This window comes from Serratia sp. PF-27 (genome assembly GCF_030053255.1).
GTDB lineage: Bacteria > Pseudomonadota > Gammaproteobacteria > Enterobacterales > Enterobacteriaceae > Serratia > Serratia bockelmannii.
In genome coordinates this window covers 1-57671 of the sequence record NZ_JASGBT010000022.1, presented here as the reverse complement: position 1 = coordinate 57671, position 57671 = coordinate 1, and the positions used below count along the sequence as shown (strand labels likewise).

The window sequence follows — 57671 nt, the reverse complement described above, 5'->3', positions numbered from 1 at the left end:
CAGCAGGCGGCGCAGATCGCCACGCCAGGCCTGACGCAGCATCGCCAGGGTAATACCGCGCAGACGCATCACTCGCCACGCCAGCCACAGGCCGAGCAATAGCGTGGCATATTCGGCGATGGCGGTGGCCGCCGCCGCCCCTCGTACGTTCCAGCCCAGGCCCATCACCAGCCAGATATCCAGCACGATGTTCAGCAGGTTGCCGACGATCAGCAGGATCACCGGCGCACGCACGTACTGCACGCCGAGCAGCCAGCCCAGCAGCACCAGGTTGGCCAGCGCCGCCGGTGCGCTCAACCAGCGGATCTCAAGAAAACGCCGCGCCTGCTCCAGCACCTCGCCATCGCCGCCGACGATCCGCAGCGCCAGTTCAATCAGCGGGTAGCGCAACAGGACGATCGCCCCCCCGGCCAACAACGCCAGCAGCAGCGGTTGCATAAAGGCGCGCGCCAGCGCCTGCGGGTTCTTCGCTCCCAGCGCCTGCGCCGCGAGGCCGGTGGTGCTCATGCGCAGGAACAGCAGCAGCATGAACAGGAAGCTGGTCGCCACCGCGCCGATCGCCACGCCTCCCAAATAGATCGGGCTGTCGAGGTGGCCGATCACCGCGGTGTCCACCAGCCCGAGCAGCGGCACGGTGATATTGGAGAAAATCATCGGCAGGGCGAGGCGCCACAGGGCTTTATCGGTGTCGCTGGTGAAGGCGGAAATCAGGCGCATGATGGGATGTTCCTGTGACAGAGTGACGAAGGGCGAGGTCAGAAACAAAAACGCCCCAAAACAGGGGCGATTGATACAGGGAGCGGCGGTGATGGCGCGGCGATTAAATCCAGTCGCCGTTGCGGATCACGCCGACCGCCAGCCCTTCGATCGTGAAATTCTGCTGGCGCAGATCGACCACGATCGGTTGGAATTCATTGTTCTCCGGCAGCAGCTCAACCATGTTACCGTGCTTTTTCAAGCGCTTGACCGTCACTTCGTCTTCGATGCGCGCGACCACGACCTGGCCGTTGCGCACGTCTTGCGTTTTGTGCACCGCCAGCAGATCGCCGTCCAGAATGCCGATGTCGCGCATCGACATGCCGTTCACCCGCAACAGGAAATCGGCGCTCGGTTTAAACAGGGAAGGATCCACCTGGTAGTGCCCTTCGATGTGCTGCTGCGCCAGCAGCGGTTCGCCGGCGGCGACGCGACCGATCAGCGGCAGCCCTTCTTCTTCTTCCATCAACAGGCGGATACCGCGCGACGCACCGGAGACGATTTCGATCACGCCTTTGCGTGCCAGCGCCTTCAGGTGCTCTTCGGCGGCGTTAGGCGAACGGAACCCCAGACGCATCGCGATCTCGGCACGCGTTGGCGGCATGCCCGTTTGCGAAATATGATCGCGAATCAGATCGTAGACCTCTTGCTGTCTGGTAGTTAGTGCTTTCATTCCGCCCCCTGTTTGTTTATACAGTCTTGCTGTGAGTATATACAGGTAAGCGCGGATTGGGAACCGAAGAATAAATAAAAATCAGTCAGTAGGCGACTTTCGTCAGCCAAAATGCTGCCACAAGACCGTGCCCCATACGAACAGCGCCAGCACGATCGCCAGCGACACCGCCGCCGATCCCATGTCCTTGGCCCGCCCGGACAGCTCATGGTGTTCGCTGCCGATGCGATCCACCACCGCTTCGATCGCGCTGTTCAGGATCTCGACGATCATCACCAGCGCCACCGATCCGATCAATAAAATGCGCGCTATCGCACCCACGTCCAGCCAGACAGCCAGTATGATAGCCAGGAGGGTCACCACCAGTTCCTGGCGGAACGCCGCCTCGTGTTGCCAGGCGGCGGAAAGCCCTTTATAAGAATAGCCGGCGGCCTTGATGATGCGGGTCAATCCGGTTGCTTGGTTTGCCATGTTTTCGTGCCTTTCTCAGAGGTCGGTCATAATAAAAAGAGTCTAGAACAGTCCGCGCTGACGGCTCTCGGTTTTCGAACACCACAGATCTGCTACCCGGTTTCTGGTATGCTTGCGGCGCATTGCTAACAAGAGGCTTCACGTTGTTATGTCAGGTTGGCGTAAAATTTATTATAAAATATTGAATTTACCACTTAAATTGTTGGTAAGAAGTAAGGTCATCCCTTCAGATCCGGTTACCGAGCTAGGGTTGGATCCCTCACGGCCGATTTTGTATGTTTTACCTTACAATTCCAAGGCGGATTTGCTGACGCTGCGCACCCAGTGCCTGGCGCAGGATCTGCCCGATCCGCTCAACGCGCTGGAGATCGACGGCACCGTGCTGCCGAGCTACGTGTTCATTCACGACGGCCCGCGCGTGTTCCGCTACTACACCCCGAAAGAAGAGTCGGTAAAGCTGTTCCACGACTATCTGGATCTGCATCGCAGCAATCCGGATCTCGACATTCAGATGCTGCCGGTTTCGGTCATGTTCGGCCGTTCGCCGGGCCGCGAAGGTCACGGCACGCCACACCTGCGTCTGTTGAACGGCGTGCAGAAATTCTTCGCCGTACTGTGGCTCGGCCGCGACAGCTTCGTGCGTTTCTCCAACACCGTTTCGCTGCGCCGCATGGCCACCGAGCACGGCACGGATAAAACCATCGCGCAGAAACTGGCGCGCGTGGCGCGCATGCACTTCTCGCGTCAGCGCCTGGCCGCGGTAGGCCCGAGCCTGCCGGCCCGTCAGGACCTGTTCAACAAGCTGTTGGCGTCCAAAGCGATCGAAAAAGCGGTCGAGGACGAAGCGCGCAGCAAGAAGATCTCGCACGAGAAGGCCCAGCAGAACGCCATCGCGCTGATGGAAGAGATCGCCGCCGATTTCTCCTACGAAACCGTGCGTCTGTCCGACCGCGTGCTGAGCTGGACCTGGAACCGGCTGTATCAGGGCATCAACGTCACCAACGCCGAGCGCGTGCGCCAGCTGGCGCAGGACGGCCACGAGATCGTCTACGTGCCCTGCCACCGCAGCCACATGGACTATCTGCTGCTGTCCTACGTGCTGTATCACCAGGGCCTGGTGCCGCCGCACATCGCCGCGGGCATCAACCTCAACTTCTGGCCGGCCGGCCCGATCTTCCGTCGCCTGGGCGCGTTCTTCATCCGCCGCACCTTCAAGGGCAACAAGCTTTACTCGACGGTGTTCCGCGAATACCTCGGCGAGCTGTTCACCCGCGGTTACTCGGTGGAATACTTCGTGGAAGGCGGCCGCTCCCGCACCGGGCGCTTGCTGGAGCCGAAGACCGGCACCCTGTCGATGACCATCCAGGCGATGCTGCGCGGCGGCACCCGTCCGATCACGCTGGTGCCGATCTACATCGGCTACGAGCACGTGATGGAAGTGGGTACCTACGCCAAAGAGCTGCGCGGCGCCACCAAGGAAAAAGAGAGCCTGCTGCAGATGCTGCGCGGTCTGCGCAAGCTGCGTAACCTGGGCCAGGGTTACGTCAACTTCGGCGAACCGCTGCCGTTGACAGCTTACCTCAACCAGCACGTGCCGCAGTGGCGCGAGTCGATCGATCCGATCGAAGCTCAGCGCCCAAGCTGGCTGACGCCGACGGTCAACGATCTCGCCGGCCAGATCATGGTGCGCATCAACAACGCCGCCGCGGCCAACGCCATGAACCTGTGTTCCACCGCGCTGCTGGCCTCGCGCCAGCGTTCGCTGACCCGCGAACAATTGCTCGAGCAGCTCGAGTGCTACCTGCAGCTGATGCGCAACGCGCCTTACGCCCATGACGTCACCGTACCATCGCAGACGCCGGACGAGCTGCTGGATCACGCGCTGAACATGAACAAGTTCGAGGTGGAAAAGGACAACATCGGCGACATCATCATCCTGCCGCGCGAGCAGGCGGTGCTGATGACCTATTACCGCAACAACATCCACCACCTGCTGGTGTTGCCGTCGCTGATCGCCAGCATCGTCATGCATCATCGCCGGGTATCGCGCGCCGAACTGCTGCGCCAGATTGGCATGATTTACCCGATGCTGAAAGCCGAGCTGTTCCTGCATAACGACAAGGAGCAGCTGCCGGACGTGCTGCGGCCGATGATCGACGAGCTGATCCGTCAACAGCTTATCTGCGACAAAGGCGACGAGCTGGTGCTGAACCCGGCGCGCATTCGCCCGCTGCAGCTGCTGGCCGCCGGGGTGCGCGAAACCCTGCAACGCTACGCCATCACCATGTCGATCCTCAGCGCCAACCCGAGCATCAACCGCGGCGCGCTGGAGAAAGAGAGCCGCATCATGGCGCAGCGTCTGTCGGTGCTGCACGGCATCAACGCGCCGGAGTTCTTCGACAAGGCGGTATTCTCCACCCTGGTGGCGACGCTGCGCGAAGAAGGCTATATCAACGACAGCGGCGATGCGATCCGCGAGCACACCCTCGAGGTGTACAACATGCTGAGCGATCTGATCACGCCGGAAATCAAGCTGACCATCGAAAGCGTCAACATGCCGGAAGAGACCACCATCCTGCCGCAAACCGATGCGGGAGAAGAGCAAGACGAGTGATTTCGCCCGGCGCAGAAACACAAAAGGCACCCCGAGAGGTGCCTTTTTTCTTGCTGCAGGAAACCGTTACGCCGGCAGATAGCTCAGCGCGATGCCGATAAATACCACCAGCCCGACATAATTGTTCTGCAGGAAGGCCTTGAAGCAGGCTTCGCGCTCGCGCCCGGCAATCTGCTTCTGCTGGTGAATGAACAGCGCGCCCGCCAGCAACAGCGACCAGTAAAACGCGCCGCCGAGCTGCGCCAGATAACCGACCCACACCAGCAGCAACAGCGTCGCGAACTGCAACAGCCCGACGATCAGCTTGTCATAACGCCCGAACAGGATAGCGGTGGACTTGATGCCTATTTTCAGATCATCGTCGCGATCGACCATCGCATACAGCGTGTCGTAGGCCACCGTCCAGCAGATGTTCGCCAGCAGCAGCAGCCAGCAGCTGAGCGGCAGCGATTCGCTGACCGCCGCATAGCCCATCGGAATGCCCCAGCCGAACGCGGCACCCAGCACGAACTGCGGCAGGTTGGTCACCCGCTTCATAAACGGATACACCCAGGCTAGCGCCAGCGCCGCCAGCGACAGCCAGATGGTCATCGCATTCAGCGTCAATACCAGGCAGAAGGAGATCAGCACCAGCACCACGAACAGCACCTTGGCCTCTTTCGCGCTCACCCGACCGCTCGGCATCGGCCGCCCGGCGGTGCGCTTTACGTAGCCGTCCACCGCGCGATCGGCGTAGTCATTCACCACGCAACCGGCGGCGCGCATCAGGAACACGCCGAGCACGAACACCACCAGAATCGACAGCGGCGGCACGCCTTTCCCGGCCAGCCACAGCGCCCACAGCGTCGGCCACAACAGCAACAGCGTGCCGATCGGTTTATCAATGCGCATCAAATGGCTGTAAGCCCGCCATTTACTTTGAGTCACGCTTCCCTCCAACGTCTTGCTCTCCTCTCTTTATGCGGGGACCGCTGAATACAGCGGCGAAGCCGGTAAAAACAGTTCGGTCAGCAACAGCGGCTTGCCCGCCAGCCGCAGCCGTGAACGACGCGCCCACAGCGCGTCCTGCCGGCCGATATGGATATAGTCGCGCGTCAGCTCGCCGCTGCTGAACAGATAGCGCCCGAGCGGCAGCGTCCCCAGATCCACCAGCGCCTGGTCGGGGCCGGTCAGCGTATGTTCCGGGATCACCGTGCGCCCAAGCAGCCAGGGCTGGTCGTCGCCCAGCAGCACCACTTCGCGCAGCCAGTAGCGCGTGCTGTCGGGCAGGTGGTTCGCCTCGTCGCCCAGCGCCTCGCGCGTGACGAAGCATTCGCGCTGCGGTTCAACGCGCACCTGGGCGCAATGGCGTTCAAATCGGCGGGTCATGGAGCCTAACTCCATCAGCCAGTCGCTGACGGCGGCGGGCGCCGGAGGATCCTGTTCGGACAACCACTCCAGCGGCGGCAGGATGGAATCCCTGATGCCAGACATTGTTTTACTCCTCGCCTGAACCGCGGCCGGTGTGGCGCGCCAGGCGATACAAACTGTTAACAGGCCCCCATTGTAGCGCAGAAATGCGAAAGCGGCAGGCTGATTCGTGGCGAAAACGGCAGGTCTGTCGGCCGGAAAAACCGGGGTTCTGTCATCTTTTTGCCATCCGCATTCTCTATCTTCATTTCCCGGCGCGCTGACGATTCTGTGATCGCCCGCAAAGTTTCAGCCTCCTCGCGTTGTGTTATCTACGCGCGTAGATACCCTGATACGGCAGCGTTGAATCGCCATGCGTCCGACATGATTTGTCGGCACACCTTTGTTGCCGGCACCAGGGAAACCATCTTTAACCGCGCCCCTCCAGGCGCAGAACAAAAGAGGATAGCACTGCCATGAGCGAAACAACGCTTGCCCCTTCACAGACCGCCGACGCCGCGCTGGCGGCCGATGAACGCCTGGCAACCAAAGAGGGGCGCAGCCAATTTTGGCGCGCCACCTTCTCCTGCTGGCTCGGCACCGCCATGGAATACGTCGACTTCGCGCTGTACGGCCTGGCGGCCGGCATGGTGTTCGGCGACGTGTTCTTCCCGGAAGCCACGCCGCTGGTGGCGCTGCTGGCCAGTTTCGCCACCTACTCCGTCGGCTTCGTCGCGCGGCCGATCGGTGCGCTGGTGTTCGGCTGGATCGGCGACCGCAAAGGCCGCCGCGTGGTGCTGATCACCACCGTGGCGCTGATGGGCCTCTCCACCACATTGATCGGTCTGATCCCGTCCTATGCGCAAATCGGCGTCTGGGCGCCCACCTGCCTGGTGATCCTGCGCTTCGCGCAGGGGTTCGGCGCCGGTGCGGAACTGTCCGGCGGCGCGGTGATGCTGGCGGAATACGCGCCGGCCAAACGGCGCGGGCTGGTGGCGTCGATCATCGCCATCGGCTCGAACAGCGGCACCCTGCTGGCGTCGCTGGTATGGCTGCTGGTGCTGCAGCTGGACAAGGAAGATCTGATGAGCTGGGGCTGGCGCATTCCGTTCCTCGCCAGCATTCTGATCGCCGGTGCGGCGCTGTACCTGCGTCGCCACGTGCGGGAAACGCCGGTCTTCGAACGCGAGCTACAGCAAAACCACCAGCGCATGCTGGACGCCGCCCAGGCCGCGCCGGATACGCGCAGCTACCTGCAGCGCACCAAGGCGTTCTGGGTGATGCTCGGCCTGCGCATCGGCGAAAACGGCCCTTCCTACCTGTGCCAGGGCTTTATCGTCGGCTATGTCGCCAAGGTGCTGATGGTCGATAAATCGGTGCCGGCGCTGGCGGTGTTGATCGCCTCGCTGTGCGGTTTTCTGGTGATCCCGCTGGCCGGCTGGCTGTCCGATCGCTTCGGCCGCCGCATCACCTACCGCTGGTTCTGCCTGCTGCTGGTGCTGTACGCCTTCCCGGCGTTCTGGTTGCTCGACAGCCGTGAACCGGCGATCGTCATCTCGGTGATCGTGGTCGGCATGTGCATCGCATCGCTGGGGATCTTCGGCGTGCAGGCGGCCTACGGCGTCGAACTGTTCGGCGTGAAGAATCGCTACTCCAAGATGGCGTTCGCCAAGGAGCTCGGTTCGATCCTCTCCGGCGGCACCGCGCCGCTGATCGCCACCGCGCTGCTGTCCGGTTTCGGTCACTGGTGGCCTGTCGCCTGCTATTTTGTTGTAATGGCGGCCATCGGCTTAATCACCACCTTCTTTGCTCCCGAAACCCGCGGCCGCGATCTCAACCTGCCGCAGGATGCCGCGTAGCGAGAAGGCGAACAGGAACCCAATTTGGATAATCACTCCGCGCGACGCGTTACCCGCGCCGACGTGGCCCGCGTAGCGGGCACCTCCGTCGCCGTGGTCAGCTATGTGATCAACAACGGCCCGCGCCCGGTGGCGGAAGCCACCCGGCTGCGCGTGCTGGCGGCGATCGAGCAGACCGGCTACCGGCCTAACGACATCGCGCGGGCATTGGCCTCCGGCAGCACGCAAACCTACGGGCTGGTGGTGCCGGATATTTCCAACCCTTTCTTCGCCACGCTGGCGCGGGCGCTGCAGCAAGAGGCCTTCAGCCGCGGCCGCGTGCTGCTGCTGGGTGACGCCGGCGATGACCGGCAGCGTGAGTATGAGCTGATCAACAACCTGCTGCGCCGCCAGGTCGACGGCCTGCTGTACACCAGCGTCGATCGCCATCCGTGGTTCGAGCTGATCCGCGCCTCCGGCACGCCCTGCGTGATGATAGACACCATCGACAGCCAGGCCGGCGTCTGCGCCATCCGCGTCGACGAGCGCGACGCCGCCTGCCAGGCGACCCGCCATCTGCTGCAGCACGGCTATCGCGACATCGGCATTTTTATCGGCCCGCTGACCATGCTCAACGCGCAGGATCGCCTGAACGGCTGGCGCGATGCGCTGCTGGAGGCGGGCATTGCGCCGCGCGACGAGTGGATTTTCGAGATGCCCTACACCCGCGAGGGCGGCTACCAGGCCACCCAGTGCCTGGTGCAAGGCCCACGCCCACGCGCCGTTTTCACCTCCAACGAGCAGCAGGCGCTCGGCTGCCTGTCGGCGCTGGCAGAGCATGGGTTGCGCGCACCGGACGATCTGGCGCTGATTTGTTTTAACGGCACGCAGCAATCCGAATTCAGCGTGCCGCCGCTCAGCGCGGTCGAGCAGCCGATCGACGCCATGGCCAAGCGGGCCATCGCCATGCTGGCCGCCGGTGCCGCGCCCGCCGAGCTGCATGAATTCGCTTTTCAACTGCGCATCCGCCATTCATGCGGCTGTTAGCGGGTTTTCAGGACACCTTATATGCGTTTAATCATTGATTGCGATCCCGGCAATGGCGTCCCCGGCGCCAACGTCGACGACGGGCTGGCGCTGGCCCTGGCGCTGGCGGCCAAACCGCAGCTGCAGCTGGAGCTGATCAGCATCGTGGCCGGCAACACCCCGCGCGAAGTGGGCTTCGCCGTCGCCACCGATCTGCTGGCGCAGAGCGGCTATCAGGTTCCTGTCGCCCTCGGCGCGGCGCGCGCCCTGAGTGAGCCGCCGGAGCCGTGGCGCGCGCATCTGGACTGCCCGATCGCCGATCCCAAGCTGGCAGCGCTGTGGCGCGACTTGCCCGCGCCCTCACTCGCCAACGCGCCCGTACCGGACGCCGCCATCGCCATCGGCGAGCTGATCTGCCGCCATCCCGGCGAGATCACGCTGGCGGCGATCGGCCCGCTGACCAACGTTGCGCACGCCATGCAGCTTTACCCGCAGATGGCGCAGGCGGTGAAAGAGATCGTAATCATGGGTGGCGTATTCAACGTCGACGGGTACATCAAGGACACCAATTTCGGCCTGGATCCGGAAGCGGCACGGCTGGTGCTGAACAGCGGCGCCGCTATCACGCTGGCGCCGCTGGATGTCACCACCCAGACCATGCTGACCCAGGCGGATCTGGCCGCACTGACGCAGCCGGATACGCCGCTGTGCCGCTATTTGCGCGCCACCACGCAGCCGTGGATCGACTATTCGCGCCATACGCGGCGCCTGCCGGGCTGCTGGATCCATGATGCGCTGGTGATCGCCTGGCTGTTGGAACCGCAGTTGGTCACGACCGAAATGTTCCATGTGGATGTGGCGCTGGAAGGGGCGTTGACGCGCGGCAGCTCACGCCGTTGGCGGCCGGGCGGCCTGCGCCTGACGGTCGGCATGCCGCCGCCGCAGGGCAAGCCGGTGTGCATCATGCAGCAGGTGGACAATACCCGTCTACTGGCGTTGATCGGCGCAACGCTGGCGCGCGGATGAAAAAAGGTGCGCCAAGGCGCACCAATCATCGAGCCAGCATCGGCAGCGCCGGGTGTTACCCCTTGCCTTTAACGCTGCTGATAAACGTTTTACGCGCAGTGGTCGAGCCCAACTTCTCGGCCTCATTCATCAGTTTCAGCGCCTTGTCGATATCGCCCGCCTTCACCGCCTGCTTGATGCCATTATTGAAGTAGCTTTCGGTATCGTTGAGCATCGGCTCCGCCGGTTTCTCCGGGGTCGGTGCCGGCGCCGCCACAGCGGCCGGTGCGGTTGATCCTACCACCACCGGCGCCACGGTCGGCGCAGGCTGTAGCATACCGATCATCACGTTGCCGGTGCCCTGTTCCGCGGTCACCTTGAGCTTCAGGGTGCCGCTCGTCGCGTGGCCGGCGATTGGATCCGGGATATCCGGCACCGCGTTGCCCACGCCCTGCGCATAGGCCTTGGCCGGATTGGTCAACTGCGTGGTTTTCGCCAAGTCCTGCCGAGTGGTGTACACCAGCAGGTAAATCTGTTTTTGACCAAGCGCCGGCGTCAGTTTCAACGTGCCTTCGAGGCGATCGGAGGACATTGCTCCCGGCGGCTGGTAAGGGAAATAGCTGCTCGGGTAATACGCCGCCGGGCGCAGATGCTCGTCCAGCACCAGCACGCTCGGCGCGTACAGCGAATTGTTTTTAGCGAGGCTGCTCAGCGTCACTTCCAGCGAGCCGCGATCGGCCGGCAGCGTATAGGCGGCGATCGCCCCCTGGATCTCGCCCTGATTGAGCTGCGGGCTGACGGCGTCGAGCTTCACTTCTTGCGACACCGGCGGCTGCAGCGGCTGCCACGGCAGGCTTTGCAGCGTGGCGGCGCTGATGGCCGGCGCGACGGAAACGTTAGCCGGCGTCTCGGCGTTGGCCGCCAGAGGCGCGCCGACGGTCAGCGCCAGCGACAGGCAGAGTGACAGCAGATTCTTTTTCATCGTTATATCCTCTTTCAGCGCCGCGGCGGATCAGGCAAGAGATCCGGCCGCGGCGAATGCGGTTGGGAGAGAGCCGGCGGCCCTCCCCGTCCTGTCGTCGTTACCACCAAATTTCCATCTGGGCGCCGAAGGTGACTTCGTCATCCTTGCCGCGGCTGAAGGTATGCATGCTGGTGTCGTTGTAAGCGGTGCCGGCGTTATACCCGGTGTCATCGCCGGTGGCGTAGCCCCACTTCTCATCCCACTTGGCGTAGGTGGCGAACAGGCGGATGGCCGGACGCGACCAGATGCTGTTGCCCGCCTGCCATTGCTGCGCCAGGGTCACTTTATACTGGCCGTTGCGATCGCCGGTGCGCTGGGATTTGACGTTGTCATAGCCCGCCTCCAGCAAGGTGCTCATGATCGGCGTCCATTTGTACATCGGGCGCACGCCCACGGTGTACCAGGTGGTGCCGTTGTTGTTGTCGCGGTCGATGTCCTGGAACATGGCGACGTACATCAGTGCCCACTGATCGTTGAAGTCGATGGCGCCGTGATCCAACACGCGGATCATCTTGCCGTTGTTATCAATGGTGGCGCCTTCGTTGCGGCCGTTGTTCTGCGAGGTCATCGAGTCGGTGGCGTACTGCAGCACGAACTTGTTGTAACCGTTCAGGATACTCTGCGTGTGTTCGGCGGTGAACATCCAGCCGTCTTTGCTGGCGCCGTCGGCCAGGCGGTAGTTATCCTGCGCATTGGCGCGGCCGTAGTCCACGCCCAGCTCCAGGGTGCCGCCCGGGTTCAGCTCCAGCCCGGCCAAGCGCACGTCGAAGGTGTCGTTGACGGTTGGACGCTGTTTCCATTCGTTATCCAGGTAGCCGTAAGAGCCGCCGGACTCCGAGTTGCGGGTCACGGCAGCGGACAGCTTGCCGAAGCCCAGATCGATGTTTTCCAGACCGGCGCCCGGGCCGGAGATATCCCAGTAGTAGAAGTCGATCATGTGAACGTCATGACGCTGATAGAAGCGCTTACCGGCCCACAGCGTGGAGCCCGGCAGCCACTCGATCAGGTTTTTACCCTGCACGTTGACTTCGCGGAAGCCCGGGGTCACATCTTCCCAGTCGGAACGCTGCGAGACCGAATAGGCCAGGTTAGTGTCGAAATAGAAGCTCTTGTCGCCTTCTTTCCACACTTCCTGCCCCAGTTTCAGTTCGGCGTAGGTTTCGCATTCGTTGCCGAGACGGTATTTACTCGCGGCGCCGGTGGCCTTGAAGCACTGTTGCTCACCGCCGCTGCCGGTCCAGCCGATGCCGGAACGGGCATAACCGTGGAAATCCACGGCCAGCGCCTGAGTAGAGAGAACACCGGCGGCGACAGCCAGTGCCAGAGGAAGTTTGCGCAGAGTAGTCATCATTATTCTCCTGTTATACCGACTTTGATGCTTTAAACGCCCGGCTCCTGGTGCAGCCGTTTACATGCCGTACCGTCTTCACGGAACAGGTGGCAGCGGTGAGGCGGCAGGCCGATGGCGAATGTGGCACCTTCTTCTACCAGCACCACGTCATTCTGGCGGTACACCAGGTTTTGACGGATGGCCGGGATTTGGATGTGGATTTGCGTCTCGTTGCCGAGCTGCTCCACCACCTGTACGTCGCCGGTAAGCCGCACTTCTGAGGCTTCGCCGGGCAGCAGATGTTCAGGGCGAATGCCCAGTGACAGGTTGGCGCCGGGTTGAACGCCCGCGCCTTCCACCGGCAGCCAGACCAGCTGGCGGTTGGGCAGTTCGACCTGCACCTGTTGCGGCTCCGCCGCGGTCACCTTGACCGGCAGGAAGTTCATCTTCGGCGAGCCGATAAACCCGGCGACGAAGCGGTTGGCCGGGTAGTGATACAGTTCCAGCGGCTTGCCGACCTGCGCCACGCGACCGGCATCGAGCACCACGATCTTGTCGGCCAGCGTCATCGCTTCGACCTGATCGTGGGTGACGTAAATCATGGTGCGCTGCAGGCGCTTGTGCAGACGGGAGATCTCGATGCGCATCTGCACCCGCAGCGCGGCGTCGAGGTTGGACAGCGGTTCGTCAAGCAGGAATACGTCCGGCTCGGCCACCAGCGTGCGGCCGATCGCCACGCGCTGACGCTGCCCGCCGGACAGCGCCTTCGGCCGCCGGTCGAGCAGGTGCGCCAGTTGCAGCACCTCGGAGACCTGGTTCACCCGTTGATTGATTTCCGCTTTCTTGGCGCCGGCCAGCTTCAGGCCGAACGACATGTTGTCCGCCACCGACAGGTGCGGATACAGCGCGTAGGACTGGAACACCATGCCGATGCCGCGCTCGGAAGGCGGCACCTCATTCATACGTTTCTCGCCGATCAGCAGTTCGCCGGAGGTGATGTCCTCCAGCCCGGCGATCATGCGCAGCAGCGTCGATTTACCGCAGCCCGAAGGCCCGACAAACACCACAAACTCGCCGTCTTCGATGGTCAGATTGACGTCTTTGGAAATCACGGCCTCACCGAAGGCCTTATAAACGCTGCGCAGTGTCACGCTAGCCATGCGTTACTCCCCTGCTTTCGCAGTTAACATGTCGTGTGAAAATGGCGGAGGCAAAGCCCGCCAAAACCCATTGATGACCCTCTTGCTGCGCGCCGTGCTGCCATGCCAACGGCAAGGTCGCCTCAGACGGCGCGGCCGCCTGAGTATAAGGCTGCAGGTTTATCAGCGCTTCAAGGCATTGATCCTGATGGGTAATAAGTAAGCGCACCACGCCATCGCGCTGGCTGACTTCGTTCAGTTCGCCATGCTGGATGAGCGGCGAACGACGCAGGGCCAACAGCGCCTGGCAGTAACGTAAGGTGGAGTGGCTGTCGTGCTGTTGGCGGCTGATGGCCAATGCGCGGTGTTCGATCGCCACCTGTTGATACCAGCTGATTTCGCCGGCGGTGACCTGTTCGGGGGCTTCGTGCCACGGCATCGGCGTTTGCGCGCCGCGCGGATCTTGCAGGCCGGCGGCATGCGGCAGCCCCAGCTCCTCGCCCTGATACAGGCAGATTGGCGCCGGTAGCATCGCCAGCAGCGTCAGAAAGGCGGCGGCGGAACGCAGGTCGCCCTGCCCCCAGCGGCTGACCACCCGGGGCTGATCGGCGTCCCCGGTGCTCCACAGGCTGTCCGCCAATGTGGTACGACGGGCGTGCAGCACCGCCACCAGCTTCTCCGCGCTGAACGGCATCACGTCCAGCGCCAGCGCACCGTGGGCGAACCGCCGCGGCGCGACGGCATTGCGAACGCGGTTGGCTTCATCGCCGTACCACAGCGTCAGCCCTTCGCCCGTCACCGTCGCCTCGGCCCCCGGCGCCAGCGTCTGCGGCAGCAACAGGCCGTCGATCGACAGCGCTTTCAGATACGGCAGCGCCGCCAGCATGCCGTGCGCGTCGCCCACGCCGTCCCCGTTTCCGTCACGGAAACTGGCCGGATGGATCCGGTACAGGGTGGGCTGAGTAGCGATAGGCATTGACGACATAAATCCGGTATCCCTGCTGCGCGTGGCGTTGAAAATCAATGGGCCGATAGTGCGGGAGTCGCCGGAAAGGGTAATCATCCGTAACAAGATTTTTCATGGGGGAGGAGGCGGGAGGATGAGAGAACGACCGCGGCGATGAGAAGTTCCGCGCTTAAGGCAAATCTGTGATCCGGCTGGCAAAAATTGCCCCCCTATTTTGTGCCTGACGCCACAGAATAGAGCGCAACGTTAACTGGATCACACTCCTCATCTCAGGGGCGTAGAGGGGGGGAGGATGAGAATATGTCGCGTTGTGACCCACTATTACCGCGAAACGTCTCTCCTTGATTTATGTGCCCACAAAAAGAAGGACTGGATTATGACTCGCAGCATTACCCTCGCCCGCACGCTGGCGCTCTCGGCACTGGCCACCCTGGTGCTCTCTTCTTCCGCCTTCGCCAAGATCGAGGAAGGCAAACTGGTTATCTGGATCAACGGTGACAAGGGCTATAACGGCCTGGCCGAAGTCGGCAAGAAATTCGAAAAAGACACCGGCATCAAGGTCACCGTCGAGCACCCGGACAAGCTGGAAGAGAAATACCCGCAGGTGGCCGCCACCGGCGACGGCCCTGACATCATCTTCTGGGCCCACGACCGCTTCGGCGGCTATGCGCAGTCCGGCCTGCTGGCCGAAATCCACCCGTCCAAAGCCTTCCAGGACAAGCTGTTCCCGTTCACCTGGGACGCCGTGCGCTATGACGGCAAGCTGATCGGCTACCCGATCGCCGTCGAAGCGCTGTCGCTGATTTATAACAAAGACCTGGTCAAACAGCCGCCGAAGACCTGGGAAGAAATCCCGGCGCTGGACAAACAGCTGCGCGCCAACGGCAAGAGCGCCATCATGTGGAACCTGCAGGAACCCTACTTCACCTGGCCTATCATCGCCGCCGACGGCGGTTATGCCTTCAAGTATGAAAACGGCAAATACAACATCAAGGATGTCGGCGTCGCCAATGCCGGTTCGCAGGCCGGTCTGCAGTTCATCGTCGATCTGGTGAAAAACAAACACATCAACGCCGATACCGACTACTCGATCGCCGAAGCCGCGTTCAACAAAGGCCAGACCGCGATGACCATCAACGGGCCGTGGGCCTGGAACAACATCGAGCAGAGCAAAATCAACTACGGCGTGACGCTGTTGCCGACCTTCAAAGGCAAGCCGTCCAAGCCGTTCGTCGGCGTGCTGACTGCCGGCATCAACGCCGCCAGCCCGAATAAAGAGCTGGCGACCGAGTTCCTCGAGAACTACCTGTTGACCAACGAAGGGCTGGCGGACGTCAACAAAGACAAGCCGCTGGGCGCGGTGGCGCTGAAGTCCTACCAGGAAGCGCTGGCCAAAGATCCGAAGATCGCCGCCACCATGCAGAACTCGCAAAACGGGGAAATCATGCCGAACATCCCGCAGATGAGCGCCTTCTGGTACGCCGAACGCAGCGCGGTGATCAACGCCGTCAGCGGCCGTCAGACGGTGAAAGCCGCGCTGGACGACGTGCAGACCCGTATCACCAAGTAACGACGTCGTGCGGGGTGCCACGGTGCCCCGCCGTTGCTTCACAGAAAGGAACGCCCTATGCAATTCGCTCACGCCGGGACGCCCGCGCGTAAAAAATCGAAGTGGTGGCAAAGCGACGCGCTGAAATGGCTGGTGGTCGGCCTGTTCAGCCTGGTGACCTGCTACCTGATTGTGTTGATGTATGCACAGGGTGAATACCTGTTCGCCATCCTGACGCTGATCCTGGTCAGCGCCGGGCTTTACGTCTTCGCCAACCGCCGCGCCTACGCCTGGCGCTATGTGTATCCCGGCGTCGCCGGCATGGGGCTGTTCGTCCTGTTCCCGCTGATTTGCACCATCGCCATCGCTTTCACCAACTACAGCAGCACCAACCAGCTGACTTTTGAACGCGCGCAATCGGTGCTGATGCAGCGCCAGTTCCAGAGCGGCCAAACCTTTACCTTTGGCCTCTACCCGGCGGAAAACCAGCAGTGGCGCCTGCAGCTGATGCCACCGGACAGTGAACAGCCGCTGATCTCCGAGCCTTTCCGCCTCGACGCCGCCGCGCCGCAAACCCTGAAACTGACGGCGCAGAACGCCGCGCCGCAGGGCGAACGCGCCACGCTGCGGGTGATTACCCAGAACCGGCAGGCGCTGAGCCAGCTGGTGGCGCAACTGCCCGACGGCGGGGAATTGCGCATGAGCTCCCTGCGCCAGTTCTCCGGCACCCGCCCGCTGTATGCGCTGGACAAAGACGGCAGCACGCTGACCAACAATCAGACCCAGGTACGCTACCGGCCAAACGGCGACATCGGCTTCTATCAGGCGATCAACGCCGACGGCGGCTGGGCGCAGGAAACCCTGAGCCCGGGTTATACCGTCACCACCGGCTGGAAAAACTTCCTGCGGGTGCTGCAGGACGAGGGCATTAAGAAACCGTTCGTGTCGATCTTCATCTGGACCATCGTGTTCTCGGTGATGACGGTGATCCTCACCGTGGCGGTCGGCATGGTGCTGGCCTGCGTGGTGCAGTGGGAGGCGCTGAAAGGCAAGGCGATCTACCGCGTGCTGCTGATCCTGCCCTATGCGGTGCCATCGTTCATCTCGATCCTGATCTTCAAAGGCTTGTTCAACCAAAGCTTCGGCGAGATCAACATGATGCTCAGCCATCTATTCGGCATCAAACCGGCCTGGTTCAGCGATCCGCTCACCGCCAAGAGCATGATCCTGATCGTCAACACCTGGCTCGGCTACCCCTACATGATGATCCTGTGCATGGGGCTGCTGAAGGCGATCCCGGACGATCTGTACGAAGCCTCGGCGATGGACGGCGCCAACCCGTGGCAAAACTTCTTCCGCATCACCTTACCGCTGCTGATCAAGCCGCTGACGCCGCTGATGATCGCCAGCTTCGCCTTCAACTTTAACAACTTCGTGCTGATCCAGCTGCTGACCAACGGCGGCCCGGACATGATCGGCACCACCACGCCGGCCGGCTATACCGATCTGCTGGTCAGCTACACCTACCGCATCGCCTTCGAAGGCGGCGGCGGGCAAGACTTCGGGCTGGCGGCCGCCATCGCCACGCTGATCTTCCTGTTGGTGGGCGCGCTGGCGATCCTGAATTTGAAAGCCAGCAAGATGAACTTCGATTAGGGAGAATAACGATGGCCATGGTTCAACCCAAGTCCCAGCGCCTGCGCCTGTGGATCACCCATATTTTGATGCTGTGCTTTATCGCCCTGATCATGTTCCCGCTGCTGATGGTGGTCGCCATCTCGCTGCGCGCCGGCAACTTCGCCACCGGCAGCCTGATACCGGAAACCCTCTCCTGGGATCACTGGCGGCTGGCGCTCGGCTTCAGCGTCACCCACGCCGACGGCAGCGTGACGCCGCCGCCGTTCCCGGTGCTGCTGTGGCTGTGGAACTCCATCAAGATCGCGGCGATCACCGCCATCGGCATCGTGACGCTGTCCACCACCTGCGCCTACGCCTTCGCCCGTATGCGCTTTCGCGGCAAGAGCACGTTGCTGAAAAGCATGCTGATCTTCCAGATGTTCCCGGCAGTGTTGTCGCTGGTGGCGCTGTACGCCCTGTTCGATCGCCTGGGCCAGTACATTCCGTTTATCGGCCTGAACACCCACGGCGGCGTGATCTTCGCCTACATGGGCGGCATCGCGCTGCACGTCTGGACCATCAAGGGCTATTTCGAAACCATCGACAACTCGCTGGAAGAAGCGGCAGCGCTGGACGGCGCCACGCCGTGGCAGGCATTCCGTCTGGTGCTGCTGCCGCTGTCGGTACCGATTCTGGCGGTGGTGTTCATTCTGTCGTTTATCGCCGCCATCACCGAAGTGCCGGTCGCGTCGCTGCTGCTGCGCGATGTGAACAGCTACACGCTGGCGGTGGGGATGCAGCAATATCTCAACCCGCAGAACTATCTGTGGGGCGACTTCGCCGCCGCCGCGGTGCTGTCAGCGATACCGATTACCGCCGTGTTCCTGCTGGCGCAGCGTTGGCTGGTGGGCGGCCTGACGGCCGGCGGCGTGAAGGGGTAATTTGTGCCACTGCAGTGCGTTTGATGTTTTTCCTTATCTTTTACCCTATGGATTTCAAGTTACAGCTAGGCGACCAGCTCGCTAAGCCCAGGCGCTTACTTCAGTAAGTAACTGGGGTTAGCGAGTGCAGTCAACAACGCTGTCGCTTGAAAGACGACGGGTAATTATATCCTGTGTCTTTGGCGGCCTTTGGCCGCCATTTTTATCGCTACTCCCGTTTCAGCCGGTCGGTATTGGCCAGATAGAGCGTCACCACCAGCACCAATATCGCCGCGGCGTAGATCAGGGTATCGATGGGGTTTTTGTGGTCCACGATAATCAAACGAATAATCGCGGTAATGCCAATGTAAATAAAATAGCGCAACGGGAAATGATAACCCGACTCAAAATACTTGACGATCAAGGCGATAAATTCAAAGTACAGGAAATAAATCACGATACCTTCAATCAACAGGTAAGAAGACGACTCTTCGCTGTTGATAAATAACACCTTCGCCAGATGGATGGTTTCCTTGACCAGAAACACCACCAGAATTGCCGCCAGCAGCAACAAGCCCACGTTCAGCACTCGCTGCAGTCCTTTCGCTATCATTATCGAACGCGACGTTTTTGCCATAAAACCTCTCTCTGAATACCGCTTATATGATTCAACCGTGCCAATATAGGCATTGTCTTAAAAATTATGCCCCGCGCGAAAGCACTTTAAACCCCATTTAATTCATAAAGTTATAATAAGATGTTTCTGGCTTATAGATTTGTAGCAAATCGAAATGTCAACTATCATGGGTCACAGAGATCTTTACATAAAACCAATAACCTCGAATTAACAAGGGAATTCTTTATGCGCGCTAAACTTAACGGACTGGTCGCTGCGGGCCTGTTTACCTGTGCATTGTCCGGCCACGCCGCCGGCCTGGTAGCCCCTGACAACGATCTGCGTAACGATCTCGCCTGGTTGTCTGACCGCGGCGTTATCAACGTCAGCCTGTCCACCTGGCCGCTGAGTCAAGAAGAGATCAGTTCCGTTATCGCGCAGGCCAAGCCGGTGACCAACACCGAGAAAAACGTCATTGACCGCGTACAACGTCGTGTCGATGCCCTGAAAGCCAACATCCGCGTCAGCGGTTACGCGTCGACCGATAAACCCGGCACCCCGCAGGGCTTCGGCCAAAACGAGTACGCCGACGATCGCCTGACCATCGGCGCCGGCGCCAACGGCGAGTTCTGGGACGTGCGTCTGCAGGGCTCGGTGGAAGGCGATCAGCGCGTCAGCGACGGTTCCAAATTCAATATGAACGGCTCCTACGGCGCGGTGAAAATCTGGAATCAGTGGCTCTCCTTCGGCGAGGTTTCCCAGTGGTGGGGACCGGGCTACGACGGCAGCCTGATCCGCTCCGACGCCGCGCGCCCGGTGGCCGGCTTTATGCTGCAGCGCGCCGACCAATCACCGTTTGAAACCCCGTGGCTGTCGTGGATCGGCCGCTGGCAATATCAATTGTCCGCCGGCCAGCTGTCGCAGTACAGTTCTGTACCGCACACCAAACTGATCGGCGGCCGTTTCACCATGATGCCGACCGACTTTCTGGAGTTGGGTGCTTCACGCATCATGATGTGGGGTGGTGAAGGTCGTCCGCAGTCATGGAGCTCGTTCTGGGATGGATTTACCGGCAAAGATAACGATGATTCAGGTAAAGGCAACGATCCGGGCAACCAGCTCGCCGGTTTCGACTTCAAGCTGAAAATGCAGCCGCTGATCGGCCTGCCGGTTAGCCTGTACGGTCAGTTGGTGGGTGAAGATGAGGCGGGCTATCTGCCGTCGCAAAATACCTATCTGCTCGGTCTGGAAGGCCACCCGGAATGGGGCCCGACCACCATCAACTGGTATATCGAAGGGTCAGACACCCGTTCGGATATGAGCCGTAAAAACTATGTGTACACTCACTACACTTACAAAGGCGGCTACTACCAACAGGGTTACCCGCTGGGGCATGCGATGGGCGGCGACGGCCAGATGTTGTCCGGCCGCGTCGAGCTAGTGCTGGACGACAGCCAGCGTTGGAGCACCCGCGTAGTTTACGCCAAGGTGAACCCGCTGAGCCAAAGCATTAACCAGGCCTTCCCGAAATCCGATACGCTGAAGGGCATTCAGGTCGGCTGGGGTTACACCTTCCCGTCTCAGGTTAAGTTTGATACCAGCCTGTGGTACACCGACAACGATCACAGCACCGCCGATGACGTGGGCGCGGGCGTCAGCTTCGAAGTGCCAATCAATCTGTAACTTTCGCAGACGTAAAAAAACCCGCCGCGGCGGGTTTTTTATTGGCTTCAGCTCAGGCGCTTAGCGCCATTCCTTGAAGCGGTTGATCAGCGCATTGGTCGAGCTGTCGTGACTGCTGATTTTCTCGCTGCCCGCCAGCTCCGGCAGGATGCGGTTAGCCAGCTGTTTGCCCAGCTCCACGCCCCACTGATCGAAGGTGAAGATGTTCAGGATCGCGCCCTGAGTAAAGATCTTGTGCTCGTACAGCGCGATCAGGCTGCCCAGGCTGAACGGGGTGATTTCACGCAGCAGGATCGAGTTGGTCGGACGGTTGCCTTCAAACACTTTGAACGGCGCCACGTGTTTAACCTGCTCAGGGGTTTTACCCTGCGCCGCGAACTCCGCCTCCACCACTTCCAGCGACTTGCCGAACGCCAGGGCCTCGGTCTGCGCGAAGAAGTTGGACAGCAGTTTGGCGTGGTGATCGCCCAGCGGGTTATGGCTGATGGCCGGCGCGATGAAATCGCACGGCACCAGCTTGGTGCCCTGGTGGATCAACTGGTAGAACGCATGCTGGCCGTTGGTGCCCGGCTCGCCCCAGATGATAGGGCCGGTCTGGTAATCCACCGGATTGCCGTTGCGGTCGACGTACTTGCCGTTGGATTCCATGTTGCCCTGCTGGAAGTAAGCGGCAAAACGGTGCATGTACTGATCGTACGGCAGAATGGCTTCGGTTTCGGCGCCGAAGAAGTTGTTGTACCAAATACCGATCAGCGCCAGCAGCACCGGCAGGTTTTTCTCCGCCGGCGTTTCGGCGAAGTGCTTATCCATGGCGTGCGCGCCGCTCAGCAGCTGCTCGAAGTTGTCGTAACCGATGGACAGCGCAATCGACAGACCGATCGCCGACCACAGGGAGTAACGGCCCCCTACCCAGTCCCAGAACTCGAACATGTTGTCGGTATCGATGCCGAACTCGGCCACCGCTTTGCCGTTGGTGGACAACGCAGCGAAGTGCTTGGCCACGTGCTGTTGATCGGCGGCGCTGCTCAGGAACCAGTCGCGCGCGCTGTGGGCGTTGGTCATGGTTTCCTGAGTAGTGAAGGTTTTGGACGCCACCAGGAACAGCGTAGTTTCCGGATTCAGCGGCTGCAGCGTTTCGGCGATGTGGGTACCGTCAACGTTGGAGACGAAGTGCATGTTCAGGTGGTTTTTATACGGGCGCAGCGCTTCGGTCACCATGTAAGGGCCGAGATCCGAACCGCCGATGCCGATGTTCACCACGTCGGTAATCGGCTTGCCGGTGTAGCCTTTCCACTCGCCGCCGATGACGCGCGCGCAGAACTGTTTGATCTTGGCCAGCACCGCGTTCACTTCCGGCATCACGTCTTTGCCGTCGACCAGGATCGGGCTGTTGCTGCGGTTGCGCAGGGCAATATGCAGCACCGCGCGATCTTCGGTGCGGTTGATCTTTTCACCGGCGAACATCGATTTGATGGCGCCTTGCAGATCGGTTTCTTTCGCCAGCGCCTGCAGCTTCTCCAGGGTTTCCTGCGTGATGCGATTCTTGGAATAGTCCACCAACATTTGATCGTTGAAGGTCGCGGAGAACCGGGAGAAACGATCGCTGTCCTCGGCGAACAGGTCGGCGATCCGTACGTCTTTCATCTGTGCATAATGTTGCTGCAGGGCTTGCCAAGCAGCGGTTTGACTAGGATTGATATTTTTCATAGCAACACTCTTAGGCTTGAGAATAAAAATGACGCGTTTGTCCGATTGTAGCCTGTTCGACTGTGATTATGATCGCTTTTCTTGCGATAGGCGCTAACTGTCAACGCATTGCCGCCTCGTTTCAGCTTTCACTCTATACTTTTGGCTAACGGCCTGTTATCGGGGTTGCCGAATTGTCATCAGGCTGTGTCATCGTTACTTATTTCGTCATTTGAAAGGGATCTCGCTTATGGAATTATCCGCCCCGCTTATGTTGGTGCTTATCGGCCTGGCGTCGCTGCTGGCGCAGTGGCTGGCCTGGCTGCTGCGTCTGCCGGCCATTTTGCCGCTGCTGCTGTTCGGCATCGTGCTCGGCCCGACGGTGCATCTGGTGCAGCCGGATCTGCTGTTCGGCGATCTGCTGTTTCCACTGGTGTCGCTGTCGGTGGCGATCATCCTGTTCGAGGGGGCGCTGACGCTGCGCTTCGAGGAGATACGCGGCCTCGGCGGCGTGGTGCGTAATCTGGTCACCGTCGGCATGCTGGTCACCTTTCTGGTCATCAGCCTCGCCAGCTGGTGGTTGCTGGATTTCCCGCCGGAGCTTGCGGCGCTGATCGGCGCGGTGACGGTGGTGACCGGGCCGACGGTGATCGCTCCGCTGATGCGCGTGGTGCGACCGAACGCCAACATTAACCAGGTGTTGCGCTGGGAAGGGATCGTCATCGATCCGGTTGGCGCCATCTTCACCCTGCTGGTGTTCGAGTTCATCGTACTGAAGCAGAATGCGGAGTCCTATACCCACCTGTTTTGGACGCTAGGCGTGACTGCCGCCGTCGGCCTTATCGCCGGCGCGCTGTTCGGCTACCTGCTCGGCCTGGCGCTACGCCGCGTCTGGCTGCCACGCTACCTGCAGAACCTGGCGGTGCTGGCGATCATGCTGACCGCCTTCGGCGTTTCCAACGCCATCGCCGACGAATCCGGCCTGTTGACCGTCACGGTGATGGGCATCTGGCTGGCCAACATGCGCGACGTCGATACCAGCGATATTCTGGCGTTCAAAGAAGAACTGTCGGCGATCCTGATCTCGGCGCTGTTCATCATTCTGGCGGCGCGGCTCGATATCCAGGCGCTGTGGCACATGGGCTGGCCGCTGCTCCTGCTGCTGCTGGCGGTGCAGTTCATCGCCCGGCCGCTGTGCATCGCGGTGTCGACCTGGCGCTCTTCCCTGCACTGGCGCGATCGGCTGCTGCTGTGCTGGATCGCCCCGCGCGGCATCGTCGCCGCGGCGGTCAGCTCGCTGTTCGCGCTGACGCTGCAGCGCAGCGGCTATCAGGGCGCCGACCGGCTGGTGACCGTGGTGTTCGCCATCATCATCGGCACCGTGGTGTTGCAAAGCCTGACCAGCGGCATGATGGCGCGCTGGCTGCGGGTGCAGCAGCAGAAACCGCGCGGCGTGCTGATCGTCGGCGCCAACAGCGTGGCGCGCATGCTGGCGCAGGCGCTGATCAAGCTGAACGTGCCGGTGATCGTCACCGACAGCAGTTGGGAATACTACCGTCAGGCGCGCATGGACGGCATTCCGGCCTACTATGGCCACGCCTACTCCGAACACGCCGAGAACTACCTCGATCTGAGCAATATCGCCCAGGTACTGGCGCTGTCGCCCAATCGCCACCAAAACGCGCTGGCGGTCTACCACTTCGGCCATCTCTTCGGCGAAGATCACGTGTTCGCCATCCGTTCGGGGGCGCCGCTGAAAGGGCGCGGCGCCAGCGCGGAAAGTTCGCGTTTCCGCCGGCATGAAATTTTATTTAATCAGGAAGCCACCTACGGCAGCCTGAGCAGCCTGCTCGCCAGAGGGGCCACCATCAAAGCGACCAAATTGAACGAAAATTTCGGTTGGCTGGAGTATTTGGAGAAACATCAGGGCGTTATTCCGCTATTCAGCCAAAAGGAAGACGGTTCTCTGCAACCGATTGGCGCCGGTTCCACGCCCGCGATGCCCTGTACGCTTATCGCGCTGGTGCAAGATGAAAATCCCTCACCGTCTGTACGTTGACAGAATGGCGATAACCGGCTATTCCTAACAGCCTACTTGCGCACCCGGTGCGCAAGCCAGAAGAGGCGCGTCGCCCAGGTAGAGTGTCAGAGGAGCCGTTTCTCCGTTGACGGCACCCGAGGGGGAGCGACGCCGAGGTACGATAATGGCCGGCCATTATCGTATCGACTACAGGGGCTGAATCCCCTGGGTTGTCACCAGGGGATCGCCACAGGGCGATCGACAAGGTGGGGCGCTTCTGGGTGTATCGTAGCCTGACCTCTACGCCTGCCCCCTGTTTACCGCTCTCCCCTTGTGCCAAGGCTATGGAATTACAGTGCCCCAAACGGGCATCCCTGACACGAGGTTTCTAGATGAACCAAGCAGCACCCCAGAATTCCACCGTGGTAGCCAAGTTCGGCGGCACCAGCGTCGCCGACTTTGAAGCCATGAACCGCAGCGCCGACGTCGTGCTGGCCAATCCGCAGGTCCGCCTGGTGGTATTGTCCGCCTCGGCGGGCGTCACCAACCTGTTGGTCGCCCTGGCCGAAGGTTGCGAGGCCGACAAACGCAACTACCAGCTTGATGAAATTCGTCGCATCCAGTACGCCATCCTCGATCGCCTCGCGGCGCCTGCGGTGATCCGCGACGAGATAGACCGCCTGCTGGAAAACATCGCCATGCTGTCGGAGGCCGCGTCGCTGGCCACCTCGACGGCGTTGACCGACGAACTGGTCAGCCATGGGGAGCTGATGTCCACCCTGCTGTTCGTGGAAATCCTGCGCGCCCGCAACGTGCAGGCCGAATGGTTCGACGTGCGTAAAGTGATGCGCACCGACGATCACTTTGGCCGCGCCGTGCCGGACAGCGCCGCGCTCAGCGAACTGGCCCGGACGCAGTTGCAGCCGCGCCTGCAGAAAGCGCTGGTGGTCACCCAGGGCTTTATCGGCAGCGAGCCGAAAGGCCGCACTACCACGCTCGGCCGCGGCGGCAGCGACTATACCGCCGCGCTGCTCGGCGAGGCGCTCGGCGCTGGCCGGGTAGATATCTGGACCGACGTGCCGGGCATCTACACCACCGATCCGCGGGTGGTACCGGCGGCCAAGCGCATCGACAAAATCGGTTTCGAAGAGGCGGCGGAAATGGCCACCTTCGGCGCCAAAGTGCTGCATCCGGCCACCCTGCTGCCGGCGGTGCGCAGCGACATTCCGGTGTTCGTCGGCTCCAGCAAGGATCCGGCGGCCGGCGGCACGCTGGTGTGCAACACCACCGAGAATCCGCCGCTGTTCCGCGCACTGGCGCTGCGCCGCAAGCAAACGCTGCTGACGCTGCACAGCCTGAACATGTTGCACGCGCGCGGCTTCCTGGCCGAGGTGTTCAACATTCTGGCGCGCCACAACATCTCCGTCGATCTGATCACCACTTCGGAAGTCAGCATCGCGCTGACCATGGACACCACCGGCGCCACCTCCGTCGGCGGCAGCCTGCTGACCACCTCACTGCTGACCGAACTGTCGTCGCTGTGCCGGGTGGAAGTGGAAGAAAACCTGGCGCTGGTGGCGATCATCGGTAACCAGCTGTCGCGCGCCTGCGGCGTGGGCAAAGAGGTGTTCGGCGTGCTCGATCCGTTCAATATCCGCCTGATCTGCTACGGTGCCAGCAGCTATAACCTGTGCTTCCTGGTGCCGGGCGAAGAAGCCGAACAGGTGGTGCGTACCCTGCATCACAACCTGTTCGAATAAGTCATTATCCCTGATTGCGGGCGCAGCATGCTGCGCCCCTGCGTCTAAAAAATCCGTTCAAAACCTGCAGGGGTTCAGCCTGTTGAACCCGCAAAAAACACAACCACACCCATCGTTCTCAATCTGGCTAAGGAAAACCTGCATGTTGGCTCTACTCACGCGTTTATTCCCCCTGTGGGCGATACTGCTGTCCGTCGCCGCCTATTACACGCCGACCACCTTTACCGGCATCGGCCCCTACGTCAGCCCGCTGCTGATGCTGATCATGTTCGCCATGGGCGTCACGCTGCGACTGGACGACTTCAAACGCGTGCTGGCGCGCCCCGGCCCGGTGGCGGCAGGCATCTTCCTGCACTATCTGATCATGCCGCTGGCGGCCTGGATCCTGGCGATGCTGTTCCGCATGCCGCCGGATCTGTCCGCCGGCATGGTGCTGGTGGGCAGCGTGGCCAGCGGCACCGCCTCCAACGTGATGATCTATCTGGCCAAGGGCGACGTGGCGCTGTCGGTAACCATCTCGGCGGTCTCAACGCTGGTGGGGGTGTTCGCCACGCCGCTGCTGACCCGTCTGTACGTCGACGCCGAAATCAGCGTCGATATCATGGGCATGCTGTTGAGCATTCTGCAGATCGTGGTGATCCCGATCGGCCTGGGTCTGATCGTCCACCATACCCTGACCAAAACGGTGAAGCGCATCGAGCCGCTGCTGCCGGCGCTGTCGATGGTGTGCATTCTGGCGATCATCAGCGCGGTGGTGGCGGGCAGCCAAAGCCATATCGCCTCGGTCGGTCTGGTGGTGATCGTCGCGGTGATCCTGCACAACGGCATCGGTCTGCTGAGCGGCTACTGGGGCGGCAAACTGTTCGGCTTCGACGAGTCCACCTGCCGCACGCTGGCGATCGAAGTCGGGATGCAGAACTCCGGGCTGGCAGCCACGTTGAGCAAAATCTACTTCTCGCCGCTGGCCGCGCTGCCGGGCGCGCTGTTCTCGGTCTGGCACAACCTCTCCGGTTCACTGCTGGCAGGGTATTGGTCCGGCCGCCCTATCAAGAAAAAATAAACCGCCTGTCGGGACGCAAACAATTGCGTCCCGTTTCTTCCCTGCGAAATTTCGTATTTCCCACTGGTCGGATTGTCATAATTCCCCCCATCCCCTATCATCCGTGAAAAATAAAAATTCAGATTCTTCCTATCCATGCCGATAATGTTGGCAAGAGGAAGAGACGTTCTACTTTTTTTAATTAATTAAGTCGCCAGGGTTGCCCGCCAAAAAAGAAGCAGCCTAATTATTATTTAGATATATACCCACCGTCTTATTTGCTGCGGCAAATCAAGATACCTCGCAATGTGCATGTCGCTCATTATTTCGGGCCGGCCCTCGGCCGCCCGTGGTTAACCTCATGGATTGGGCTGGCTGCCCCGGCGGCCTCTCATAATGGATTACAATGATAAAAAAAATCACCGCCTTGACGCTGTTGGTCAGCACGGCCCTTTCCGCCGAACCCCTGCCGGATGCCCACATGATGCGGGATATGTCGATGGGCGAGTCGCGCCGCGCGCTGCAAGACAGCACGCGTGAAGTCAACCAGTTGATTGAGCAACGCCGTTACCAGCAGCTGAAGCAGCAACGCCTGCTGGCGGAGCCGGAGCCGACCGCGCCCGCCCTGCCGCAGTCCGCGCAGTGCCTGCCGATCGCCGGCGTTTATCTGCAGGGCATCACCCTGCTCTCGCCGAGCGATTTATCCGCCCTGAGCGCGTTGCCGGAACAGTGCATCAGCAGCAACGATATCAATCGCCTGACCCGTGAATTAACGCGTCTTTATGTGAAAAAGGGCTATATCACCGCGCGCGTGCAAATTGTTCGCCCTAATTCACAAGGAGAATTGGGGTTAAGCGTCACCGAAGGATTTATCGAGAAAATAGAAGGCGGCGATCGCTGGGTCAACAGCCGTTTATTATTTCCGGGGCTGGAAGGCAAGCCGTTGAAATTAACCGATCTCGACCAGGGATTGGATCAGGCTAACCGTTTGCAATCGAATACCACCAAGCTGGATATATTGCCCGGCCATCAGGTTGGCGGTTCGGTCATTCGTTTGCGCAATCAGCATGCCAAGCCCTGGCTGATTACCGCCGGCACGGATAATTACGGCCAAAAAAGCACCGGCCAGTGGCTGGCACGTGCCACCGCCACGCTGGACAGCCCGTTCGGCCTGTCGGACTTCGTCAGCCTGAACGCCAACAGCACGCTGGAAAACCCGGCTCACCGCTATAATCGCGCCTATACCCTGCTCTATTCGCTGCCGTACGGCGCGTTCACCTTCAGCGGATTCGCCAGCTTCTCGTCCTATGAGAACCACCAGCAGCTGCCGCACAACGTGGTCAAACTGCACGGCCAGACCCAACAGTACGGTCTGCGCAGCGACTACGTGTTTTACCGCGATCACGATCAGATAGACAGCCTGAGCGGACAGCTGACCTACAAGCGCATCGATAACTACTTCGAAAGCGTGCGCCTCGAGGTCAGCAGCCCCACGCTGACCCTGGCCGAGCTGAGCGCCAGCCACCTGCAGATTCTGCCCAACGGGGTGTTCAGCGCCAACCTCAGCGTCGAACAGGGCCTGCCATGGCTGGGCGCCGATCGCCACCCGAGCTCGGTGCACCTCGACAGCCAGTTCACCAAAGGCAAGCTGTTCGCCAACCTCAGCCAGCGTCTCAAGCTGGGTGACGCCACCTATCAGCTCAACAACCTGTTCTATGGCCAGTACAGCCGCGACCCGCTGCCCGGCGTGGAGTGGCTGAGCCTCACCGATCGCAGCGCCGTACGCGGCTTCAGCCGCAGTACCCAGTCCGGCGACAACGGCTGGTATCTGCAGAATACGCTGTCGCGCAGCTTCAATTTAGGCGCCGCCACGCTGACGCCGCGCCTTGGCGCCGACGTCGGCCGCATTTTGCCGCGTCAGGATAACTCGGGCTGGCGCAGCAGCGCCGGGCTGAGCAGCGGCGCCACGTTACGCTATCGCCAGGCGCTGGTCGATCTGGAGGTCAGCCGCGGCTGGATCTTGTCGAACCACGCCACGCCCGAGGATCCCGTTCAGGTGCTGGCGCGCTTTTCTTACACCTTTTAATCAGCAGTTTTGCAGGACCCCACGGCAATATACGGAGATACATGGATGAAAAATAATAACTTCAGACTTTCGGCGGCAGGCAAACTGGCCGCCGCGCTGGCGATAATTCTCGCCGCTTCCGCCGGCGCCTACGCCGGAGAGATCGTCGCGGCCAACGGCGCCAACGGCCCCGGCGTTTCCACCGCCGCGACCGGCGCCCAGGTGGTCGACATCGTCGCACCGAATGGCAGCGGGCTGTCGCATAACCAATACCAGGACTTCAACGTCAACCAACCCGGCGCGGTGCTGAACAACTCCCGCGAGGCGGGGCTGTCGCAGCTGGCCGGGCAACTGGGTGCCAACCCGAATCTGGGCGGACGCGAAGCCAGTGTGATCCTCAATGAAGTGATCGGCCGCAACCCGTCGCTGCTGCACGGCCAGCAAGAGATCTTCGGCATGGCGGCCGACTACGTGCTGGCCAACCCGAACGGCATCAGCTGCCAGGGCTGCGGGTTCATCAACACCAGCCGCTCCTCGCTGGTGGTCGGCAACCCGCTGGTGGAAAACGGCCTGTTGCAGGGCTACAGCACCCTGGGCAACCGCAATACCCTGAGCCTCAGCGGCATCCTGAACGCCAGCGGCGTGCTGGATCTGATCGCACCGAAGATAGACAGCCGCGGCGACGTGATCGTACAAGACTTCACCCACCGCAACGGCAAAGTGACGCCGGCGGCGATCAACGCCATCAGCGGCCTTAACCGCGTGGCGCGCGACGGCAAGGTGCTGGCCAGCGAACAGCCGACGACCGCGCTGGACAGCTACTACCTCGGCAGCATGCAGGCCGGGCGCATCAACATCATCAACACCGCGCAAGGCAGCGGCGTGAAGCTGGCCGGCACGCTGGCTGCCGGCGACGAACTCAAGGTGAAAGCCTACGATATTCGCAGCGAAAGCCGCATTGAAGATGCCAGCAGCAACAAAAACGGCGGCGATAACTATCAAAATTACCGTGGCGGCATCTACGTCAACGATCGCAGCAGCAGCCAGAAGCTGACCCGCACCGAGCTGAAAGGCAAGAACATCAGCCTGGTGGCGGATAACCACGCGCACCTCACCGCCACCGATATTCGCGGCGAAGACATCACCCTGCAGGGCGGCAAGCTGACGCTCGACGGCCAGCAGTTGAAGCAAACTCAAGGTCACACCGACGACCGCTGGTTCTATTCCTGGCAATACGACGTCACCCGCGAACGCGAGCAACTGCAGCAGGCGGGCAGCACCGTCGCCGCCAGCGGCAACGCCAAACTCGTCAGTACTCGGGAAGACGTGAACCTGTTGGGCGCCAGCGTCAGCGCCGACCGGGCGTTGAGCGTCAAAGCGGCTCGCGATGTGCACCTCGCCGGGCTGGTGGAGAAAGATAAGTCCAGCGAACGCGGCTATCAGCGCAACCACACCTCCAGCCTGCGCACCGGCAGTTGGAGCAGCAGCGACGAAAGCGAAAGCCTGAAGGCCAGTGAACTGCGCAGCCAGGGCGAACTGACGGTGAAAGCTGGCCGCAATGTCTCGACTCAGGGTGCCAAGGTCCACGCCCAGCGCGATCTGACGATCGACGCAGATAACCAAATCCAGGTCGGGGTGCAGAAAACCGCCAACGCCAAAGCGGTGCGCGATGACAAAACCTCCTGGGGCGGCATCGGCGGCGGCGACAACAAGAACAACAGCAATCGCCGCGAAGTCAGCCACGCTTCCGAATTGACCAGCGGCGGCACCCTGCGCCTGAACGGTCAGCAAGGCGTCACCATTACCGGCAGTAAGGCGCGCGGCCAGAAAGGCGGCGAAGTCACCGCCACCCACGGCGGCCTGCGCATCGACAACGCGCTGAGCACCACCGTGGATAAAATCGACGCGCGTACCGGCACCGCCTTCAACATCACCAGCAGTTCGCACAAGGCCGATAACAGTTATCAGAGCAGCACCGCCAGCGAGCTGAAGTCCGACACCAACCTGAAGCTGGTCAGCCGTAAGGACACCGACGTGATCGGCAGCCAGGTCGCCAGCGGCGGCGAGCTGAGCGTCACGTCGCAGACCGGCAATATCAACGTCAAGGCTGCCGAGCAGCAGCAGAACATCGACGAGCAGAGAACCGCGCTCACCGTCAACGGCTACGCCAAAGAAGCCGGCGACAAGCAATACCGCGCCGGTTTACGCATCGAACACACCCGCGACAGCGAGAAAACCACCCGCACCGAGAACCGCGGCGCCACCCTCAGCGGCGGCAGCGTGAAACTCGACGCGGATAAGAACGTGACCTTCAGCGGATCCAAATTGGTCGCCGACAAAGGCGACGCCAGCGTCAGCGGTAATAAGGTTTCGTTCCTGGCGGCGGACGACAAAACCACCTCGAATACCGAGCAGACCAAGGTCGGCGGTGGTTTCTACTACACCGGCGGCATCGACAAGCTCGGCAGCGGTGTGGAGGCCGGCTACGAGAACAGCAAAACACAGGCGCAGAGCAGCAAGGCCGTCACCTCCGGCAGCGACGTCAAAGGCAACCTGACTGTCAACGCCCGTGACAAGCTGACCCAGCAAGGTGCGCAGCACAGCGTCGGCGGCACCTATCAAGAAAACGCCGCGGACGTCGATCACCTGGCCGCTGCCGACACCACCAGCAGCAACACCACCAAAACCGACGTCGGCGTGAACATCGGTGCCAACGTCGATTACAGCGCCGTAACCCGTCCGGTCGAGCGTGCGGTCGGCAAGGCGGCCAAGCTGGACGCCACGGGCGTCATCAACGACATCGGCGGCATCGGCGCGCCTAACGTCGGCCTGGATATCGGCGCACAGGGCGGCAGCAGCGAAAAACGCAGCAGCAGCTCGCAGGCGGTCGTCAGCTCGGTGAAAGCCGGCAGCATCGACATCAACGCCAAAGGCAAAGTGCGCGATCAGGGCACGCAATATCAAGCCAACAAAGGCGCGGTCACGCTGACGGCGGACAGCCACCGCAGCGAAGCTGCGACAAATCGTCAGGAAGAGCAGAGCCGCGATACCCGCGGCAGCGCCGGCGTGCGCGTCTACACCTCCACCGGCAGCGATCTGACCGTGGACGCCAAGGGCGAAGGCGGCACCCAGCGCAGCAACAGCAGCGCCAGCCAGGCGGTGACCGGCTCGATCGACGCGGCCAACGGCATCAACGTCAACGTGAAAAAAGACGCGGTCTATCAGGGCACCGCGCTGAACGGCGGCAGCGGTAAAACCGCCGTTAACGCCGGCGGCGATATCCGCCTTGATCAGGCCAGCGACAAGCAGAGCGAAAGCCACAGCGGCTTTAACGTCAAAGCCTCCGCCAAGGGCGGTTTCACCGCCGACAGTAAAAACTTCGGCGCCGGGTTCGGCGGCGGCACCCACAACGGCGAAAGCAGCAGCAGCACCGCGCAGGTCGGCAACGTCAGTGGCCAACAGGGCGTTGAGCTGAAGGCGGGCCGCGATCTGACGCTGCAGGGCACCAACGTCAAGAGCCAGGGCGACGTCAGCCTGAGCGCGGGTAACAAGGTCGCACTGCAGGCGGCGGAATCGACCCAAACGCGTAAGGAAAGCAAGCTGTCCGGCAATATCGATCTGGGCGCCGGCAGCAGCGACAGCAAGGAAAAAACCGGCGGCAACCTCTCCGTCGGCGGCGCCTTCGACATCGCCAAGGTGAATGAGTCCGCGACCGAGCGCCAGGGCGCCACTATCGCCTCAGACGGCAAAGTCACCCTGTCCGCCAACGGCAAAGGCGATGACGCGCTGCATCTGCAGGGCGCCAAGGTCAGCGGCGGCAGCGCCGCGCTCGAGGCGAAAAACGGCGGTATCCTGCTGGAGTCCGCCAAGAACGAGCAGCACAAGGACAACTGGAGCCTGGGCATCAAAGCCAACGCCAAAGGCGGCCAAACCTTCAACAAGGACGCCGGCGGCAAGGTCGACCCGAACACTGGCAAAGATACCCACACGCTGGGCGCCGGTCTGAAGGTCGGCGTGGAACAACAGGATAAAACCACCCACGCCAACACCGGCATCACCGCGGGCGACGTGGCGATCAACAGCGGCAAAGACACCCGTCTCGCCGGCGCGCGTGTCGATGCCGACAGCGTACAAGGCAAGGTGGGCGGCAATCTGCACGTTGAAAGCCGCAAAGACGTTGAGAACGGTGTGAAGGTCGATGTGGATGCCGGCCTGAGCCACAGCAACGATCCGGGCAGCAGCATCACCTCCAAGCTGTCGAAGGTCGGCACACCGCGTTACGCCGGTAAGGTGAAAGAGAAACTGGAGGCCGGAGTGAACAAAGTGGCCGACGCCACCACCGACAAGTACAACAGCGTGGCGCGTCGCCTCGATCCGCAGCAGGACACCACCGGCGCGGTCAGCTTCAGCAAGGCCGACGGCAAAGTCACGCTGCCGGCAACGCCGACCGGCGAAAAACCGCAAGGCCCGCTGTGGGATCGCGGCGCACGCACCGTCGGCGGCGCGGTGAAAGACAGCATCACCGGGCCGGCCGGTCGCCAGGGGCATCTCAAGGTCAATGCCGACGTGGTGAACAACAACGCGGTCGGCGAGCAATCGGCGATCACCGGTAAGAACGGCGTGGCGCTGCAGGTCGGCGGCCAAACCCAACTGACCGGCGGCGAGATCCGCAGCCAGCAAGGCAAGGTGGAACTGGGCGGTAGCCAGGTCAGCCAGCAGGACGTCAACGGCCAACGCTATCAGGGCGGCGGCCGCGTCGATGCGGCGGCCACGGTTGGCGGCCTGGCCGCCGGTGCGGCGAAACAGGGCGTTGACGGCAACGTGCCGTTCGTCAGCGGCCATGCCTCAACAAAACAGGCGGATGCCAAAGCCGGCGTGTTCAGCGGCAAATAACGCGCCTTTCCTGCACAACGCCCCCGGTTAAAACCGGGGGCGTTTTTTTACAGCGTGCTCGGGGTGTCTTCCCAGTCGCGATCGTCGTCCTTGGCATCCTGATCCAACACGTTGTAAGCCACCGCGCAGAACAGCGAGTTCAAGCGCTTCATGTCCCCCAACAATCCCAAATGCAACGAACTGGTCTCGATGCTCTGCACGTTTTGCTGGTGCAAACGATCGACGTGCGCGTGCGCGTAGCGGCGATCCAGAATGCGGAAGCGGTGCTTGGAACGGCGCAGGCGTTTGGCGCTGGTGACGTCGCCGGACAGGAACACCGACAGCCCCAGGCGCAGGTTGCCGATCAGCCGTTCGTGCAGCCCGTCCAGCTCCGCCAACCCTTCCGCCGAGAAGGCGCGGCGCGCGGCGTGCGACTTGGCGCCCACGTCGCCGGCCATGCGCTCGATGATGTCGCCCGCCTGTTCCAGGTTGAGCGCCATTTCGATGATCTCCGCCCAGCGGCGCGAGTCTTCCTCGCCCAGATCTTCCTTCTGGATCTGCGCCAGATACAGCTTGATGGCGGTGTACAGCACGTCGACGTCATCGTCGAGGCGCCGCACCTCTTTATCAACCCCCTGCTTACCGTGCAGCACTTCACGTTGCAGGATCATCATGTGTTCCACCACGTCGCCCATGCGCAGCGTTTCACGCGCCGCATTGGCCAGCGCCAGCGTCGGCGTGTCCAGCGCGCTGGCGTCCAGATGGCGCGGTCGCATGCGCGGATCGTCGGCCGCTTCGTCGACAATCAACCGCTCGCACAGCGTCGCCATCGGCCCGGCCAGTGGGATCATCACCAGGCAGCGGATCAGGTTGTAGAACACGTGGAAATAGATCACCAGCTCTTCGCTGCCGCCCGGCAGCTGAGCCATCAAATCCGCCAGATAGGAGACGAACGGCAGCACCAGTATGCAGCCCACCAGCTTGAACAGCAGGCTGCCGAGCGCTACGCGCCGCCCGGCGGCGTTCTGCCCGCTGGCGTTGATCATCGCCAGCAGGCCGCTGCCGAGGTTGGCGCCGATCACCAGACAGAGCGCCACCTTCAGAGAAATCACGCCGGTGGCGGTCAGGGTGGCGGTCAGCAGCACCGCCGCCAGGCTGGAATAGCTGACGATGGCGAACAGCGCGCCGGTCAGGGCGTCCAGCATCACGTCGCCGGTCAGCGACGAGAACAGCACTTTCACCCCGGCCGCCTGGGTGATCGGCGTGGCGGCGGCGACGATCAGCTCCAGCGCCAGCACGATCAGCCCAAGGCCGATCAGGACGCGTCCGATCTGGCCGATCCGCATTTGCTTGCGGCTGAGGAACAGGAAGACGCCGACCAGGATCAGCAGCGGCGACAGCCAGGAAAGATCGAAGGTCAGCACGCGCGCCATCAGCGCGGTGCCGACGTCGGCGCCCAGCATGATCACCAGCGCAGGCGCCAGCCCCACCAGCCCCTGCGCGACGAAAGAGGTCACCAGCAGCGCGGTGGCGTTGCTGCTTTGCACCAGCGCGGTCACGCCGATGCCGGAAACGAACGCCAGCGGTTTTTTCTCAACGCTGTCGCTCAACACGCGCCGCAGATTGGCGCCGTAAACCCGCATGATCCCGGTGCGCACGATGTGGGTACCCCACACCAACAGCGCCACGGACGAAAGCAGGTGAAGAAGGGTCAGCACGGAAGATACGCTCCATTAACGCCCGGCCAAAGGAGGCTGATACCCGATGCTTGTCACGCGACGCAGAGAGGCGAGCCAAAGGATGACGGGTACAGTGCGCGGTCCCGCCTGCCGGGCGTGGGTCTGGCAGGACAGCGGGCGGGCGGCAGACCGCAGAAGAGAAGGGTTAATGCGGCGGCGGGAAGGCCCCGGCGCCGCGCTGCGAAGTCATGCAACTTCCCGCAATACAACAGGTTCCAAGTGTAGCCCAATTTCCGCGCCGTCGGGCCGCAGGTCGGCCACCGAACGGTTGAGCACGTCAACCAGCAATTCTATCTCGCAAACCTGAATCCGATACCGTACCACATTCCCGAGCAAACTGTGACCCAGGATCACCCCACCGATCCCCTGCCCGGCCGGTAACAGGCCGATGGACTCAGGGCGGATCGCCACCTTGCCGGCATAGCTGCGCCCGGTCAGTTGGGCGGCCTGTTCGGCGGTCAACAGGTTATAGTTGCCGATAAATCCGGCGGCGAAGGCGTCCGCCGGCTGGGTATACAGGGTTTCCGCGTCGCCGCTCTGCACGATCTGCCCCTTGTTCATCAGCACGATGCGATCCGACAGGGTCAGCGCCTCTTCCTGATCGTGGGTGACGAAGATCGCCGTCAGGTTCAGCTCGCGCTGAATGCGCCGGATCTGCTCGCGCAGGTGTTTGCGAATACGCGCATCCAGCGCCGACAGCGGTTCGTCGAGCAGCAGCAGACGCGGGCGAGTGACCAGCGATCGCGCCAGCGCCACGCGCTGACACTGGCCGCCCGACAGCTGATGCGGATAGCGCTTTGCCAGATCGCTCAGCTCCACCAGCGCCAGTACCTCCTGCACCCGCTGGCCGATCTGCCCGGCCGCCAGCTTCTGCATTTTCAGGCCGAATGCCACGTTGCCTTCCACCGTCATATTGGGGAACAGCGCATAACTTTGGAACACCATGCCGATGCCGCGCTTTTGCGGCGCCAGCGGTACCAGATCCTGGCCCTGCAATAAAATTTGCCCGCTGTCGACCGGTGTCAGGCCGGCCAGGCAGCGCAGCAGCGTCGATTTGCCGCAGCCGCTCGGCCCCAGCAGGGTGACGAACTCCCCCTCTTCGGCGGTGAAATCGATATCCTGAAACACCTGGGTCTGGCCATAGTGTTTGTTCAGGCGGGTGACGTTGAGATAAGCCATCGGGTTAGCCCTTGTTTTTATTCAGCAAGTTCGCCAGCCAGGTGACGAGCAGCACCACGGCGAAATAGGAGATGACCAGCGCGCTGGTGAAATGCCCGCTGCCGTTGCGCATATTAAACAGGTAGACCTGCAGCGTTTCATACTGGCTGCCCACCAGCAGGTTGGCGAACACGAACTCGCCGATCAGGAACGAGAACGACAGCAGCACGGCGATCGTTCCGCCCTTGCGCAGGTTCGGCAGCACCACCCACAGCGCCGCCTGCCAGGTACTGGCGCCGAGCAGGTGCGCGGCGTCCATCAGATCGCGCAGGTTGATCGCCTGCATGTTGTTGCTGATGGCGCGGTAGATAAACGGCAGCGCGATGGTGAAATAGCAGCCCACCAAAATCCAGGGGGTGCCGAGCAGCGGCAGCGGATCGGCGGCGAACAGCTGCATCAGCCCCACCGCCGACACCACCGGCGGCACGGCGAACGGCAGCAGGATCAGCACGTTCATCACCGCGTCCAGCTTGGGAAAATAGTAAGCAATCACAAACATCGCCGGCAGGATCACCACCACCGACAGCAGCAGCGTGCCGAAGCAGATCAGCAGCGAATGCCACAGCGCCTGCAAAAAGCGCGGGTCGCTCCACAGCGCCGTCAGCCACTTCAGGGTAAAACCGTCCGGTAAAATGGTGGCGCCCCACTGGGTGGCCAGCGCATAAATCAGCGTCGCCGCCAGCGGCAGCAGCAGGATCAGCAGCAGCAGGCCGGTCACCGTGCGGTGATAGAGGCGTTCAGCACGCGACATGAGCATTCTCCATCCGATTATGAGCGCGCATTGAGGTAGCTCCTGCGCAGCATCCATTGGTGGATTACCGTGATAAACGCCATCATCACCACCAGCAGCATCGCCAGCGCGCTGGCCAGGTTCGGATCGAGGGAGATGTCCCCCGCCACCAACGCCGAGATGCGGATCGGGATCACGTTGAAGTTGCCGGTGGTCAGCGCGTACACCGTGGCGTAGGCGCCCAGCGCGTTGGCCAGCAGGATGACGAAGGTGCCCATCAGCGCCGGCGCCAGCACCGGCAGGCCGATATGCCGCCAGTAGCGCCAGGGGCCGGCGCCGAGCAGCGCCGCCGACTCACGCCAATCGGCGCGCAGCGCATCGAACGCCGGATACAGCAACAGCACGCCCAACGGGATCTGGAAGTAGGTATACAGCACGATCAGGCCGCTCTTCGAATAGAGGTTGAAGCTCTCCATCAAACCGTATTTGCGCAGCAGCAGCGTCAGGCAGCCGTTCAACCCCAACAGAATGACGAAGGCGAACGCCAGCGGCACCCCGGCGAAGTTGCTGGTCATGTTGGTGAACGACATCACGAAGTCATGAAAGCGGGTCTGGCCGAGCTGGCGAAGTGAGTAACTGCCCACTAATGCAATCAGCAAGCCGTAGACGCTCGACCACAGCGAGATCTCCAGCGAGAACTGAAAGGCCTGCAGGTAGAACGGCGACGTGAGGATATCGACATAGTTGCCCCATCCCCAGCCGCTGCTCTCGCTGAAAAAGCTGTGAACCGCGATCCACACCAGCGGGGCGATCTGAAACGCGCCGAACAGCACGATAAACGGCAGCAGGCACAGTGCGGCGATCCATTTGGTTTTGCTATTCATCGCGCATCCTGCGCCAGCAGCGCCCGGCAGCGCGGCTTGTCATGCGCCGCCTGCAGCAGATCGCAGATCGTGCCGCACAGCTCGGTTTGCTGCGGATCGGCGTCGTCCAGGCTGAAGCCCGCGCCGAACACGAACAGCGGCACCTGGCGCTCTTCCGGCAACACCCCGCCGTGGCTGCGATCGTCGTTCATGCCGTGGTCGGCGGTGACCAGCACCTGATAACCGGCCGCCAGCCACTCGGGCAGGTAGCGCGACAGCGAGCCGTCGGCGCGCCGCGCCGCGTTGCGGTACTGCGGCGAAGAGAGGCCGAAGCGGTGCCCGGCGTCGTCGATGTTCATCGGGTGGATCAGCAGGAAATCCGGCTGATGACGCTGGCGCAGGCTTTCGGCGTCGTCGAACAGATGGCTATCGGGATAGCCGTCGTCGTAATAGAAATGGCCGTGCTGAATCGGCAGCTCGGGAGCGTCGGTGTGGCGGTCGCGCGCGGCGTCGAACGGCGTGCGGTTATACAATTCGCTGAACCAATGATACGCGGCGGCGGCGGTGGTCAGCCCGGCGGCGCGCGCGTAATGAAACACGCTTTGTTGATGAGAAAGGCGCGAGACGTGGTTGTGCACCACGCCGCTCTCCACCGGCGTGACGCCGGTGAGGATGCATTCATACAGCGGCCGGGAGAGCGAGGGCAACTCGCTCTCCAGCAGGTACAACCGCCCGCGTCCCGCCGCACATTCGGCCTGCAGATACCCCATGGCGTCGTGCGCCACCCGGTAGTTGAGGCCGTCCAGCAGCACGAGGATCGTTTTCATGGTGCGTTAACTCACTGCTGCATAAACATAATGACGTTTTCCTGCCACAGGCGCGGCAGCGCTTTGGCGCTCTGTTCCCAGGCCGCCGGATCGGCGATCGGGTGCGCATTCTTGTACTGCTCGGCCGGCAGCAGCTTGGCCTTGACGTCGTCCGGCAGCGTCAGATGTTCGGCGCGGATCGGGCGGGCATAGCCGCGCGCCAGGTTGATCTGGCCGGCGTCGGAGAAGATGTATTCGCGCGCCAGCTTGGCGGCGTTCGGGTGCTTGGCGTATTTATTGATGATGGTGGTGTAGCCGGAGGTGATCGAGCCGTCCGACGGGATCAGCACTTCAAAACGGGTTTTGTCGATCTGATCGCGGTAGTTCAGGCCGTTGAAGTCCCACACCACGCCAACCTGCACTTCCCCTTTCTCCAGCGATGCGATCACCGGGTTACTCAGGCTCAGGCGGCCGGCCTTGGCCAGCTTGCCGAAGAATTCCAGGCCCGGCTTGAGGTTTTTCTCGTTGCCGCCCATGGCGTAGGTGGCGGCCAGCACGCCGCTGGCCGCCTGCGACGCGGTGCCGACGTCGCCGATGGTGACCTGATAGCTGCCCTTGAGCAGATCGGCCCAGCTGTGCGGGATGTCTTTCACCTGCTGTTTATTGATGATAAAGGCGATGGTGCCGGTGTAAGCCAGCGCCCAGTGCCCGTCTTTGTCTTTCGCCCAGTCCGGCACCTGATCCCAGGTAGAGGGTTTGTAGGGCTGCGTTACGCCCTTCTGCACCGCCACCGGGCCAAAGGCCGCGCCGACGTCACCGATGTCCGCCGTAGCGTTGTTCTTTTCCGCATCGAATTTGGCGATCTCCTGCGCGGAGCTCATGTCGGTATCGACATGCTTCAGGCCGTACTTGCTCAACAGATCTTGCCAGGTGCCTTTCCAGTTGGCCCAGCTGTCCGGCATGCCGACGCTGTTGACTTCGCCTTCTTTCTTCGCGGCCTGCTCCAGCGCCGCCAGATCGGTATCCGCGGCCCAGCTCATCTGGCTGGATAACACGATGGCACTGGTTAACACAGAAGCGCACAAACGTTTCATAACTGATGCTCCAGGTGGTAGTGTGGGGATGGCTGGACTAGTCCAGCAAGGACCAAACCAATCTAACGGACGAATGTGATAATTATATGTCAGCTTAAAAAAGCGACAGTTTTATCACCCGTTGCAACGGCGAAAACGCGACGCTGGTCTACCTTAAGGAAGGCCAAACGCACTGAAACGGGACACCCGCTGTATGAGTGAAGCACCGACGACCGTCGCCACCATCTGCCAAACGCTGAGCGCCCGCATCACCGCCGGCGAGTTCGCCGCGGGCGGCAAGCTGCCCTCCGAACGCGCCCTGAGCGAACAGTTCGCCACCACCCGCATTACCTTGCAGGAGGCGCTCGGCCAGTTGGAGGCGCAGGGCGTCATCTACCGCCAAGTGCGGCGCGGCTGGTTCATCTCGCCTCCACGTCTTATCTACAACCCGCTGCAGCGCAGCCATTTTCACGCCATGGCGCAGCAGCAGGGGCGCGCCGCCCATACCGAAGCGATCGACAGCGCGGTCGTCACGCTCGACGCGCCGCTGGCCGGCCGCCTGGCGCTGCCCCCCGGCGCCGAGGCCTATCGCATTCGCCGGCTGCGCTACATCGACGGACGTGCGGTGCTGTACTGCGAGCACTACCTCAATCCGGCCTATTTCCCCGGCATTCTGGACGAAGATCTGACCCAGTCGCTGACCGCGCTGTACGCCGCGCGCTACGGCATTCACTACGGGCGGGTGCGTTTCGACATGCTGCCCACCCTGCTGCCGCAGCAGGCCGCCGCCATGCTGAAGGTGACCTACGGCAGCCCGGCGCTGTTCATTACGCGGGTGAATCGCGATCAGCACGACAGAGTGATCGATTGCGACCTGGAATATTGGCGGTACGACGCGCTGCACATCGACGTGGAAGCGCTGTAAATGACAAGGGCGCATCGCTGCGCCCTTGAAGAGGAAAGTCAGTCGGCGTCGTAGCCGAGGTTTGGCGCCAGCCAGCGCTCGACCTCGCTCACGCTCATCCCTTTACGCGCCGCGTAGTCTTCCACCTGATCGCGCTGGATCTGCGCCACCGCGAAGTACTTGCTCTCAGGATGGCTGAAGTACCAGCCGGATACCGCCGCTCCCGGCCACATAGCGAAGGACTCCGTCAGTTCCATGCCGGTGTGGCGGTTGACGTCCAGCAGCTGCCAGATGGTCGCTTTTTCGGTGTGCTCCGGGCAGGCCGGGTAGCCCGGCGCCGGCCGGATGCCCTGATAGTTCTCGCGGATCAGTTCCTCGTTGCTCAGGCTCTCGTCGGCGGCATAGCCCCAGTGTAACTTGCGCACCTGCTCATGCAGGTATTCGGCGAAGGCCTCCGCCAAACGATCCGCCAACGCCTTGACCATGATTTTGTTGTAATCGTCGTGCTGCGCGTCGTACGCCGCCGCCAGCACGTCCTCCTCCAGCCCGCCGGTCACCGCGAAGGCGCCGAAGTAGTCGGCCTTGCCGCTGCTTTTCGGCGCCACGAAGTCCGCCAGGCAGTAGTTCGGGAAGTCGGTTTTTTCCGTCTGCTGACGCAGATGGCGGCTCACCGCCAGCACCTCGCCGCGCCGTTCGTCGCGGTACACTTCCACGTCGTCGCCGACGCGGTTGGCCGGGAACAGGCCGTAAACGCCACGCGGGTTGAGGCTGCGCTCGGCGGCCAGCCGATCCAGCATCTGATTGGCGTCGTGGAACAGGCGCTTGGCCTCTTCCCCCACCACCTCATCCTCCAGGATGCGCGGGTATTTGCCCGCCAGCGACCAGGTCATGAAGAACGGCGTCCAGTCGATATAGTGGCGCAGCGTCTCGATGCCGGCCGCCACCGGAAACACGCCGAGCTGCCGCGGCGCCGGCGGCTGATAATCGGCCCAGTCCAGCGCCATGGCGTTGGCGCGCGCCTTCTGCAAATCGACCGGCGGCGTGCGCGGTTTTTTGCGCGCGTGCTGAATGCGCACCGTTTCATATTCTTTGCGGGTGCGCGCCACAAACTCGTCGCGCTGGGTGGCGGACAGCAGCGCCGACACCACGCCCACGGTGCGCGAAGCGTTCTGCACGTAGGTGGTCGGGCCGCTGTAGTTCTGCTCGATTTTCACCGCGGTGTGCGCCTTGGAGGTGGTGGCGCCGCCGATCAGCAGCGGCAGCGTAAAGCCCTGGCGCTCCATCTCTTTGGCCACGTTGACCATCTCGTCCAGCGACGGCGTGATCAGCCCCGACAGGCCGATGATATCGACGTTCTCCTCGCGCGCGGTGCGCAGGATTTTCTCCGTCGGCACCATCACGCCCAGATCGACGATTTCATAGTTGTTGCACTGCAGCACCACGCCGACGATGTTCTTGCCGATGTCGTGCACGTCGCCCTTCACCGTCGCCAACAGGATTTTCCCCGCGGAGGTGCCTTGCTGCTTGCTGGCCTCGATGTACGGTTCCAGGTAGGCCACCGCCTGCTTCATCACGCGGGCGGATTTCACCACCTGCGGCAGGAACATCTTGCCCTCGCCAAACAGATCGCCGACCACGTTCATCCCGGCCATCAGCGGCCCTTCGATCACTTCGATTGGGCGTTCGGCCTGCTGCCGCGCTTCTTCGGTGTCCAGCTCGATAAACTCGGTGATTCCCTTCACCAGCGAGTATTCCAGCCGCTTCTCCACCGGCCAGCCGCGCCACTCCGCCTGCTGCACCGCCGCTTCGCCGTCTTTGCTGCCGCGGTACTTTTCCGCCAGCTCCAGCAGGCGTTCGGTGCCGTCCTCGCGACGGTTTAGGATCACGTCTTCTACCGCCTCGCGCAGCTCAGTAGGCAGATCGTCGTAAATCGCCAACTGCCCGGCGTTGACGATGCCCATGTCCATGCCGTTGCGAATGGCGTGATACAGGAACACCGCATGGATCGCTTCACGCACCGGATCGTTGCCGCGGAACGAGAACGACACGTTGGACACCCCGCCGGAGATCATCGCGTGCGGCAGGTGGGTTTTGATGTCGGCGCAGGCTTCGATAAAGTCGACGGCGTAGTTGTTGTGCTCTTCGATGCCGGTGGCGACGGCGAAGATGTTCGGGTCGAAAATGATGTCTTCCGGCGGGAAGCCAACGCGTTCGGTCAAAATTTTATAGGCGCGGCGGCAGATCTCGAACTTGCGCTCGCGGGTGTCCGCCTGGCCCACTTCGTCGAACGCCATCACCACCACCGCGGCGCCGTAGCGGCGCACCAGTTTGGCGTGATGGATAAAGGCTTCTTCGCCCTCCTTCATCGAGATCGAGTTGACGATGCCCTTGCCCTGAATGCACTTCAGGCCTTTCTCGATAACGGACCACTTGGAGGAGTCGATCATGATCGGCACCCGAGCGATATCCGGCTCGCCGGCGATCAGGTTTAGGAAGCGCACCATCGCCGCTTCGGCGTCGAGCATCCCCTCGTCCATGTTGATGTCGATGATCTGCGCGCCGCTCTCGACCTGCTGACGCGCCACGTCGAGCGCCTCGTTGTATTTCTCTTCTTTGATCAGGCGCTTGAAGCGCGCCGAACCGGTGACGTTGGTGCGCTCGCCGACGTTGACGAACAGGGTGTTGGCGTCGATGGTCAGCGGCTCCAGACCGGCCAGGCGGCAGGCGACCGGGAGCTCCGGCAGCCGGCGCGGCGGCACGCCCTCGACCGCCTTGGCCATCGCGGCGATATGTTCCGGCGTGGTGCCGCAGCATCCGCCGATGATATTGAGAAAGCCGGCCTGCGCCCACTCCCCGACCTGGCGCGCCATCTCGGCCGCATCCAGATCGTATTCGCCGAAGGCATTCGGCAAACCGGCGTTCGGGTGCGCGGTGACGTAGGTCTCCGAGATGCGCGCCAGCTCGGCGACGTACTGGCGCAGCTCGTCCGGGCCCAGGGCGCAGTTCAGGCCGAAGGTCAGCGGCTTGACGTGGCGCAGCGAATTGTAAAACGCTTCGGTGGTCTGGCCGGACAGGGTGCGGCCGGAGGCGTCGGTGATGGTGCCGGAAATCATGATCGGCAGTTCCACCCCCAGCGCTTCGAATTCGGTTTCCACCGCAAAAGCGGCGGCCTTGGCGTTCAGGGTGTCGAAGATGGTTTCGATCATGATCAGATCGACGCCGCCTTCCACCAGCGCGCGAGTCGATTCGCGGTAAGCCGCCACCAGTTCATCGAACGAGATGTTGCGGAACGCCGGATCGTTGACGTTCGGCGAGATGGACGCAGTGCGGTTGGTCGGCCCCAACACCCCGGCGACGTAGCGCGGTTTTTCCGGCGTGCGCGCCGTCCATTCGTCGGCGCAGGCGCGCGCCAGGCAGGCGGCCTGATAGTTAATCTCGGCGGACAGCGACTCCATGTGGTAGTCGGCCATGGCGATGGAGGTGGAGTTGAAGGTATTGGTCTCAAGGATATCGGCGCCCGCCTCAAGATAGGCGTAATGAATGGCGGTGATCACTTCCGGCTTGGTCAGCACCAGCAGATCGTTATTGCCTTTCAGATCGCTGCGCCAGTCGGCGAAACGCTCACCGCGAAAATCGCGCTCATCCAGGCGATAGCTCTGGATCATGGTGCCCATGCCGCCGTCCAACACTAAAATGCGCTGCGCTAACTGGCGGCGCAGTTGTTCTACTCGATTCGTCACTGTAACCCCTTCCATTGCCATCCAGCCCATTGCTCAACTGCCGCAAAAACCAACGAGTCATCCTAGCACAGCTTGTAAGGACAAAGGGCCAGGCGACAATTGAGAGTTTTTCAGGTTGTGCGCCAACACCTCCGATGAGCTGACGGCGGCTTGCAATTCATCGACAAAAAACGAAAATGAATTCCATCATACGGAAAAAGGAATCTCACCCATGGCCACCCCTGCTCCCGCCAAGCGCGGCAAGAAGCCCCGCGCAGCAGCCCCCGCCGCCAGTGCGGCGACCGGTCAGGTACAATCGTTGACCCGTGGCCTGAAACTGTTGGAATACATTTCGGAAGCCCAGGGCAACGTGGCGCTGACCGATCTGGCCCAGCAGGCCGGCCTGCCGAATTCCACTACTCACCGCCTGCTCACCACCATGCAGCAGCAGGGATTCGTGCGCCAGGTCGGCGATCTCGGCCTGTGGACCATCGGCTCGCACGCCTTTGTGGTCGGCAGCAGCTTCCTGCAAAGCCGCAACCTGCTGGCGATGGTGCATCCGACTCTGCGCCGCCTGATGGAGGAGTCCGGCGAAACCGTCAACCTGGCGGTGCTGGATACCAGCGAGTACCAGGCGATCATCATCGATCAGGTGCAGTGCACGGCGCTGATGCGCATGTCGGCGCCGATCGGCGGCAAACTGCCGATGCACGCCTCCGGCGCCGGCAAAGCGTTCCTCGCCACCCTGCCGGACGATCAGGTGACCAAACTGCTGCACAAGAAAGGCATGCACACCTACACGCCGCATACCCTGACGCCACACAACCTGAAAGAGGGGCTGGCGCAGATCCGCAAACAGGGCTTCTCCTTTGACGACGAAGAGCACGCGCTCGGCCTGCGCTGCGTGGCGGCCTGCATCTTCGACGAGCACCGCGAAGCCTTCGCCGCCATTTCCATCTCCGGCCCGGTGTCGCGCATCACCGACGATCGCGTGATCGAGCTGGGCGCGCTGGTGATCCACGCGGCGAAAGAGATCAGCCTGGCCTACGGCGGCGTGCGCTGATCCAGCCCATCCGAGGGGCGCCCCAGCGCGCCCCTGCTCCCCTGCCATGCTCTGTTGTCAGCATGTAACAGGCTGTCGGCATCCTGTTTAGCACACAGGCAAAAAGCTTGAAGCCGATCACAGTTAACGATCCTCACGGCGAAAGCCCATTGCAACCGCTCAAACTTCCTTCGACAATGTTACCGATAACATGTTACCGGTAACAATCAGACTGAACGAAGGTAACGTCACCCGGTGTTTTGGAGCCAAGCCATGACCAACAATCAAAATCGTATTTACGTCGTTATGGGCGTTTCCGGCAGCGGCAAGTCCGCCGTCGCCGCCGCCGCGGCCCGCCAACTCTCCGCCGGCTTCCTCGACGGCGACTTCCTGCACCCGCGCAGCAATATCCTGAAGATGGCCGCCGGCGAAGCGTTGAACGACGACGATCGCGCGCCGTGGCTGGCCGCGCTCAACGACGCCGCCTTCGCCATGCAGCGCACCAACAACGTGTCGATCATCGTCTGTTCGGCGTTGAAAAAGCAGTATCGCGACCGCCTGCGCGCCGGCAACGGCAACCTGTCATTCATCTATCTGCACGGTGAGTTCCCGGTGATCGAATCCCGCCTGGCGGCGCGCAACGGCCACTTCTTCAAGCCGCAGATGCTGGTCACCCAGTTCGCCGCGCTGGAGCAACCGGGCGCCGACGAGAACGACGTGATGGCGATCGACATCAATCAGCCGCTGGACGCGGTGATCGCCGATACCGTGCGCCATATCCAGAGCTTCCTGCCGCAGGACGTGTGCGCGTGAGTACCGTAACGCTGGTCGGTACCGCAGTCGGCTCGGTTTTACTGCTGTTATTCCTGGTGATGAAGGCGCGCATGCACGCCTTCGTCGCGCTGATGCTGGTGTCCATCGCCGCCGGCATTTTCTCCGGCATGCCGCTGGAACACATCGCCGACACCATGCAAAAAGGCATGGGCGACACGCTGGGCTTCCTGGCGATCGTGGTGGCGCTCGGGGCGATGTTCGGCAAGATCCTGCATGAGGTCGGCGCGCTCGATCAAATTGCGGCGCAATTGCTGAAACGATTCGGACAAAGCAAGGCGCACTACGCGCTCGGCATCGCCGGCCTGATCTGCGCGCTGCCGCTGTTCTTCGACGTGGCGGTGGTGCTGCTGATCGGCATCGTGTTCGCCGTGGCGCGCCGCACCGACGGCAATATCGTCAAGCTGGCCATCCCGCTGTTCGCCGGTGTGGCCGCTGCCGCCTCCTTCCTGCTGCCGGGGCCGGTGCCAATGCTGCTGGCATCGCAGATGAAGGCCGATTTCGGCTGGATGATCGCCATCGGCCTGGTGGCGGCGGTGATCGGCATGCTGATCGCCGGCCCGCTGTACGGCAGCTTTATCAGCCGCTTCGTCAACTGGCCAATGCCGCCGGAAGAGAACGAGCCGACGCTGACCAAGGGCAATCTGCCGTCGTTCGGCTTCAGCCTGGCGCTGGTGCTGTGCCCGCTGGTACTGGTCGGCATGAAGACTATCGGCGCGCGGCTGGTCACTCCCGGCTCGCAGCTGCAGCAGTGGCTGGAGTTTATCGGCCACCCGTTCACCGCCATTCTGCTGGCCTGCCTGATCGTGATTTACGGTCTGGCGAAACCGCGCGGCATGAGCAACGAACAGACCCTGGCCATCTGCTCCGCCGCCGTGCAGCCGGCCGGAATCATCCTGCTGATGACCGGCGCCGGCGGGGTGTTCAAGCAGATCCTGGTGGATTCCGGTGTAGGGCCAGCGCTGGGTGACGCCATGATCGGCGCCGGCCTGCCGATCGCCGTGGCAGCGTTCGCGCTGTCCGCCATGGTGCGGGTGATCCAGGGCTCGGCCACCGTCGCCTGCCTGACCACCGTCGGCCTGGTGCTGCCGGTCACCAGCCAGCTCGGGCTGAACGGCGGGCAGTTGGCCGCGCTGGCCATCTGCATCGCCGGTGGCTCCATCGTGCTGAGCCACGTCAACGACGCCGGTTTCTGGCTGTTCGGCAAATTCACCGGCGCCAACGAACTGCAAACGCTGAAAACCTGGACGGTGATGGAAACCATTCTGGGCAGCGTCGGCGGCGCCATCGGCATGATTGCATTCACGATGTTTTAAATCCTGAATCGCCCCCGGCCTTGCACACCAGGGCTGCAAATCACCCCCGGGGGCACCGCCACAGGCGGCGACTATAACAACAGCAATGTGAGGAAGGCATGATTAATCCAACCTTGTCCCGTGTCACACAGCGCATCATCGACCGTTCCCAGGCCAGCCGCGCCGCCTATCTGGCGCGTATCGAGGCGGCCCGCGCCCAAACCGTCCACCGCGCGCAGCTCGCCTGCGGCAACCTGGCCCACGGCTTCGCCGCCTGTCAGCCTGATGACAAGGCGTCGCTGAAAAACATGGTGCGCAGCGATATCGCCATCATCACCGCCTATAACGACATGCTGTCGGCCCACCAGCCGTACGAACACTACCCGCAGCGGCTGAAGCAGGCGCTGAAAGCGGTCGGCGCCGTAGGCCAGGTGGCCGGCGGCGTGCCGGCGATGTGCGACGGCGTGACGCAGGGGCAGGACGGCATGGAGCTGTCGCTGATGAGCCGTGACGTGATCGCCATGTCGGCCGCCGTCGGCCTGTCGCACAATATGTTCGACGGCGCGCTGTTCCTCGGCATCTGCGACAAGATCGTGCCGGGGCTGGTGATGGCCGCCCTCTCCTTCGGCCACCTGCCCGCGCTGTTCGTGCCGGCCGGCCCGATGAGCAGCGGCCTGCCGAACAAGGAAAAAGTGCGCGTGCGCCAGCTGTACGCCGAGGGCAAGGCCGACCGTTTGGCGCTGCTGGAGGCCGAGGCGGCCTCTTATCACGGCATCGGCACCTGCACCTTCTATGGCACCGCCAACACCAACCAGATGGTGATGGAAGTGATGGGTCTGCATCTGCCGGGCGCCTCCTTCGTCCATCCTGACACGCCGCTGCGCGACGCGCTGAACGACGCCGCCGCGCGCCAGGTGACCCGACTGACCGATACCGCCGGCAACTACCTGCCGATCGGCCGCCTGGTGGACGAGAAAGTGGTGGTGAACGGCATCGTCTCGCTGCTGGCCACCGGCGGCTCCACCAACCTGACCATGCATCTGGTGGCGATGGCGCGGGCGGCGGGCATCATCATCACCTGGGACGATTTCTCGGAGCTGTCGGAGGCGGTGCCGCTGCTGTGCCGCATCTACCCGAACGGCCCGGCCGACATCAACCAATTCCAGGCCGCCGGCGGCGTGCCGCTGGTGGTGCGCGAACTGCTGCAACACGGCCTGCTGCACGAAGACGTGCACACCGTGGCCGGTTTCGGCCTGCGCCGCTACACCCAGGAACCGTGGCTGGACAACGGCCAATTGGTATGGCGCGAAGGCGTGGCCGGCTCGCTCGACGCCAGCGTGATCGCCAGCGTGGCCCAGCCGTTCGAACATCATGGCGGCACCAAAGTGATGGCCGGCAATCTGGGCCGCGCGGTGATGAAAACCTCGGCGGTGCCCGCCGATAACCAGATCATCGAAGCGCCGGCGGTGGTGTTCGACAGCCAGCACGATATCGTGCCGGCGTTCGAAGCCGGCAAGCTGGATCGCGATTGCGTGGTGGTGGTGCGCTTCCAGGGGCCGCAGGCCAATGGCATGCCGGAGCTGCACAAGCTGATGCCGCCGCTGGGCGTGCTGATGGATCGCGGTTTCAAAGTGGCGCTGGTGACCGACGGCCGCCTGTCCGGCGCCTCCGGCAAGGTGCCTTCCGCCATCCACGTCACCCCGGAAGCCTATAGCGGCGGCCTGCTGGCGAAAGTGCGCGACGGCGATCCGATCCGCGTCAACGGCCGCAGCGGCGAGCTGCAGGTGCTGGTCGACGCCGACGAGCTGGCGCGGCGCACGCCATGCCAACCCGATCTGAGCGCGGAACACATCGGCTGCGGCCGCGAGCTGTTCGGCGCGCTGCGCAGCCAGCTGTCAGGCGCCGAGCAGGGCGCCTGCTGCATCAAATTTTAATCGATAGCCTGGCCGCATCGCCGCCTGGCGGCGGCCACAGAGGAGAACGTCAGCATGAACAAGTGGACAACAAGCGCCGAGCAGATCCTGACGGCGGGGCCGGTGGTGCCGGTCATCGTGATCAACAAGCTGGAACATGCGGTGCCGTTGGCGAAAGCGCTGGTCGCCGGCGGCGTGCGGGTGCTGGAGGTGACGCTGCGCACCGCCTGCGCCATGGACGCCATTCGCGCCATCGCCCAAGAGGTGCCGGAAGCGATCATCGGCGCCGGTACGGTGATCAATCCGCAGCAGCTGCGGGAAGTGACCGAGGCCGGCGCGCAGTTCGCCATCAGCCCGGGGCTGACCGACGAGCTGCCCAAAGCCGCCACCGCCGGTTCCATTCCCCTTATACCGGGCATCAGCACCGTTTCCGAACTGATGCAGGGCATGGATTACGGCCTGCGCGAGTTTAAATTCTTCCCGGCGGAAGCCAACGGCGGCGTAAAAGCACTGCAGGCGATCGGCGGCCCGTTCCCGCAGGTGCGTTTCTGCCCGACCGGCGGCATCTCGCCGGACAATTACCGCAGCTATCTGGCGCTGAAAAGCGTGCTGTGCATCGGCGGCTCCTGGCTGGTGCCGGCGGACGCGCTCGAAAGCGGCGACTACGCGCGCATTACCGAACTGGCGCGCGCCGCCGTCGCGGGCGCCCAGGCCTGATTTACATCGCAGCGGTGGCGGCCGGCAGCGCCGCCCCGCTGCGCTGGCTGAACCGCTGCTTCTTGCGATAAGCAAATACGTCTTCCACATGCCCTTCGCGGATGCGCTGCTGCAACCCGCGCCAATACTCCGCGGTAAACAGATCGCTGTGCAACTCTTCAAACACCAGCCGAATGCGCCGATCGCCGCACAGGAAGTGGCGGAACTCTTCCGGGAACACATCGTTGGGCGCGATGCTGTACCACGGCTCGCTGGCCAGCTCGTCCTCCGGATAACGCGGCGGCGGAATGTCGCGGAAGTTGACCTCGGTCATGTAGCAAATTTCGTCGTAGTCGTAGAACACCACCCGCCCGTGGCGCGTCACGCCGAAGTTCTTGAACAGCATATCGCCGGGGAAAATATTGGCGGCGGCCAACTGCTTGATCGCGTTGCCGTACTCTTCAATCGCATCGCGCATTTGCTGGTCGTTGGCCTGCTCCAGATACAGGTTCAGCGGCGTCATGCGCCGTTCCATATACAAATGTTTGATCACGATGCGATCGCCGAGATCTTCCAGCTTGCCCGGCACTTCACGCCGCAACTCCGCCAACAACTCAGGGCTGAGACGCGCCTTGTCGACGACGAAATTCTCGTACTCCTGGGTATCCGCCATGCGCCCGACGCGATCGTGCTCTTTCACCAGCTGATAGCAAGCCATCACCTGCGCCTGCGTCACCTCTTTTTGCGGGGCGAATTCGTCTTTGATCACTTTAAACACCCGATCGAAGGACGGCAGGGTGAACACCAGCATCACCATGCCCTTCACCCCCGGCGCGATGATAAATTGCTCCTGCGACTGCGCCATAAAGGTCAGGTATTCGCGATAGCATTCGGTTTTACCGTGCTTCTGGCAGCCGATCGCCATGTACAGCTCGGCGGTGGTTTTGCCCGGCAGGATCTCGCGCAGCCACTCCACCATCGCCGCCGGCAGCGGCGCGTAGACCATGAAATAAGAGCGGGCGAAGCCGAAGACAATGCTGGCCTCGGCCTTTCCGGTCAGGCAGGCATCGATAAACAGCGCGCCCGACTCGCTGTGGTGGATCGGGAGCAAGAACGGATAAACACCGTCGGCCAGGCGCAGCTTGCCGACCAGCCAGGCGGCCTTGTTGCGATAGAACAGTTCGTTGGCTATCTGGAAGGTTGCGCCCGCCAGCTGCGGTGCGCTGAAGGCGCGTTGCAGCGCCTGAGTGATGTCGCGAATATCGCGCGCCAAGTCCTCCCACGGCAGCCGCAGCGGCAGATCGCTCAGCACGCTGCGCAGCATCGCCGGCAGATCGCCATTGGGGGTAAAATCGCGCGCCAGCGGACGCGGTATGTCGCGAAAGCGCCGTTCCGGCTGCGAACTGAAGACGAACAGCTTGTCCGGCGTCAGATCGCGGTGCTTGAACAGCCGGCAATAGACCGAGTTAAAGAAGCTTTCGGCGATCTCGAAACGCGGATAGTCCGGCAGCAGGTCGATATAAACCGCTTTAACCCGGCTGGGGAAGTCGGCATCGAAGTATTTCTGCCCGGTGATGCATTTGAGCTGCTCCACCACCAGGCCGACGTGATGGTCATACAGATGGATGCGCTTTTTCATCGCCTGCTGCACCGCCGGCCAGTCCGCCTGCTCGAAGCGCTGCTGCGCGCCGGCGGTCACTTCCAGAAAGCGGCCGTACTGCGCATCGAAGCCCTGCAGGATCGTCTGTGCGATCAACAACTCCAGTTTTGCCGCCATCCTTACCCCCGCCAGAAAAAGAAGCCTGCGCATGCAGGCTCCGGGTGAAACGTCTTCAAGCTTGCCGCATCAGAACTGCTGTTCTTCCGTCGAACCGGTCAGCGCGGTGACCGAAGAGGCGCCGCCCTGAATGACGGTGGTGACCTTGTCGAAGTAGCCGGTACCCACCTCCTGCTGGTGCGACGCGAAGGTGTAACCGCGATCCACCGCGGCGAACTCCGCCTGCTGCACCTTCTCGACGTAGTGTTTCATCCCCTCGCCCTGCGCATAGGCGTGCGCCAGGTCGAACATGTTGAACCACATGCTGTGGATGCCCGCCAGCGTGATGAACTGATACTTGTAGCCCATGTCCGACAGCGCCTGCTGGAAGCGGGCGATGGTCTGGTCGTCGAGGTTCTTCTTCCAGTTGAACGATGGCGAGCAGTTGTAGGCCAACAGCTTGCCTGGATATTTGGCGTGGATGGCGTCGGCGAAGCGCTGGGCGGCATCCAGATCCGGCGTTGAGGTTTCGCACCACACCATATCGGCGTAAGGGGCATAGGCCAGGCCGCGGCTGATCGCCTGTTCGACGCCGGCATGGGTGCGGAAGAAGCCTTCCGCCGTACGCTCGCCAGTGACGAAGGCGCTGTCATACGGATCGCAGTCAGAGGTCAGCAGGTCGGCCGCATCGGCGTCGGTACGGGCGATCACCAGCGTCGGCACGCCGAGCACGTCGGCCGCCAGGCGCGCGGCGACCAGTTTCTGGATCGCTTCTTGCGTCGGCACCAGCACTTTGCCGCCCATATGGCCGCATTTCTTCACCGCCGCCAGCTGATCTTCGAAGTGCACCCCGGCGGCCCCGGCGGTAATCATCGCTTTCATCAGCTCAAAGGCGTTCAACACGCCGCCGAAGCCGGCTTCCGCATCGGCGACGATCGGCAGGAAATAATCGGTGTACCCTTTGCTGCCCGGCTCAATCTGGTTCGCCCATTGGATCTGATCGGCACGGCGGAAGGTGTTGTTGATGCGCTCGACGACCTTCGGCACGGAGTCCACCGGATACAGCGATTGGTCAGGGTACATGGCCGCCGCGCTGTTGGCGTCGGCCGCCACCTGCCAACCGGACAAGTAGATGGCCTCGACGCCGGCTTTGGCCTGCTGCAGCGCCTGGCCGCCGGTCAGCGCGCCCAGGCAGTTCACGTAGCCTTTGCGCGCCTTGCCGTTCAACAATGCCCACAGTTTGGCGGCGCCGTTTTGCGCCAGGGTGCATTCCGGGTTGACCGAACCGCGCAGGTTGATCACGTCTTCGGCGCTATAGGGGCGGGTAATGCCTTCCCAACGGGCCGATTTCCATTCCTGTTCCAACTGCTGGATCTGTTGAGAGCGAGAGGTAGACATAATTTTTATCCTTTCAGTCATGTAGGGTTGATTGGGAAAATTCAGGCCAGCAGCTCATAGCCGGGCAGCGTCAGGAAATCGATTAATTCATCTTGCGTGGTGATGCGCTCCATCAGGCTCGCCGCCTCTTCGAACCGGCCGGCGTTAAAGCGCGCTTCCCCTACTTCTTCACGCACCACCAACATCTCTTCTTGCAGCATCTGGCGGAACAGCGCCTTGGTGACCGGGCGCCCGTCGTTCAGGCTCTTCTCGTGGTGGATCCACTGCCAGATAGACGTGCGGGAGATCTCCGCCGTCGCCGCATCCTCCATCAAACCGTAAATCGGCACGCAGCCGTTGCCGGAGATCCAGGCTTCAATGTACTGCACCGCCACGCGGATATTGGCGCGCATCCCTGCTTCGGTGCGTTCGCCGTCGCACGGTGCCAGCAGCTGTGCGGCGCTGATCGGCGCATCCTGCTCACGCAGCACGTCCAGCTGGTTTTGACGATCGCCCAATGCGTTGCCGAACACCTCCATCACCGTGTCCGCCAAGCCCGGGTGCGCCACCCAGGTGCCGTCGTGGCCATTGTTGGCCTCCAGCTCTTTGTCCGCCCGTACCTTGTTCAGCACCCAGGCGTTTTTTTCGGCGTCTTTGCTCGGGATAAACGCCGCCATGCCGCCCATGGCGAACGCGCCGCGCTTATGACAGGTTTTGATCAACAGGCGCGAATAGGCGCTGAGGAAAGGTTTTTCCATGGTCACCGACTGACGATCCGGCAGCACGCGATCGCCGTGGTTCTTCAGCGTTTTGATGTAGCTGAAGATGTAATCCCAACGGCCGCAGTTCAGACCGACGATGTGATCGCGCAGGTGATACAGGATCTCGTCCATCTGGAACACCGCCGGCAAGGTTTCGATCAGCACGGTCGCCTTGATGGTGCCGCGCGGCAGATCGAAACGATCCTCGGTAAAGCTGAAGACATCGCTCCACCAGGCCGCTTCCTCCCAGGACTGGGTTTTCGGCAGGTAGAAATACGGGCCGCTGCCCTTGGCCAACAGCTGGCGATAGTTGTGGTAGAAGTACAGCGCGAAATCGAACAGGCCGCCGGGGATGGCTTCATCACGCCACAAGACGTGTTTCTCCGGCAGGTGCAAGCCGCGCACGCGAGCGATCAACACCGCCGGATTCGGTTTCAACTGGTAGATCTTGCCGGCTTCATTGGTGTAAGAGATGGTGCCGTTAACCGCATCGTGCAGGTTGATTTGACCGTCGATGACTTTGTCCCAGCTTGGCGCCAGCGAGTCTTCGAAGTCCGCCATAAACACTTTTACGTTGGCGTTCAGCGCATTGATCACCATCTTGCGCTCGACCGGCCCGGTGATCTCGACCCTGCGGTCACGCAGGTCTTGCGGAATGCCGCGGATTTGCCAGTCACCTTCACGAATGGAAGCGGTTTCCGAAATAAATCCCGGCAGTTCACCGCGATCGATATTTTGTTGCCAGCGGACACGCGCCGCCAGCAGCTCGTTGCGCCGCGGCGTGAATTTCCCCACCAGGTCCGCCAGGAATTCAACCGCTTCATCCGTTAACACCTGGCGCTCCGCTGCGGCGAAACCCTGAGTAAACCTTAATTCCGTGCCTGCTATCTGTTGCGTCATGACCTTGCTCCTTCCCATCGTTGCGCCCGCGCGACCGGCGCATTTTCATCAGAAATCACTGTGGATCAGGGCGGATGAAACGATCCTCAACTGGTCAGATCTCATCCCGATAGCTCTAAGAATACTCAACAAAAAATAAAAATCAAAAACCATTTCCATTTTATTATTAAATATTTTATTAACACTTTATTATCAATTAGTTAGGGTAAATAATACGGTCAACAGGTAAGGAAATCGGTTCCAATAGAATTGCAAAGACGGACTAACGCTTTGTTAGGCAATGGTTTTTTAGGAAAATTGACGGGTAAAAAGAGGATCGGGCAGAGGATGAGCAGTGCGGCGGCCTCGATTCAGCCGCCGGCAGGCAGAAAAGATCAGTCGAGCGTCGGATTCATATGGCGCAGATCGTAAGGCGTGATCTGGTAGACGTAATAGTTGAGCCAATTGGAAAACAGCAGGTGGCCATGGCTGCGCCAGGTGGCTTTCGGTGTCAGTGCGGGGTTGTCATCAGGGAAATAGTTGAGCGGTACGGCAGGATCGAGGCCAGCTTCGTTGTCGCGACAATACTCTCCTGCCAGGGTCAACGTATCGTATTCCGGATGGCCGGTGACGAACGCCAGGCGCTTATCCCTGCTGGCGAACAGGTAGGCGCCGGCCTGCTCGGATTCGGCCAGGATGTCCAGGTCGGTATATTGGCGAATCACCTCGGTCGGGAAATCGGCATAGCGTGAATGCGGCGCCAGGAAGCTTTCGTCGAAGCCGCGCGTCAGCAACGCATGCTGCTGTAGCGTTTGGTGCGGATAAACCCCGGAGAGCTTCACCTCGCGCGTCATCTTGGGAATGCCGTACAGAATATTCAACGCCGCCTGTACCGCCCAGCACACGAACAGCGTGGAGGTAACGTGGTTCTTAGCCCAGTCGATCACCCGTTCGATCTGCGGCCAGTAGGCAACATCGCAGAAATCGACCAGCCCCAGCGGCGCGCCAGTGACGATCAAACCATCGAAGTTCTCATTCTGAATATCCTCGAAGTCGCAGTAGAAGTTATTCAGATGCTCGGCCGGCGTATTCTTCGATTCGCGGCTGTCGATGCGCAGCAGCTGGATATCAATCTGCAGCGGCGAGTTGGAAAGCAGGCGCAGAAACTGGTTTTCCGTTTCGATCTTCTTTGGCATCAGATTAAGGATCAGCACTTTCAGCGGCCTGATTTCCTGTGTTTTTGCCCGCGAAGATGTCATCACGAAGACATTCTCACCGCGCAAGAAATTGACCGCAGGTAACTCATCAGGAACACGAATCGGCATTGCTTAACCCTCACACATCCATTTATACGTTTAGACTTCTAGATGCCCGAAGATAGCGTTTTTTTCCGTCGCTGTCGAGCATTCAGCGGAAAGGTGAAAATGTTTCATTGCGCGAACTGCGTCAGGATCTTTGGCAGGGAGGATGAGAGGTACTGAAAGCAAAAAGGCCATCCTTTCGGATGGCCTCTTGGCTTATTTGATGCTTGGCAGTGTCCTACAGTATTCGTCTCATCCTGAGACTCTCCCCTGCGGGGCCGCCGCAAGCGGCGTTAAGGCCCGTTCCCGACGGGCCTTTCGCATGCCCATGCTCGAGCAGAACACCAAATAACAGACAAAACAAAAAGCCCCATGCTTTCGCATGAGGCTTGTTGTTTTATTTGATGCTTGGCAGTGTCCTACTCTCGCATGGGGAGACCCCACACTACCATCGGCGCTACGGCGTTTCACTTCTGAGTTCGGCATGGGGTCAGGTGGGACCACCGCGCTATTGCCGCCAAGCAAATTCTTTTTTCTGCCGAACTTCTAAACCCACTTTAAATAAAGTGGTGCTGATACCCAGAGTCGAACTGGGGACCTCACCCTTACCAAGGGTGCGCTCTACCAACTGAGCCATATCAGCACGCTTAATTTGATGCCTGGCAGTGTCCTACTCTCGCATGGGGAGACCCCACACTACCATCGGCGC

41 protein-coding genes, 1 tRNA gene, 1 rRNA gene and 1 riboswitch (1 of these 44 running past the window's edge) are annotated in these 57671 nt (G+C 61.8%); of the genes, 19 read left to right on the top strand and 24 right to left on the bottom strand.

Going from position 1 to position 57671, the window contains the following annotated elements; translation table 11 throughout:
• The 3 genes from dinF to QMZ29_RS19765 form a co-directional block, all read right to left on the bottom strand.
• On the bottom strand, window positions 1-717 hold the 5' portion of the coding sequence (gene dinF / locus QMZ29_RS19775) for an MATE family efflux transporter DinF (RefSeq protein ID WP_025304452.1). It extends 621 nt beyond the left edge of the window; the window shows 717 of its 1338 coding nt (coding positions 1-717); its start codon is at window positions 715-717; its stop codon lies off the left edge, out of view.
• A 103-nt stretch (window positions 718-820) separates the two neighbouring features.
• Window positions 821-1429, bottom strand: coding sequence for a transcriptional repressor LexA (gene lexA / locus QMZ29_RS19770; RefSeq protein WP_025304453.1), 609 nt, complete (start codon window positions 1427-1429; stop codon window positions 821-823).
• 102 nt (window positions 1430-1531) lie between these two features.
• Complete coding sequence (locus QMZ29_RS19765) at window positions 1532-1900, bottom strand: diacylglycerol kinase (RefSeq protein ID WP_015379225.1); 369 nt, start codon at window positions 1898-1900, stop codon at window positions 1532-1534.
• Window positions 1901-2048: 148 nt separating this feature from the next.
• Between QMZ29_RS19765 and plsB the strand changes: the two genes are divergently transcribed.
• Entirely contained in the window at window positions 2049-4514 is a 2466-nt protein-coding gene (gene plsB, locus QMZ29_RS19760) for a glycerol-3-phosphate 1-O-acyltransferase PlsB (protein ID WP_060434712.1), read from the top strand.
• 66 nt (window positions 4515-4580) lie between these two features.
• On the opposite strand, the gene ubiA is transcribed toward plsB, so the two are convergent.
• Together ubiA and ubiC are read right to left on the bottom strand one after the other, a co-directional pair.
• Entirely contained in the window at window positions 4581-5453 is an 873-nt protein-coding gene (ubiA, locus tag QMZ29_RS19755) for a 4-hydroxybenzoate octaprenyltransferase (RefSeq protein ID WP_025304455.1), read from the bottom strand.
• An 18-nt stretch (window positions 5454-5471) separates the two neighbouring features.
• Complete coding sequence (gene ubiC, locus QMZ29_RS19750; protein WP_261127488.1) at window positions 5472-5987, bottom strand: chorismate lyase; 516 nt, start codon at window positions 5985-5987, stop codon at window positions 5472-5474.
• Window positions 5988-6379: 392 nt separating this feature from the next.
• Here ubiC and QMZ29_RS19745 point away from each other — a divergent pair, with 392 nt between their 5' ends.
• Genes QMZ29_RS19745 through QMZ29_RS19735 form a run of 3 tightly spaced genes read left to right on the top strand, consistent with a single transcriptional unit; the run spans window position 6380 to window position 9793 of the window.
• Window positions 6380-7762 carry an MFS transporter gene (locus tag QMZ29_RS19745; protein WP_025304457.1) on the top strand — a complete coding sequence of 461 codons (1383 nt, stop codon included), beginning with the start codon at window positions 6380-6382 and terminating at the stop codon, window positions 7760-7762.
• Window positions 7763-7786: 24 nt separating this feature from the next.
• Window positions 7787-8788, top strand: coding sequence for a LacI family DNA-binding transcriptional regulator (locus QMZ29_RS19740; protein ID WP_173889865.1), 1002 nt, complete (start codon window positions 7787-7789; stop codon window positions 8786-8788).
• A 21-nt stretch (window positions 8789-8809) separates the two neighbouring features.
• Window positions 8810-9793 carry a nucleoside hydrolase gene (locus QMZ29_RS19735; protein ID WP_261425043.1) on the top strand — a complete coding sequence of 328 codons (984 nt, stop codon included), beginning with the start codon at window positions 8810-8812 and terminating at the stop codon, window positions 9791-9793.
• 55 nt (window positions 9794-9848) lie between these two features.
• On the opposite strand, the gene malM is transcribed toward QMZ29_RS19735, so the two are convergent.
• The 4 genes from malM to QMZ29_RS25775 form a co-directional block, all read right to left on the bottom strand.
• Window positions 9849-10754 (bottom strand): maltose operon protein MalM, encoded by a 906-nt coding sequence (gene malM / locus QMZ29_RS19730; protein WP_025304460.1) that lies wholly within the window; start codon window positions 10752-10754, stop codon window positions 9849-9851.
• A 100-nt stretch (window positions 10755-10854) separates the two neighbouring features.
• The gene (locus QMZ29_RS19725; RefSeq protein WP_025304461.1) at window positions 10855-12144 is read right to left on the bottom strand and encodes a maltoporin; all 1290 of its coding nucleotides are present in this window, start codon (window positions 12142-12144) and stop codon (window positions 10855-10857) included.
• A 32-nt stretch (window positions 12145-12176) separates the two neighbouring features.
• Window positions 12177-13286, bottom strand: a complete 1110-nt coding sequence (gene malK / locus QMZ29_RS19720; RefSeq protein ID WP_025304462.1) for a maltose/maltodextrin ABC transporter ATP-binding protein MalK — start codon at window positions 13284-13286, stop codon at window positions 12177-12179.
• Window positions 13279-14250 carry an alpha-amylase family glycosyl hydrolase gene (locus QMZ29_RS25775; protein ID WP_025304463.1) on the bottom strand — a complete coding sequence of 324 codons (972 nt, stop codon included), beginning with the start codon at window positions 14248-14250 and terminating at the stop codon, window positions 13279-13281. Before QMZ29_RS25775 ends, malK begins: the two co-directional genes overlap by 8 nt.
• Window positions 14251-14608: 358 nt before the next feature.
• Here QMZ29_RS25775 and malE point away from each other — a divergent pair, with 358 nt between their 5' ends.
• Genes malE through malG form a run of 3 tightly spaced genes read left to right on the top strand, consistent with a single transcriptional unit; the run spans window position 14609 to window position 18339 of the window.
• Window positions 14609-15802, top strand: coding sequence for a maltose/maltodextrin ABC transporter substrate-binding protein MalE (gene malE / locus QMZ29_RS19705; RefSeq protein WP_025304464.1), 1194 nt, complete (start codon window positions 14609-14611; stop codon window positions 15800-15802).
• 57 nt (window positions 15803-15859) lie between these two features.
• Window positions 15860-17437, top strand: coding sequence for a maltose ABC transporter permease MalF (gene malF / locus QMZ29_RS19700; RefSeq protein ID WP_261425036.1), 1578 nt, complete (start codon window positions 15860-15862; stop codon window positions 17435-17437).
• Window positions 17438-17448: 11 nt separating this feature from the next.
• Window positions 17449-18339 carry a maltose ABC transporter permease MalG gene (gene malG, locus QMZ29_RS19695; protein WP_025304466.1) on the top strand — a complete coding sequence of 297 codons (891 nt, stop codon included), beginning with the start codon at window positions 17449-17451 and terminating at the stop codon, window positions 18337-18339.
• A gap of 208 nt (window positions 18340-18547) precedes the next feature.
• Here the strand turns inward: malG and psiE are convergent, their stop codons facing one another.
• A complete protein-coding gene (gene psiE, locus QMZ29_RS19690) occupies window positions 18548-18955 on the bottom strand; it encodes a phosphate-starvation-inducible protein PsiE (protein ID WP_015379238.1) in 408 nt (135 codons plus the stop codon).
• A 225-nt stretch (window positions 18956-19180) separates the two neighbouring features.
• On the opposite strand from psiE, the gene QMZ29_RS19685 reads away from it, so the two are divergent.
• Window positions 19181-20617: a capsule assembly Wzi family protein gene (locus QMZ29_RS19685; RefSeq protein ID WP_025304467.1), complete on the top strand. Its 1437-nt coding sequence runs from the start codon at window positions 19181-19183 to the stop codon at window positions 20615-20617.
• A gap of 60 nt (window positions 20618-20677) precedes the next feature.
• Here the strand turns inward: QMZ29_RS19685 and pgi are convergent, their stop codons facing one another.
• Entirely contained in the window at window positions 20678-22324 is a 1647-nt protein-coding gene (gene pgi, locus QMZ29_RS19680; protein WP_004936690.1) for a glucose-6-phosphate isomerase, read from the bottom strand.
• 229 nt (window positions 22325-22553) lie between these two features.
• On the opposite strand from pgi, the gene QMZ29_RS19675 reads away from it, so the two are divergent.
• The 5 genes from QMZ29_RS19675 (at window position 22554) to QMZ29_RS19655 (ending at window position 34080) form a co-directional block, all read left to right on the top strand.
• On the top strand, window positions 22554-24362 hold the full coding sequence (locus QMZ29_RS19675) for a cation:proton antiporter (RefSeq protein ID WP_261425033.1): 1809 nt from the start codon (window positions 22554-22556) through the stop codon (window positions 24360-24362).
• Window positions 24363-24414: 52 nt separating this feature from the next.
• Window positions 24415-24608, top strand: a riboswitch (Lysine riboswitch).
• 107 nt (window positions 24609-24715) lie between these two features.
• Window positions 24716-26083 (top strand): lysine-sensitive aspartokinase 3, encoded by a 1368-nt coding sequence (lysC, locus tag QMZ29_RS19670; protein WP_261425031.1) that lies wholly within the window; start codon window positions 24716-24718, stop codon window positions 26081-26083.
• Window positions 26084-26225: 142 nt separating this feature from the next.
• Window positions 26226-27143: a ketopantoate/pantoate/pantothenate transporter PanS gene (panS, locus tag QMZ29_RS19665; protein WP_147823549.1), complete on the top strand. Its 918-nt coding sequence runs from the start codon at window positions 26226-26228 to the stop codon at window positions 27141-27143.
• 385 nt (window positions 27144-27528) lie between these two features.
• Entirely contained in the window at window positions 27529-29208 is a 1680-nt protein-coding gene (locus QMZ29_RS19660; RefSeq protein WP_261425024.1) for a ShlB/FhaC/HecB family hemolysin secretion/activation protein, read from the top strand.
• A 45-nt stretch (window positions 29209-29253) separates the two neighbouring features.
• A complete protein-coding gene (locus tag QMZ29_RS19655; RefSeq protein ID WP_282980727.1) occupies window positions 29254-34080 on the top strand; it encodes a hemagglutinin repeat-containing protein in 4827 nt (1608 codons plus the stop codon).
• Window positions 34081-34127: 47 nt separating this feature from the next.
• Here QMZ29_RS19655 and QMZ29_RS19650 read toward each other — a convergent pair whose 3' ends face one another.
• The 6 genes from QMZ29_RS19650 to QMZ29_RS19625 form a co-directional block, all read right to left on the bottom strand.
• Entirely contained in the window at window positions 34128-35777 is a 1650-nt protein-coding gene (locus tag QMZ29_RS19650) for a Na/Pi cotransporter family protein (protein ID WP_016930295.1), read from the bottom strand.
• A 207-nt stretch (window positions 35778-35984) separates the two neighbouring features.
• Window positions 35985-36977, bottom strand: coding sequence for an ABC transporter ATP-binding protein (locus QMZ29_RS19645; protein WP_043139634.1), 993 nt, complete (start codon window positions 36975-36977; stop codon window positions 35985-35987).
• Between the two features lie 4 nt (window positions 36978-36981).
• Window positions 36982-37767, bottom strand: a complete 786-nt coding sequence (locus tag QMZ29_RS19640) for an ABC transporter permease (RefSeq protein ID WP_025304475.1) — start codon at window positions 37765-37767, stop codon at window positions 36982-36984.
• 17 nt (window positions 37768-37784) lie between these two features.
• Entirely contained in the window at window positions 37785-38630 is an 846-nt protein-coding gene (locus tag QMZ29_RS19635; protein WP_016930298.1) for an ABC transporter permease, read from the bottom strand.
• On the bottom strand, window positions 38627-39436 hold the full coding sequence (locus tag QMZ29_RS19630) for an alkaline phosphatase family protein (RefSeq protein ID WP_043139627.1): 810 nt from the start codon (window positions 39434-39436) through the stop codon (window positions 38627-38629). The genes QMZ29_RS19635 and QMZ29_RS19630 overlap by 4 nt, the downstream gene beginning before the upstream one ends.
• Before the next feature lie 11 nt (window positions 39437-39447).
• A complete protein-coding gene (locus tag QMZ29_RS19625) occupies window positions 39448-40509 on the bottom strand; it encodes an ABC transporter substrate-binding protein (RefSeq protein ID WP_004936660.1) in 1062 nt (353 codons plus the stop codon).
• 193 nt (window positions 40510-40702) lie between these two features.
• Between QMZ29_RS19625 and QMZ29_RS19620 the strand changes: the two genes are divergently transcribed.
• On the top strand, window positions 40703-41413 hold the full coding sequence (locus QMZ29_RS19620; RefSeq protein ID WP_089196315.1) for a UTRA domain-containing protein: 711 nt from the start codon (window positions 40703-40705) through the stop codon (window positions 41411-41413).
• A gap of 38 nt (window positions 41414-41451) precedes the next feature.
• On the opposite strand, the gene metH is transcribed toward QMZ29_RS19620, so the two are convergent.
• Window positions 41452-45147, bottom strand: coding sequence for a methionine synthase (metH, locus tag QMZ29_RS19615; protein WP_261425018.1), 3696 nt, complete (start codon window positions 45145-45147; stop codon window positions 41452-41454).
• A 196-nt stretch (window positions 45148-45343) separates the two neighbouring features.
• Here metH and iclR point away from each other — a divergent pair, with 196 nt between their 5' ends.
• The 5 genes from iclR to QMZ29_RS19590 all read left to right on the top strand — a co-directional run bounded on the left by iclR (window position 45344) and on the right by QMZ29_RS19590 (window position 50909).
• On the top strand, window positions 45344-46174 hold the full coding sequence (gene iclR / locus QMZ29_RS19610) for a glyoxylate bypass operon transcriptional repressor IclR (RefSeq protein WP_004936648.1): 831 nt from the start codon (window positions 45344-45346) through the stop codon (window positions 46172-46174).
• Between the two features lie 252 nt (window positions 46175-46426).
• Entirely contained in the window at window positions 46427-46966 is a 540-nt protein-coding gene (gene gntK, locus QMZ29_RS19605; RefSeq protein WP_004936645.1) for a gluconokinase, read from the top strand.
• A complete protein-coding gene (gntU, locus tag QMZ29_RS19600) occupies window positions 46963-48300 on the top strand; it encodes a gluconate transporter (RefSeq protein WP_025304479.1) in 1338 nt (445 codons plus the stop codon). The genes gntK and gntU overlap by 4 nt, the downstream gene beginning before the upstream one ends.
• A gap of 98 nt (window positions 48301-48398) precedes the next feature.
• The gene (gene edd / locus QMZ29_RS19595; protein ID WP_049204304.1) at window positions 48399-50213 is read left to right on the top strand and encodes a phosphogluconate dehydratase; all 1815 of its coding nucleotides are present in this window, start codon (window positions 48399-48401) and stop codon (window positions 50211-50213) included.
• 54 nt (window positions 50214-50267) lie between these two features.
• Window positions 50268-50909, top strand: coding sequence for a bifunctional 4-hydroxy-2-oxoglutarate aldolase/2-dehydro-3-deoxy-phosphogluconate aldolase (locus QMZ29_RS19590; protein WP_282980726.1), 642 nt, complete (start codon window positions 50268-50270; stop codon window positions 50907-50909).
• Window position 50910: 1 nt separating this feature from the next.
• On the opposite strand, the gene aceK is transcribed toward QMZ29_RS19590, so the two are convergent.
• From aceK to QMZ29_RS19560, 6 genes are all read right to left on the bottom strand, one after another.
• Window positions 50911-52665, bottom strand: coding sequence for a bifunctional isocitrate dehydrogenase kinase/phosphatase (aceK, locus tag QMZ29_RS19585; RefSeq protein ID WP_261425015.1), 1755 nt, complete (start codon window positions 52663-52665; stop codon window positions 50911-50913).
• Between the two features lie 69 nt (window positions 52666-52734).
• On the bottom strand, window positions 52735-54042 hold the full coding sequence (gene aceA, locus QMZ29_RS19580) for an isocitrate lyase (RefSeq protein WP_025304483.1): 1308 nt from the start codon (window positions 54040-54042) through the stop codon (window positions 52735-52737).
• A 41-nt stretch (window positions 54043-54083) separates the two neighbouring features.
• On the bottom strand, window positions 54084-55682 hold the full coding sequence (gene aceB, locus QMZ29_RS19575) for a malate synthase A (protein WP_173889887.1): 1599 nt from the start codon (window positions 55680-55682) through the stop codon (window positions 54084-54086).
• A 374-nt stretch (window positions 55683-56056) separates the two neighbouring features.
• Window positions 56057-56986: a homoserine O-acetyltransferase MetA gene (gene metA / locus QMZ29_RS19570; protein ID WP_063988506.1), complete on the bottom strand. Its 930-nt coding sequence runs from the start codon at window positions 56984-56986 to the stop codon at window positions 56057-56059.
• Window positions 56987-57368: 382 nt separating this feature from the next.
• Window positions 57369-57484: ribosomal RNA gene (gene rrf / locus QMZ29_RS19565) — 5S ribosomal RNA — on the bottom strand.
• A 45-nt stretch (window positions 57485-57529) separates the two neighbouring features.
• A tRNA-Thr gene (locus QMZ29_RS19560) sits at window positions 57530-57605 on the bottom strand.
• Window positions 57606-57671 lie beyond the last annotated feature (66 nt).

Excerpts from the sequence above, each read along its gene's own strand:
- edd (WP_049204304.1), top strand. The coding sequence starts at position 48,399 with ATGATTAATCCAACCTTGTCCCGTGTCACACAGCGCATCATCGACCGT.
- QMZ29_RS19655 (WP_282980727.1), top strand. The coding sequence starts at position 29,254 with ATGAAAAATAATAACTTCAGACTTTCGGCGGCAGGCAAACTGGCCGCC.
- QMZ29_RS19765 (WP_015379225.1), bottom strand. The coding sequence starts at position 1,900 with ATGGCAAACCAAGCAACCGGATTGACCCGCATCATCAAGGCCGCCGGC.
- malE (WP_025304464.1), top strand. The coding sequence starts at position 14,609 with ATGACTCGCAGCATTACCCTCGCCCGCACGCTGGCGCTCTCGGCACTG.
- psiE (WP_015379238.1), bottom strand. The coding sequence starts at position 18,955 with ATGGCAAAAACGTCGCGTTCGATAATGATAGCGAAAGGACTGCAGCGA.
- malF (WP_261425036.1), top strand. The coding sequence starts at position 15,860 with ATGCAATTCGCTCACGCCGGGACGCCCGCGCGTAAAAAATCGAAGTGG.
- plsB (WP_060434712.1), top strand. The coding sequence starts at position 2,049 with ATGTCAGGTTGGCGTAAAATTTATTATAAAATATTGAATTTACCACTT.
- QMZ29_RS19745 (WP_025304457.1), top strand. The coding sequence starts at position 6,380 with ATGAGCGAAACAACGCTTGCCCCTTCACAGACCGCCGACGCCGCGCTG.
- QMZ29_RS19660 (WP_261425024.1), top strand. The coding sequence starts at position 27,529 with ATGATAAAAAAAATCACCGCCTTGACGCTGTTGGTCAGCACGGCCCTT.
- malG (WP_025304466.1), top strand. The coding sequence starts at position 17,449 with ATGGCCATGGTTCAACCCAAGTCCCAGCGCCTGCGCCTGTGGATCACC.
- lysC (WP_261425031.1), top strand. The coding sequence starts at position 24,716 with ATGAACCAAGCAGCACCCCAGAATTCCACCGTGGTAGCCAAGTTCGGC.
- malK (WP_025304462.1), bottom strand. The coding sequence starts at position 13,286 with ATGGCTAGCGTGACACTGCGCAGCGTTTATAAGGCCTTCGGTGAGGCC.
- QMZ29_RS25775 (WP_025304463.1), bottom strand. The coding sequence starts at position 14,250 with ATGTCGTCAATGCCTATCGCTACTCAGCCCACCCTGTACCGGATCCAT.
- QMZ29_RS19640 (WP_025304475.1), bottom strand. The coding sequence starts at position 37,767 with ATGTCGCGTGCTGAACGCCTCTATCACCGCACGGTGACCGGCCTGCTG.
- iclR (WP_004936648.1), top strand. The coding sequence starts at position 45,344 with ATGGCCACCCCTGCTCCCGCCAAGCGCGGCAAGAAGCCCCGCGCAGCA.
- metA (WP_063988506.1), bottom strand. The coding sequence starts at position 56,986 with ATGCCGATTCGTGTTCCTGATGAGTTACCTGCGGTCAATTTCTTGCGC.
- QMZ29_RS19630 (WP_043139627.1), bottom strand. The coding sequence starts at position 39,436 with ATGAAAACGATCCTCGTGCTGCTGGACGGCCTCAACTACCGGGTGGCG.
- QMZ29_RS19735 (WP_261425043.1), top strand. The coding sequence starts at position 8,810 with ATGCGTTTAATCATTGATTGCGATCCCGGCAATGGCGTCCCCGGCGCC.
- lexA (WP_025304453.1), bottom strand. The coding sequence starts at position 1,429 with ATGAAAGCACTAACTACCAGACAGCAAGAGGTCTACGATCTGATTCGC.
- panS (WP_147823549.1), top strand. The coding sequence starts at position 26,226 with ATGTTGGCTCTACTCACGCGTTTATTCCCCCTGTGGGCGATACTGCTG.
- QMZ29_RS19725 (WP_025304461.1), bottom strand. The coding sequence starts at position 12,144 with ATGACTACTCTGCGCAAACTTCCTCTGGCACTGGCTGTCGCCGCCGGT.
- QMZ29_RS19625 (WP_004936660.1), bottom strand. The coding sequence starts at position 40,509 with ATGAAACGTTTGTGCGCTTCTGTGTTAACCAGTGCCATCGTGTTATCC.
- QMZ29_RS19685 (WP_025304467.1), top strand. The coding sequence starts at position 19,181 with ATGCGCGCTAAACTTAACGGACTGGTCGCTGCGGGCCTGTTTACCTGT.
- QMZ29_RS19635 (WP_016930298.1), bottom strand. The coding sequence starts at position 38,630 with ATGAATAGCAAAACCAAATGGATCGCCGCACTGTGCCTGCTGCCGTTT.
- QMZ29_RS19645 (WP_043139634.1), bottom strand. The coding sequence starts at position 36,977 with ATGGCTTATCTCAACGTCACCCGCCTGAACAAACACTATGGCCAGACC.
- QMZ29_RS19675 (WP_261425033.1), top strand. The coding sequence starts at position 22,554 with ATGGAATTATCCGCCCCGCTTATGTTGGTGCTTATCGGCCTGGCGTCG.
- gntK (WP_004936645.1), top strand. The coding sequence starts at position 46,427 with ATGACCAACAATCAAAATCGTATTTACGTCGTTATGGGCGTTTCCGGC.
- metH (WP_261425018.1), bottom strand. The coding sequence starts at position 45,147 with ATGGAAGGGGTTACAGTGACGAATCGAGTAGAACAACTGCGCCGCCAG.
- aceB (WP_173889887.1), bottom strand. The coding sequence starts at position 55,682 with ATGACGCAACAGATAGCAGGCACGGAATTAAGGTTTACTCAGGGTTTC.
- pgi (WP_004936690.1), bottom strand. The coding sequence starts at position 22,324 with ATGAAAAATATCAATCCTAGTCAAACCGCTGCTTGGCAAGCCCTGCAG.
- QMZ29_RS19620 (WP_089196315.1), top strand. The coding sequence starts at position 40,703 with ATGAGTGAAGCACCGACGACCGTCGCCACCATCTGCCAAACGCTGAGC.
- QMZ29_RS19590 (WP_282980726.1), top strand. The coding sequence starts at position 50,268 with ATGAACAAGTGGACAACAAGCGCCGAGCAGATCCTGACGGCGGGGCCG.
- ubiC (WP_261127488.1), bottom strand. The coding sequence starts at position 5,987 with ATGTCTGGCATCAGGGATTCCATCCTGCCGCCGCTGGAGTGGTTGTCC.
- aceA (WP_025304483.1), bottom strand. The coding sequence starts at position 54,042 with ATGTCTACCTCTCGCTCTCAACAGATCCAGCAGTTGGAACAGGAATGG.
- malM (WP_025304460.1), bottom strand. The coding sequence starts at position 10,754 with ATGAAAAAGAATCTGCTGTCACTCTGCCTGTCGCTGGCGCTGACCGTC.
- aceK (WP_261425015.1), bottom strand. The coding sequence starts at position 52,665 with ATGGCGGCAAAACTGGAGTTGTTGATCGCACAGACGATCCTGCAGGGC.